Here is a 57,502-nt window from a genome sequence, read left to right as displayed (position 1 = left end):
CAGCGCTACGTCCTGTTCGGCTTCCCCCAGGTGGGCGGCCGCGACTTCCAGCTCTCCGTGCCGAGCATCCAGGTCGGGCTCTGGATCGTCATCCCCTGCCTGCTGCTGTCGCTGCTCGCGCTGGTGCTGCGCCCGCTGCGCTGGGCCCGGCCGTGGCTGGTCGCCGGGGTGGTCTTCACCCTGCTCGGTTTTTGGACCTCGGCGTCCGACTCGCCGGCCGCGAACACGTTGTCCAGCCTCTGGTACGGCGTCCGGGAACGGGTCCGCTCGATGATCTTCCCGGTCTACGGGCTGCTGACGGTGGCCGGCGCGGTGGTGCTCGGGCTGGCCATCGCCTGGCTGGTGAGCCTGCTGGCGGCCCGCGCCCGGAGGCTGCGCGCCTCCCCCGCGCCGGCAGCGGTCGCCGCCACCCTGGTGGTGCTGACCCTGCTCGGCCTCGGCGCCGTGCCGGACAGCTGGCGCCCGATCCGGAAGGAGATGAAGAGCCGCACCGCGCTGGGCCGGTCGTATCCGGAGGCGTTCCGCTGGCTGCAGCAGAACTCCCCGCCCGGCAGCGTGGTCGCGTACGACCGGCACCGCGAGTTCATGAGCTGGTCCTACGCCGACTACGACGTGCCGCTGCTGTTCGGCATCCCGCCGCTGCCGGGCCTGCCCACCGAGAACTACGAGCGGCGGTGGGACGCCTGGAACTGGCTGGTGAACAGCCGGGACGCCCGGCCGGCCGGGTGCGAGGTGCGCCAGCTCAACATCAGCTACGTGGTGACCGGCAAGCGGCGGATGCCGGGCGGCTGGGACAAGCACTACGAGTCGGACCGGATCGCCGCCAGCAACAAGATCGCGCTGGTGCACCAGATCGGCAGCATCCGCATCTACCGGGTCACCGACGCCGGGCGGGCCTGCCCCGGGACCCGCTGACGGCGGATAGCCCGCCGACGGCGAACGGCCCCTGACCGATCCGGTCAGGGGCCGTTTCCGATCAGGCCAGCCTCAGCGGCCGGCGAAGAGCGCGCCGACCACCCGGTGCGCCGGCAGGATCCGGCGCCGTTCCTCGTCCGCGTCGGCGGTGCCGGCCAGGATGTCCAGGAAGTGGTCGAGCTGGGCGGCGAGCGGCTCCTGGTTGGTGATCAGCTCGGGCACCTCGATGATGCTCTGCTGCCGGTAGCCCCGCCCGTCGGGCGTCGCGGCGTCGGAGGAGACGTGCCGGTAGATGGTGACGTCCTTGCGGATCAGGTCGGCCTCGATCAGCCGGTCGACCTCGTTGATCACCAGGGTCCGCACCTTGCGCTGGCCGATCCGGCTGGCCGAGACGTTGGCCAGGGCGCCGTCGCCGAAGTTCAGCACCGTCTCCGCCACGTCCTCGGCCCCGGTGACCGAGTCCGGATGGAAGTAGCCGAGGGTGCCCTGCACGCTGGTCGGCTCGGCGCCACGGAACGCCTGGATGGCCAGGTCCACGTCGTGGATGAGCAGGTCCCAGGCGACGCCGGTGCGGATCCGCGGCGCGTACGGCGAGTGCCGGGTCGCGGTCAGGTGCACCGGCTGGTGCGTCAGCGCGAGCGCCGTGCGCACCGCCGGGTTGAAGCGCTCCAGCAAGCCGCAGAGCAGCGGTACGCCGCGCTTCTCGGAGAGCGCGACGATCTCCTCGGACTCGGCGAGGCTGCCGCAGACCGGCTTCTCGATCAGCAGCGGCTTGTCGGCGTCGAGCACCTGGCCGGCGAGGCCGTGGTGGATCTCGGTCGGCGCGGCGATGACCACGGCGTCGACGTCCGACAGGTCGGCCAGGTCCGGCGCCCAGGCGGCGCCGTACCGCTCGGCGACCTGCTGGCCGACGGCGCGGCGCGGCTCGATCACCTTGGCCAGCTCGGCGCGCTCGGAGCCGGCGATGACCCGCGCGTGCAGCGAGCCCATCGAGCCGGTGCCGACGAGAGCGAGGCGCGGCTTGGCGGTCACGCGGCCACCGCCTTCCGGACGGCCTCGATCACCTGGTCCACCTGGCTGTCGGTGAGGTGGTGGTGCACCGGGATGGAGACGCACTGCCGGACGACCCGCTCGGTGACCGGGGCCGGGTCGGCGATCACCCGCGGGTGGTCGCGGTAGCACTCGTAGTCGTACACGGTCTTCGGGTAGTAGATGCCGCAGCCGACGCCGGCCGCGGAGAGCCGGCTGATGACCTCGTCCCGGTCGACCGGCGCCTCGTCGGTGACCAGCAGCGTGTACTGGTGCCAGACGTGCGAGCGGCCCGGCAGCTCGGTGGGGAGTCGCAGGCCCGGCACGTCGGCGAGGCCGGCGGAGAGGCGGGCGGCGTTGTCCTTGCGCCGCTTGACGTTGTCCCCGTACGCGGCGAGCTGCGGGATGCCCAGGGCCGCCTGCAGGTCGGTGAGGCGGTAGTTGTGGCCGGCCATCTCGTACTGGTAGCGCGCCCGCATGCCCTGGTTGCGCAGCACCCGCAGCTTGTCGGCCAGTGCGTCGTCGTTGGTGGTGATCATGCCGCCCTCACCGGTGGTGAGGTTCTTGGTGGCGTAGAGCGAGAAGGTGCCCAGGCCGAAGCTGCCCGCGCCGCGACCGGAGATGGTCGCGCCGAGCGACTGTGCGGTGTCCTCGACGATCGCGAGGTCGTGCTGCTGGGCGAGCGGGACGATGGCGTCCATGTCGGCCGGCTGCCCGTACAGGTGGACCGGCATCAGCACCTTGGTCCGCGGGCCGACCGCGGCCGCGAGGGCCTGCGGGTCGACGCAGAAGTCCTCCTCGCGGATGTCCGCGAAGCGTGCGGTGGCGCCCGCCTCCAGGATCGCGTTGAGCGTCGCGACGAAGGTGAAGGGGCTGGTGACGACCTCGTCGCCGGGCTCGAGGTCGAGCGCCTGCAGGGCGGCGACGAGGGCGGTGGTGCCGTTGTTGACCGCGACCGCGTGCTCGACACCGACGAGATCGGCGAACTCGCGCTCCAGCCGGGCCACCATCGGGCCCTGCGCCAGCACGCCCGAGCGGATCACCTCGACCGCCAACCGTTCGGCCGCCTCGTCGAGCTTGACGACGGAAATCGGGATCACCGGAGTTCTCCTCCTTGAGATGGTGGGGGCCTGCGAACGGTAGCAGCGTGCGAGACGAGGGGCACACCTGGACCGGCGCGGGGAGCGCTACGCCACGCTCGCCGGCCGACTCGCCGGGCCGCGCGGATTCGTGGCGGCCGGGAAGCTGCGCTACCCTCGGCGTTTGCTCGTCCCAGTCCATCCGAACGGATAAAAGCGACGCGGAGGCAAAAAGGCCGTGGCAGAGACCGCGACGCAGGTCGACGACCTGAACCCCCCGGCCGGGCAGGCCGGCGCCACCCCGAAGTCGACCGGCCGGCTCTCCCTCGCCGTACGCGTCGTGGTGATCGCCCTGATCGCCGCGGGCATGGTCTGGAGCGTCGTGCAGCAGTGGCCCGACGTCCGGGAGACCTGGCTCCACCTGGCCTGGCCCTCGGTGGTGCTGGCGGTGCTGGCCGTGCTGGCCGGCATGTTCGCCAACTCGATGGCCTGGCGGGCCGCCGCGGACGACCTGGAGCACCGGGTGTCCGTACCGGCCGCCCTGCGCATCTGCATGGTGGGCCAGCTCGGCAAGTACATCCCCGGCAGCGTCTGGGCGTACGTGCTCCAGATGGAGCTGGGCCGGCGTGCCGGCCTGCCGCGCGCCCGCGCCTTCCTGTCCACCCTGGTGGCGCTCGGCCTCGGCGTGGTCGCCGCGCTCGGCCTGGGCCTGCTCAGCCTGCCCGCGCTGCTCGACGCGACCACCGCGAACGGCTCCGAGTACGCCGAGCCGGTCCGGGTGGCCCTGTGGATCGTGGCGATCCTCTTCCCGATCGCGCTGATCTGCGCGATCCCGGCGGTGCTCACCCGGCTGATCCAGCTCACCCTGAAGGTGCTGCGCCGCGAGCCGCTGCACCACCGGCTCACCCTGCCCGGCGTGCTGCGGGTGATCGGTTGGAGCGCGCTCGGCTACACCCTGTTCGGCGTGCACCTGTGGCTGCTGGCCAACGCCCAGGCGGCGCCGGGCGTCGGCGGGCTGCTGCGCAGCATCGGCTCGTTCGCCATCGCGATCACGGTCGGCATGTTCGCCTTCCTGTCCCCCTCCGGCCTGGGTGTCCGGGAGGCGGTGCTGGTCGCCGCCCTCGCGCCGTTCCTCGCCGACGCCGGCGGCGTCGGCGCGGCCACCGGTATCGCGCTGGCCTCCCGGCTGATCTTCACGGTGGCGGACCTGTTGGGCGCCGGCATCGCCGCGCTCTCCGGGGTCCGGCAGGTCCGGCAGGTCACCGGCGAGACCGCCACGCCGGCGGCGGAGCCGGCCGAACCGGCCGTCGCGGTGGCCCGGCCCCCGGCGCCGCGCGCCGGGAACGAGCAGCCGGAGAGCGCACCCGTCGCGCACTGAGGCAACGAGCGAGGCCCCCCGACCCGGCCGGGTCGGGGGGCCTCGTCGGGTACTGGGGTCAGCGCCGGCTGGCGGCCAGTTCGCCGAGCACCTCGAGGTGCCGGTCGAGGACCCGCTGAAGGCTGAACCGCTCGCGGATCAGGGCCTGCCCGTTGACGCCGATCTGCTTGGCCACCACCGGGTCGGTGAGGGCGGCGATCAGCCGCTCGGCCAGCCCGTCGACGTCGCCCGGCGCGCAGAGCAGGACGTTCTCCCCGTCCCGCAGGGCGATGCCGGGGAAGTTGTCCGCGCGGGCCGGCGCGACCACCGGGACACCCGCCGCCATCGCCTCCAGCGTCGCCGTGCCGAGCCCCAGGCCCTGCTCGTGCGACTCGACGGTGGCGGCGGCGAGCAGGTCCGGGATCTCGCTCTTGGGCACCTTGCCCGCGCAGACCAGCGCGTGCTCGACGCCGAGCGCCTTGGCGCGCTCCTGGAAGACCGGGTAGTAGATCTGGCCGGCGACCAGCAGCTTCGCGTCCGGCACCGCGGCGAGGACCGCGGGCAGCGCCTCGACGAGGGCGATCCGGTCCCGCAGCGGGATGACGTGGCCGACCGACAGGATCACCGGGGAGTCGCCCAGGCCGTACCGCTCGCGGACCCGCTGGCCGTTGCCGCCGGTCACCCACTCCGGGTCGACGCCGACCGGGATCGGCACCAGCCCGGAGTGCGCGCCCTCGTAGCGCTGCTGGATGTACTCCTGCATGAGCACGTCCATGACCACCAGCCGGGGCTTGGACCGCCGCATGAACGGCTTGACCATGGTGGCGTCCAGACCGCGGAAGACCTTGGCGTACCGGGCCTGCGGGTTCTCCAGCCGGGTGTGGATGGAGAGCAGGGTGGGCACGCGCCGCTTGCGCGCGTACAGCGACGTCGCCCAGGTCAGGTCGAAGAACTGGCCGTGCTGGTGGATGACGTCCGGCCGGAATTCGTCGAGCAGCTTGCGGACCCGGCGCAGCAGGCTGGGCCGGGTGGTGAAGGAGATGTCGAAGCTCACCGCCAGCCGGGTCTGCGGCAGCATCCAGGCGGGCAGCCGGACGATCCGCAGACCGTCGCGCTCCTCCTCGGCCGGCGCGTCCTGGTAGGCGGCCGTGAGCACGAGCACCTCGTGCCCGGCCGCCGCGTAGCCCTTGGCGAGGGACTCGGACAGGTGCGAGCTGCCACCCGCGCGGGGCGGGAAGAAGTTGTTGACCACTGCGATACGCACGGGGGAACTCCTAGCTCTCCACGACCGGCACGAACCGGACGTCGGTCCCGTCCAGCTCGACTGTGGACACCATCCGGGCCGGCACCCCGGCCACGACCGCCCCCGCCGGCACGTCCCGGCTGACCACGGCGCCGGCGCCGATCACCGCGCCGTCGCCGATGGTGACGCCCATCATCACCGTCGCGTTCGCGCCGATGAAGACCCGGTCACCGATGCGGACCGGCGCCCGGTCCACCGAAGCATAGGCCCGGCCGGAGACGCAACGGCGAGCCGTGGAATGCGTGTAGATCTGCGCTCCGCAGCTGATGTCGCAACCCGCGCCGATGGTCAGGCCGCCGGAACCGTCGATGACGGTGAACGCCCCGATCCAGGTCCCCGCCCCGATCTCCGGCTCACCGATCACCCAGGCGTGCGGGTTGTACGGATTCGCCGGGAGCCCGTGCGACGACGGGCCCCCGGCGGACGGCGGCTGGGTCACGCCACCTCAGTCTTGATCAGGTCGGTCATCCCGTCCTCGACGGCGATGGTCGGCTCCCAGCCGAGCACCTCCTTGGCCCGGGTGATGTCCGCCGCCCGGCGGCTGACCAGCACCTCACGCGGGTTGAACTGCGGCTGCACGTCGACACCGACCGCGTTGATCAGGATCTCGGCCAGGGTGGCGATCGAGGTGTCGATGCCGGTGCCGATGTTGATCGGCACGTTGCCCTGCTCGGCCTCCATGGCGGCGACCACCGAGCGGGCGATGTCGTGGACGTGGATGAAGTCCATCGACTGCTCGCCCTTGCCGTCGATGACCGGCGGCTCGCCGTTCTTGAGCCGCTTCACGAAGTGGTTGATCACCGACGTGTAGTAGGCGGTGGGCTTCTGACCCGGGCCGTACACGTTGAAGAAGCGCAGGGCGATCCAGTTCAGGCCCTTGCTGCGCTGGTAGAAGCCGAGCAGGTCCTCACCGGCGCGCTTCGAGATGCAGTACGGGGTCAGCGGGTCGAGCCGGTCGTCCTCGTGCATCGGCAGCTTCTTCGGGTCGCCGTACACCGACGCGGAGGACGCGAACACCAGCCGCTTGACGCCGTGGTCGGCGGCGGCGGCGAAGACGTTGTGGTTGCCGACCATGTTGATGTCGATCGACTCGTACGGGTCGGCCTGGCTCTTGTTGATCGAGACCGCGGCGAGGTGGATGACGTAGTCGCAGCCCTTCATGGCCGCGTGCACGGCGCCGCCGTAGCGGACGTCCTGGTCGATCAGCTCGACGTCGCCGGTGGCCACCAGCTCGGCGATCCGGTCCCGGTCACCGCGGAACATGTTGTCGAAGATGCGGACCCGGTAGCCCTTCTCCAACAGCATCGGGACCACGTGGAGGCCGATGAAGCCCGCGCCTCCGGTGATGAAGACGGTCTGCTTCGACATGGTGGACGGTGTCCTTCCTGGGGGGGGTTTGTCAGCGGGCGGCGAGGGAGTCGACGACCTCGGTGAGCGTCGCGGCGACGGTCTCGACCTGCGCGTCGGTGAGGTTGGCGTGCATCGGGATCGCCAGGTGGCGGGCGAAGAGGTCCGCCGAGACCGGGCAGGGGTCGGTCTGGCCGTAGAGCGGCTGGACGTGCGAGGCGTAGGTGCCGAAGGTGCACTGCACACCGCGCTGGCGCAGCTCCATCGCGACGGCGCCGCGGTCCACCCGCCGGTCGAGGGTGACCACGTACGACTGCCACGGGTGCTCGCGGTCCGGCGCCTCGTACGGCGTGGTGATCAGCTCGTGGTCCTTGAGCAGCTCGCCGTAGCGCGCGGCGATCGCCCGCTTGGTGGCCAGCAGGTCCGGCAGCCGGTCCAGCTGGGCGATCATGATGGCCGCGGCGACGTCGGAGAGCCGGTAGTTGTAGCCCAGCTCGGTGAAGGTCGGAATGGGCAGGTTCGACAGCTCGGCCCGGGTGAGCGCGCCCTCGACGCCGTAGGTGTGCAGCTTGCGGGCGTGCGCGGCCAGGTCGTCCCGGTCGGTGACGTACGCCCCGCCCTCGCCCGCGGTGATGCCCTTGCGGCCGTGGAAGCTGAAGGTGGCGACGTCGGCCAGGCTGCCGGCCGGGCGGCCCTTGTAGGTGGCGCCGGCGGAGCAGGCGGCGTCCTCGACCAGGAACAGCCCGTGCTTGTCCGCGATGGCGCGCAGCTCGTCGTAGTCGGCCGGCTGGCCGAACGCGTCGACGGCGATGATGCCGACGGTGCGCGGGGTGATCGCGGCCTCGACCGCGGCCGGGTCCACCGTCCAGATGTCCGGGCGGACGTCGGCGAAGATCGGCTTCGCGCCGGTCCACATCACCGAGTGGCCGGTGGCCGGGAATGTGTAGTCGCCGACGATCACCTCGTCGCCCGGCTTGACACCGAGAGTGAGCAGAGCCAGGTGCAGCGCCGAGCCGCAGTTGCTCGTGGCGAGCGCGTGCCGGGTGCCGACGGTGGCGGCGAACCGCTCCTCGAAACGACGGCTCGTGGGGCCGGAACCAGCGAGCCAGCCCGAGGCGAAGACCTCGGCGATGGCGGCGAGTTCGGCCTCGCCGACCGTGGGCTGACCGAGCGCGATGACCTCAGACATGAGACTCCCCGAGTGATGGACCCGGTGAAGTGTAGGCCACCCCCGGCGGTCGGGCGCGAATCGGGCGCGCGGGCCTCTTCGTTACCATCGGTCGCGGCGTCGGCCTGGGGAGATGATGATGACAAGGTTCGTGGTCGTGGGTGGCGGCATCGTCGGGCTCGCCGTGGCGCACCGGCTGATGACCGACCGTCCCGGGGACATGGTCACCGTGCTGGAGAAGGAGTCCGGCTGGGCCGCGCACCAGACCGGGCACAACTCCGGGGTGATCCACGCCGGCGTCTACTACAAGCCGGGCAGCCTGAAGGCCACGCTCTGCAAGGCCGGCAGCGCCTCGATGAAGGAGTTCTGCGCCGAGCACGACCTGAGCTACGACGTCTGCGGCAAGCTCATCGTGGCCACCGACGAGGCCGAGCTGCCCCGCCTGCGCGACCTGCACCAGCGCTCGCTCGCCAACGGGCTGCCGGTGAAGCTGATCGGTGCCGACGAGGCCCGCGAGCACGAGCCGCACGTGGCGGCCGTGGCGGCGCTGCACGTCGCCTCGACCGGCATCGTCGACTTCGGCGCGGTCTGCCGCAAGCTCGCCGAGCTGCTCGCCGCGGGCGGCGCGGACCTGCGTACCGGCACCGAGGTGACCGCGGTCACCAACCGGGGCGGCGAGGTGGTGGTGGGCACCACCCGGGGCGAGGTGACCGGCGACGTGCTGATCAACTGCGCCGGCCTGCACGCCGACCGGATCGCCCGATTGTCGGGAGTGTCCACTCCGGTCCGGATCATCCCGTTCCGGGGCGAATACTACGAACTTGTCCCGCAGCGCCGCGACCTGGTCCGTGGGCTGATCTATCCGGTGCCGGACCCGCAGTTCCCGTTCCTCGGGGTGCACCTCACCCGCATGATCGACGGCAGCGTGCACGCCGGCCCGAACGCCGTGCTGGCCACCGCCCGCGAGGGATACTCCTGGGCCCGGATCAAGCCGCGGGACGTCTGGGACGAGCTGACCTACCGCGGCCTCTGGGCGCTGGGCCGCAAGCACTACCGGTACGGCCTCACCGAGGTGGCCCGCTCGCTGTCCAAGAAGCGCTTCGCCGCCAGCCTCGCCCGGCTCGTGCCGGAACTCACCCCGGCGGACATCGTGCCGGCCGGCGCCGGCGTACGGGCGCAGGCGATCCTGCCCGACGGTGGCCTGGTCGACGACTTCCTGATCGTCGAGGGCGACCGGCAGGTGCACGTGCTGAACGCGCCCTCCCCGGCGGCGACCAGCTCACTGGAGATCGCCCGGCACATCGTCTCCCGCCTCCCGGTCGACCAGCTCGGCTGACCGGCCGCCCCGCACCTCGGGCGCAGGGCGCGGGTTGCGGCAGATCGCGCCTCCCCTGGTCCGGGACTCGCCGGATTCCGGCAGATCGCGGCCTCCCCGGCACGGGAGCCGCCGGATTGCGGCGGGCCGCGGCCTCCCCGGCACGGGAGCCGCCGGATTGCGGCAGGTCGGGCCTACGCGGGCATGGGCCCGGCGGCCGGATGCGCCGGGTGGCGGCAAGGCGCGGCGGTCCCCCGGCAGGGGACGCGCCGGGTTGCGGCTGGGCGGGCCGGTCCGGCCGGCGGGTCCGGGCCGACCGGGTCCGCGCCGGCGGCGGTCAGACGGCCGGGCCGGGCACCGCGACGTCGCGCTGGCGGGGCACCGCCGGGGCCGCGGCCAGCCCGGTGGCCACCGCCTCCGCGAGGGCCTCCAGGTACGCGTCGGTCGGCACCGCCCGGACGATAGCGAGCCGCCAGTAGAGCGGCCCGACGATCAGGTCGATCGCCGCGTCCAGGTCGACCCCGGCGGGCAGCTCGCCGCGGCGTACCGCCCGCTCGACCAGCCGGCCGCCGATCTCCTGCTGCTTGCTGCGCAGCACCTGCTGCAGCGCCTGGTCGAGGGTCGGGTTCCGGGCCGCCTCGGCGAGCAGGTCGGGAATGATCTGCGAGGCCAGCGGGTGGCGCAGGGCGTGTGTGACGACCTGGAACAGCAGGCTGAGGTCGCCGCGCAGGCTGCCGGTGTCCAGCGCGGGCAGCTTGTTGCCGGCGGCCGCGACGACGGTCTCCAGCACCAGCTCCAGCTTCGAACTCCAGCGCCGGTAGACCGCGGTCTTGCTCACCCCGGCCCGGCGGGCGACCGCCTCGATGGAGAGCCGGCCGTAGCCCACGGCGGCGAGCTCCTGCATCAGGGCCTTGCGGATGGCCGTGGTGATCTCGCCCCGCAGCACCGCCGCACCGGCGGGCGTACGCCTCTTCCCGGTCGTCACGTGAGACTCTTCTCGGCTGTCACGTGGGACAATGTACCGCAACGACGGTACGGTTGCGTCCCGACGTATTTTGGACTACCGTCCACCCCGCGACGAGCCCGCTCCGGCACGCGCGGGCGCACCGGACCAGCTCATCGTCACCCCCCGTCCCGTTGGTACGAAAGATCGGAGCGCCCAGCTCATGGCCAACACCGCCCTGGCCGGCCCCGACGCGGGCCTGACCCAGGCGCAGCTGGCCGCTCGACACGGCCTGCGGGTCGCCGGCGAGCGGCCGTCGCTGGTCGAGTACAGCCGCCGACTCTGGGCCTACCGGCACTTCGTCGCCGCGTACGCCAACGCCAAGCTCGTCGCCTCCTACAGCAACGCCAAGCTGGGTCAGGTCTGGCAGGTGCTGACCCCGCTGACCAACGCCGCGGTCTACTACCTGATCTTCGGCGTGGTGCTCGACCAGCAGCGGGTACCGAACTTCATCGCGTACCTGACCACCGGCCTGTTCATCTTCAACTTCACGCAGAGCGCGGTGCTGGCCGGCACGCAGTCGATCAGCGGCAACCTGGGGCTGATCCGGGCCCTGCACTTCCCCCGGGCCAGCCTGCCGATGGCCGCCACGCTCACCCAGTTCCAGCAGCTGCTGGCCTCGATGATCGTGCTGGTCGGCATCGTGCTGGTCACCGGCGAGCCGCTCACCTGGGAGTGGCTGGCCCTGGTGCCGGCGCTGCTGCTCCAGGCGGTGTTCAACGCCGGCGTGGTGCTGATGGTGGCCCGGATGGGCGCCAAGGCCAGCGACCTGAAGCAGGTCATGCCGTTCATCATGCGCACCTGGATGTACGGCTCCGGCGTCCTCTACAGCGTCAGCCTGTTCGAGCGGCTGCCCGGCTGGGCCACCACCCTGGTCCAGTTCAACCCGCTGCTGGTCTACATCGAGCTGGCCCGCTACGCCCTGCTGGAGCAGGCGCCGCTGCTCAACGAGTCGCTGGTCCAGCTCTGGCTGGTGGCGGTGGCGTGGGCCGTGGTGGCCGGCGTCGGCGGGTTCATCTACTTCTGGCGCGGCGAACAGGAGTACGGCCGTGGTTGAGCACTTCACCGGGTCCGACGAGGCCACCCAGGCGCTGCCCACGCTCCAGGCGCGGATCCCCACCGTGGTGGTGGACGAGGCGCACATCGTCTACCGGGTGCACAAGGGCGCCACCGGCGGCAGCAGCCCGGTCGCCGCGCTGCGCCGGCTGGTCAAGCGGACCCAGGCCCCGAACGTGCGCGAGGTGCACGCGGTCAAGGGGGTCACCTTCACCGCATACCGGGGCGAGGCGATCGGCCTGATCGGCAGCAACGGGTCGGGCAAGTCCACCCTGCTGCGGGCGATCGCCGGCCTGCTCCCGGTCGACCGGGGCGCGATCTACACCCAGGGGCAGCCGTCCCTGCTCGGCGTCAACGCGGCGCTGCTCAACGACCTCTCCGGCGAGCGCAACGTCACGCTGGGCTGCCTGGCCATGGGCATGCCCCCGGCGGAGGTCGAGCGGCTCACCCCGGAGATCATCGACTTCTCCGGGATCAACCAGCGCGGCGACTTCGCCTCGCTGCCGATGCGCACCTACTCCTCCGGCATGGCCGCCCGGCTGCGCTTCTCCATCGCCGCGGCGAAGAAGCACGATGTGCTGCTCATCGACGAGGCGCTGGCCACCGGCGACAAGGGCTTCCGCAGGCGCAGCGAGCAGCGGGTCCGGGAACTGCGGGAGAGCGCCGGCACCGTCTTCCTGGTCAGCCACCAGCTCTCCTCGATCCGGGACACCTGCGAACGGACGATCTGGCTGGAGTCCGGCGAACTGCGCATGGACGGTCCCACCGACGAGGTCATCCGGGCCTACGAGGACTTCTCGAACGGCAGGTAACGTCGGAGCATCCACCCGGTGGTCGGCGGACGTCGACATGCCCCGTCACCGGCGCGGGTCATCCGAACAGACACGTTAGGGTTCATCCGGTCGCCCGGCGGCCACCCCCCAGCGTTTGGGCATCGTTGAGAGTGAGGATCGGCAATGACGCAGGACCGCACCACCAGCCCGGACTCCGCCGCAGCGGCGGCGACACCGTGGCGGCCCTCGCGGACGGTGGCGGTGGTGCTGGCCGGCGGCACCGGGACCCGGCTCGGGCTGGGCATCCCGAAGCAGCTGTTGAAGATCGCCGGTAAGCCGATCATCGAACACACCCTGGCCGTCTTCGAGGCCGCCCCCGAGATCGACGAGATCATCGTGCTGATGGCCGCCGGCCACGTGGCCGAGGCCCAGCAGATCGTCGACAAGGCCGGCTTCCGTAAGGTCAGCAAGGTCGTCGAGGGGGGCGACACCCGCAACGCCACCACCCGGATCGCGCTGGACGCGATCGGCGAGGGCGACGTCAACATCCTCTTCCACGACGCGGTCCGCCCGCTGGTCAGCGCCCGGATCGTCCGCGAGTGCGTCAACGCGCTCTGGACGTACTCGGCCGTCGACGTGGCGATCCCCTCGGCCGACACGATCATCCAGGTCGACGAGGAGGAGTGCATCGTCGACATCCCGGTGCGGTCGACCCTGCGGCGCGGCCAGACCCCGCAGGCGTTCCGCTCCGGCACCATCCGGGAGGCGTACCGCCGGGCCGAGGGCGACCCGAACTTCGCCGCCACCGACGACTGCGGCGTGGTGCTGCGCTACCTGCCCGGCACCCCGATCAAGGTGATCGACGGCTCGGACGAGAACATCAAGGTCACCCACCCGGTCGACGTGCACCTGGCCGACAAGCTCTTCCAGCTGGCCGCCGCGCAGGCGCCCCGGCTGAGCGACCACCGCAGCTACACCGAGGAGCTGGCCGGCCGCACCGTGGTCATCTTCGGCGGCAGCTACGGCATCGGTCACGACCTGGCCGAGCTGGCCCGCGGCTACGGCGCGCAGGTCTTCCCGTTCAGCCGGTCCAGCACCGGCACCCACGTCGAGCGCGCCCAGGACGTCGAGGCCGCGCTGAAGACCGCCTTCGAGGCGACCGGCCGGATCGACTACGTGGTGGTCACCGCCGGCATCCTGGAGAAGGGCGCGCTGGCCGAGATGGACGAGGAGACCATGGACCGGGTCCTCCAGGTCAACTTCGTCGGCCCGGTCATCGCCGCCCGGCAGTCCCTGCCGTACCTCCAGCAGACCAAGGGCCAGCTGCTGCTCTACACCTCCAGCTCGTACACCCGGGGCCGGGCCCAGTACGCGCTCTACTCCGCCACCAAGGCGGCGCTGGTCAACCTGACCCAGGCGCTCGCCGACGAGTGGGCCGAGTTCGGCGTCCGGGTCAACTGCGTCAACCCGGAGCGCACCGCCACCCCGATGCGCACCAAGGCGTTCGGCCAGGAGCCGGAGCACACCCTGCTGTCGGCCGAGGCCGTCGCGCGGTCCTCGCTGGACGTGCTGATCTCCGAACTCACCGGCCAGGTGATCGACGTACGCCGGGCGCCGGGCGAGCCGGTGGTGGCGGTGCCGGCACAATCGACCGGCGGCGCGGAGGACGAACTCTCCAGCGGCGTCGACGCCGGCTGACGGCACGACGGAGGCGACCGGCGACATGCGTGGTGACCTGGTCCGGAAACTGCTCGCCCGAGGGCTGACCACCGGGCTGGCGGTGCTGGCGTTCCTCGTCGTGGCCCTCACCGGGGCGACCGGCTGGGGCCTGACGGTCGCCGTCGCCGCGCTGACCGCCGCCGCGGTCGAGCGCCGGATCCGGCCGAACGCCGAAGTGGTGGCCGAGTCGGTCCTGATCGCCGCCGGCATCCTGGTCGGGTACGCCCGCCGGGGCGACGACAGCTTCGAGCCGGCGCTCGCGCTCGCCGCGGCCGGCCTGCTCGGCCTGGTGCTGCTGTCGGGGCCGCTGCGCGCCGCCGGCGCGCTGGAGATCCGGGCGGCCAACCTCCCGGTCCGCTCCTGGGTCCCCCGGCTCACCGCCCGGCTCGACGACGCGCTGTTCGGGCTGCTGGCGGTGGTGGCGGTGGCCGCCGGGCTGGACCTGCCGCCCTGGGTCGCGCTGGCCGCCGTCCTGCTGGTCGCGGCCGGCTGCGGCGCCGCCGGGCTGGACCTGGCCCGGCGCCGGTTCCGGCCGTCGGCCGGGGGCGGTCCGGTGGGCCGGGCGCTGCGCCGGCACCAGCCCGAGTTCGTGCTCTACTTCTCCGCCCCGCCGGGGTCGGAGTACCAGGTCACCATGTGGCTGCCCTACCTGGAGCGGATCGGCCGGCCGTTCCTGGTCCTGGTCCGGGAGCCGGAGCACCTGTCCCCCATCGCCGCGGCGACCCGCGCGCCGGTGGTCTTCTGCCCGACGCTCAAGGCCATGGACGAGGCGCTGGTGCCGAGCCTGCGGGTGGCGTTCTACGTCAACCACGGCGCGAAGAACAGCCACTGCATCCGCTTCTCCCAGCTCGGTCACGTGCAGCTGCACCACGGGGACAGCGACAAGGCACCCAGCGCCAACCCGGTCTCCGGCATCTTCGACAAGATCTTCGTCGCCGGTCCGGCCGCGATCGAACGGTACGCCCGGGCCGGCGTGGAGATCCCCGCCGAGAAGTTCGTCGTGGTCGGCCGGCCCCAGGTCGAGGCGATCGAGGTACGCCGGGAGCCGGCCCGTGGCCTGGCCGCCCCCACGGTGCTCTACACCCCGACCTGGACCGGGCACCACGCCGACGCCAACTACTGCTCGCTGCCGGTGGCCGAGACGATCCTGCGCCGGCTGCTCGACCGGGGCGCCACCGTGATCCTGCGGGCACACCCGTACACCGCGCAGAACCCCGCCTCGGCGCGGCAGCTCGCCCGGCTCACCGAACTGCTCGCCGTGGATCGGGCGAGGTCCGGCCGGGCGCACCTGTGGGGCGCCGCGGCGGGCCGCGAGCTGACCCTGGCCGAGTGCGTGAACCGGTCCGACGCACTGATCTCGGATGTCTCCGGGGTGATCTCCGACTACCTCTACTCCGGCAAGCCGTACGCGGTGACGGACATGGGCGCCGGCGGCGCGGACTTCGTGACGCGGTTCCCGCTGGCCGAGGCCGGCTACGTGCTGCGCCGGGACATGTCCAACCTGGACGAGGTGCTGACCGAACTGCTCGACACCGACCCGAAGGCGGCGGAGCGCTGGGGCACCCGGGCCCGTTACCTCGGCGACTTCCCCGCCGACTCGTACGCCGAGGCGTTCCTCGACGCCGCCCGGCGGGAGCTCGAACCGGGCTGGAACCCGCCCGCGCCACGCACCGCCGACGCGGTGGCCCCGGACGGCTCGCCCCTCTCCCCGACCGCCCAGTAGCCCACCGGGCCGCCGATGATCATGATGGTCCGGCCCGGCACGGATGGGCTGTTCTAGTACTAGAATAGAAGCATGTCCCGTTCCCTGACCGACGCCGAGCTGACCGTGCTCGGCCTGGTCGCCGAGCGGCCGCGGCACGGCTACGAGCTGGAGACCGTCATCGACGCCCGGGGCATCCGGGAGTGGACGGCGCTGGGTTTCTCATCGATCTACTACGTCCTCGGCCGGCTGGAGTTACGCGACCTGGTCTCGAGCACCCGACCGGACGGGACGGCCAGCGGCCGCCGCGTCTATGCCGCCACCCCGGCCGGCCTGCGGGTGCTGGCCGAAGCCACCCGACGAGCGCTCGCGGAGCTGCGCCCGGCCCACCCGTCCGTGCTCGTCGGCCTGGCCAACAGCCCGGTCCTCCCCGGGCCCGAGGTGGTCGACGCGTTGCGCGAGCGCAGGGCCCGGGTGGCGGAACGGCTCGCCGCGATCGAGGCGACCCGGGCGGCGCAGGAGCCGGTCGCGGACTTCGTGGCCGCCATCTTCGACTACGGCACGACCCAGCTCCGGGCCGAGCAGGACTGGATCGACACCACGACCGCGATCCTGGAGAGGACCATGACCAAGTCGGACATCAAGCGGGACCGCAAGGACCTCTACGCCCCCCGCACGGGCAGCTTCCAGCTCGTGGACGTGCCCCGGCTGCCGTTCCTGATGATCGACGGCGAGGGCGATCCCAACACCGCACAGTCCTACCAGGACGCGCTGGCGGCGTTGTACGCCGTGTCGTACGCGCTGAAGTTCGCCAGCAAGCAGCGGCTCGGCCGGGACTACGTGGTCGCGCCGCTGGAGGGCCTGTGGTCGGCCGATGACCCGGCCGCGTTCCGGACCCGGGCCAAGGACGAGTGGCGCTGGACCATGATGATCACTCAGCCTGAGTGGATCACCGCGGCCATGGTGGACGAGGCGGTCCAGCTGGCCGCCACCAGGAAGCAGCTGCCGACGGCGCACCGGCTCCGGTTCGAGCCGTACGCCGAGGGGTTGTCCGTGCAGGTCCTGCACGTCGGCTCGTACGACGACGAGGGCCCGGTGCTCGAGCGCCTGCACCACGAGTTCATGCCGGCCAACGGCCTCACGTTCAATGGGCCGCACCACGAGATCTACCTCAGCGACGCGCGGCGGACCGAGCCGGTGAAGCTGCGGACCATCCTCCGCCAGCCCGTCGCCCGCGGGTGAGCGGCAGACCTCACAGGTACGGGTCGAGCAGGGCGAGCACCGCCTCCGGGTCCTCGACGTGCGCGTTGTGGCCGAGCCCCGGCAGCGTGGCGACCGGCACGCCCAGCTCCTTGAGCTGCGCGTCGGACACCATCGGGTCCTGCTCGCCCCGGGCCAGCAGCACCGGCACGTCCGTCGCGGCGAGCAGGGCGGGCAGCCGCGGCTCGCCCACCGCGAAGGCGGCCGGGTCCATGGCCAGCCGCCAGCGACCGTCCTCCCGCCGCAGCCCGGCGTCCACCACCGGGTGGTCCGGCGCGAACAGTCCGGCCAGCCCGGAGACCCGCAGGTAGCGGCGGGCCGCCTCGTCCCGGCTGGCGAACCAGGTCACCGGCCGCCCGGCCAGCTCGCGGGCCTTCGCCAGCTCGGCCGGGGACCAGACGGCCTTGATGCCCAACCCCACCACGGCTTCCACCGGCACTCCCCGGACCCGCGCGGCCAGAGCCAGCGCCACCACCCCGCCGAGCGAGTGGCCGAGCACCATGAGCCGGTCCCGGGGGCCGAGCCGCTCGGCGACCGGGCCGAGCCCCTCCACCACCCGGCGGGCGAGGGCCTCGAAGGAATAGTCGGGCAGCGGCGGGGACCAGCCGTGGCCGGCCAGGTCGGGGGCCAGCCAGCGGCCCGCCCAGCGGCGCTCGAGCAGCGGCGCCCAGGGCAGCCAGACCTCGCCGGTGGAACCCATGCCGTGCAACAGCAGCAGATGGCGGGTACCCGTCTCGTCACCCATACGGCGCAGTGTGCCACCGGACGGACAGCACGCGCGAGACCGGGCAGCGGGTGGGAGTCCGACAGACGACGACGGGCCCCGGCTCGGCAGCCGGGGCCCGTCGGGGATGGGTGTGATCAGGCGGAGTAGCCGCGGGTGGCCGCCCAGTTCGCCAGGTCGATGGTGCTGATCCAGTACGCCGGCATCGACGCGTCGGCCGAGTCGGCGATCCGGACGGTGCGGCCGTCGTTCTTGTAGCCGACCACGGCGATGTAGTGGCCGCCGGGGAAGGAGTGCCAGCCGCCGTTGCTGTCGGTCGCGGAGCCGGCGATGTTGACGACCACGCCGCGACCGTCGGTGATCGCCTTGACCACGTCGGCCTGGAGCTGGTCCATCTGGGCCGGGGTGGGGGTGCCCGGGATCATGTGGGTTCGCCACGGGCTGCCCTTGACCATCTGGTTGAGCCCGCGGGTGGTGTCCTCCGCCGAGTTGGTGCCGTTCTCGCCGGCGTTCAGCGGGGCGACCATCGCGTCCTGGGTGGTCTCGACGCCGCTCGCGCTGAGCGCGTTGCGCACCGCGGCGGGGCCGCAGTTCCAGTAGGCGGTCTGGGCCTGGTAGGTGTAGTCGAGGACCTTGGTCGACGGGGGCTTCGGCTTCGACTTCGCCTTCTTGGTGACGTCCGGGTCGGCCTTGGCGGTGCTGGCCTTCGGCGTCGGCGTCGGCGACGCGCTCGGCGAGGCGGACGGGGACGGCGGGGCGGCGATCTTCGCCTCGGCGGCGACCTCGCCGAGCCGGGGGGCCAGTTCGGCGACGGAGGCGGTGTTGTGCTGGCGCACCGGCGAGTCGTCGGTGGCGGCCAGGGCGGCGCCGGTGCCGCCGGCCAGGACGAGCGCCGCGGCCGAGCCGGCGACGATCTGGTACGGGCGTTCGGTCGCGAGGCGGCGCAGCTGACGCTTCAGGTGGTGCTTCACGTGTTCCTCCACGGGGGCCGGAGCGGCACACGCCGGCCCGCCGCGCGGAGAAACTCACGCGCGTTCGTGGGCGGGGTGGCCGCGGAACGGGACGCGCCCGGAAAAGGCCGGGCTGCGGGGGTGCGGGACGCGGTCAGGCGAGCGCGGGCACCAAGGGGGCGTGGAGGTGGGGGGAGGATCGGGGGGTGGTCGGCACGAGGATGCGACTCCTTCCTTCACCGCCTACCGGGTTAGCTGACGGATTCGGGCGGGAAGTACGCCCTACCGCGGGCCGAAGCTCGCGGATTCACCCCGGTGTTGCACTGGGTCCCCGGTTCGTGAGATCACGATTGAGCGGGTCGGCACGGCGTCGCCATTTGCGATCGAAAACCGCACCGGACGCGCCGACACTACCGGTGGGTACGCCTCCTGCCAAGCGCTCCCACCTGCGTAAACCTCGAACATCATTACTCTGACCGGAACAGCCGGTAACTGACGTCACTCAATGGTACAAGCAGTTATGTCGGAACTGACGGGCGCGAAACGGACATCGGATGGCGAGCGTCCCGGAATTGCGGGTATGGATGACCCCCACTGGCCCGGATGACCGTTTCCGGTTCGCCCGTGACGGGGCTCACCAGATTCGGGTAACAATTCAGCCGACCCGGGCCGGGCGCCAGCGCGCCCCGGTGGCCACGGCCGTGCCGGCCGGCACCGGGGCGGGCCGGGAGGTCGCCGGCACGGCCGGCCGTGCCGGGACTACGCCCGGACGCAGCGCCTGGGCGGCCGCGTACGCCTCAGCGTCCAGGGCACGAGCCGCCTCGGCGGCCAGCTCGGCGTCCCGCCACGCCCGCCGCTCCCGTTCGGCGGCGGCCCGCCAGCCGGCGCGCCGGTGGTCGCGTACCGCCCGGGCCAGGACGATCTCCTGCTCGGCCGGATGCCGGCGGGGGTCCCAGCCGTTGCGCCCGGCGAGCACGTCGGCCAACTGGCGCGCGGTCAGGTCACCCCGCCAGTGCGCCACCATCGCGGCGTGCTGCAGCCAGCGCTCCCGGGCCGCGTACTCGGCCGGGGTGCGGGGCGTGCGCGGCGCGGGCAGCGCGGCGGCGCCGGTGAGGCGGCGGGCGGCCGACTCGGCCTCGTCGTACGCCCGCCAGGCCTGGTCGGCCTCCCCCTGCGCGGCGAGCCACTGCTCGCGGCGGCGGCGGGCGGTCTGCGCCGCCCCGGCGGCGGCCACCGCCACCTCGTCGGCGTATCGGCGCAGGTCGGCGTGGCGGGCGGCCGCCTCGGCGGCCGGATCGGGGGTCACCTCGGGCGGGGTGTCCCGCTCCGGCCGGGCGACCAGCGCGGCGAGGACGCCGAGGGCGAGCAGGAGCAGGGCGGACCAGATGGCGGCGGCCTCCGGAACGGCGGTGAGGAAGTGGGAGAGAACGGTCTTTTCCATGATCGGCACCTCACGGGGGAATGTCGTGGCGGGGAGTCCGCACGGCCCGTGGCGCGGGGCGCGACCGTCAGGGTGCGCCGCCGGGCCGCCGTCGGGCGGATGCGGGGGTGAGGTTCGGTGGTACGGCGTGGGCGGGCCGGGCCCGCCGAGGGTCAACGGGCGGGCGGGGCCCGGGAACCGACGGTCGCCGGGGCCGTCCCGAACAGGAGGCGCCGCCGCTCGACCCGGACCACCTGGGCCGGGCGTTGCACCGACGCCGGGCGGCCGGCGACGATCGCGGCCAGCTCCGACCCGGCCGCTCCCCCGAGCGTGGCCGCCGTGGCGCCGGAGCCGGCCGCCTCGCGGACCGCGGCTCCGAGGCCGAGGGGCACCCGGGCCGGGCTGGCGACGCGGACACCCACGGCCGGGCCGGCGGCGAGGCCCTGGTCCGACCAGGCCTCGGCCCGGTCGGACCAGTGGATCAGCGGCCGGTGGGCGGCGCCGGGGAGGCCGGAACCGGACCGGACCGGATGACCGACCGGGATGCCGGACGGTCGGGGCGCTCCGTGCACGGCCTCGGCGTTCGCGGCCCCGGCGTTCGCGGTCGCGCCGACCGGCAGCGACGCGGCCCCGAGCGAGAAGGCGACCACCACGGCCAGGCTGGCCAGCATGCGGGCCGTCCAGCGCGCCACCCACCACACGGGACAGGTGAGCGCGATCGGAAGCACAGCCCCAACCTACCGCCGGCGCCGCCGCGCCGCACCGCCGCCGGGCGTGTCGCACGCCGTCCCCCACCCACCATCGTGGACACCCGCCCGATGACCGCGAATCCTGCACAGTTGGCGTTCCCCTCGAACGGCAACTGTCCAGGATCGCGGGTGAACGGGGCAGTGTGACCGGGGTCGGTCGCGCAGCCACGCGGGCGCGAGCAGGGGGTAACTCCTGGCGGGGGCGAGGGTTGGGGCGGGGCGGGGCTCAGCGGGGGTCGGGGCGGCCGGCGTATGCGACGGGAGGCGCCGGCGGGGCGGGCAGCTCGCCCGGCGCGGCGGAGGCCCGGCGCGGCGAAGCGGAGGGCTCGACCGGCGCGGCGGAGGCCCGGCCGGGCGAAGCGGGGTGCTCGACCGGGCCGGCGGGCGCCGGGACCGGCGGCGCGGCGGTCGTCGTGCGGGTCGGGCGGGACGGCCCCAGCCGGCGCATCGTCGGCATCTCCACCCAGCGGTGCAGTGCGGCCGCGAGCAGCAAATTGAGCAGCAGGAAGCCGCCCGCGAAGAGCGGCCCCCACCAGCCGGGCAGCCCCTCCCCCCAGTCGCCGGTGAGCCGCAGCACGGTCCGCATCACCAGGACGTGCACCAGGTAGAAGGCGAAGGAGACCTCACCGAGCCACACCATCGGGCGGGACCGCCACGGCGTCCACCGGCCGCGCACATCCGCGTCCGCGGCGGCGGCGATGACCAGCAGGTACGCGACCCCGAGCAGCGCCGCCCAGAACTCGGCGCGGATCCACAGCACGGCTACCGCCCAGGTGACGACGAAGAACAGGCTGGCCACGGACAGTGTCGGCCCCCGCCAGCGGCCCCGGCGCATCAGCTCGGCCGCGGCCGCGCCCATCCAGAACTCCAGGGACCGGACGACCGGGAAGATCTGGGCGAACCACCAGCGGTTCTCCTCCGGCACCAGCAGCTGGCCGGGCCAGAGCGCCAGGATGAGCAGCGGCGCGGCGACCACCGCCGCCCACAGCAGGCCGGCCCGCGCCCGGCGCAGGCTCGGCAGCACGAACGGCAGGCAGAGGTAGAAGGCCAGCTCGCAGGAGAGCGACCAGCTCACGTTGTTGACGCTGTAGAAATAGCCGTCGAGCGGGATCCAGGCCTGCACCAGGAAGAGATTGCCGAGCGCGGCCCACGGCGGGACCGGGTCGGCGAACCAGAACGCGACGGCCAGCGCCACCACGAACGTCACCAGGTGGTTCGGATAGATCTTGGCCAGCCGCCGACGCAGGAAGGTCCGCCGGGGCTCGCCGTCGCGGTACGACCAGACCAGCACGAAGCCACTCAGGACGAAGAAGAACTCCACCCCGGAGAGGCCGAGCGCGAAGGTCCTGTCCACCACCGCCTTGACGTCGGGCTCGGCGATGATCCGCATGGTGCCGACGTGGAAGCCGAAGACCAGCAGGGCGGCGATCCAGCGCAGCCCGGTCAGCGAGGGCAGCCGGGCCGGCGGCGGGGCAGCGGTCATTCCGGCGACCCTACCGGGGCGACGTCCAGGCCGGGAAAGCCCATCCACGCCCGGGTGCTCGGCCGTTAACCCAGCGCTCGGAGGGTGTTCAGGGAGCCCACCTCCGGGGGAAACGTCAGGTTTCGGGCCTGTCCACCCGCAGCCTCGATCGTGTCCGGGTGGTCACTGAGACTCGACACCCGCTGCTGAGTGTCGTCGTGCCCGTGCACGGCGTGGAAGCGCACCTGCACCAGTGCCTCGACTCGATCCTCGACGGGCTGGACGCCGCCGACGCGGCCGACGTGGAACTGGTGGCGGTCGACGACGCCTCGCCCGACCGGTGCGGGGAGCTGCTGCGGGCGTACGCCGCCAGCCGGCCGGCGGTACGCGTCGTGACGCTGCCGCACAACGTGGGTCTCGGCCTCGCCCGGAACGCCGGCCTGGACGAGGCGACCGGCCGGTACGTCTGGTTCGTGGACAGCGACGACTGGCTCCCGCCGGGTTCGGTGCCGGCGGTGCTGGCGCGGCTGCGCGCCGACCGGCCGGACGTGCTGCTGCTGGACCACCTCCGGGTGCACCACGACGGCCGGATCGAGGAGGACGCCAGCAGCCCGCTGCTGCGCGGGGTCGACGGCTGCGTACGGCTGGCCGAGCGGCCCGAGCTGCTCCGGGTCCAGCACACCGCCTGGAACAAGGTGGTCCGCCGGGCCTTCCTGACCGAGCTGGGCCTGCGCTTCTTCCCCGGCTGGTACGAGGACATCCCGTTCAGCCACCCGCTGCTGATCGCGGCGGAGCGGATCGCTGTGCTGGACCGGATCTGCTACCGCTACCGCCAGGGCCGCCCCGGCGCGATCACCTCCACCCGCAGCGACCGGCACTTCGACGCGTTCGACCAGTACGACCGGCTCTTCGGCTGGCTGTCCGCCGCCCGGCCGGACGAGGCCGGCCTGCGGGCCGAGCTGTTCGCGCTGATGGTCAGCCACCTGCTGGTCGTGGTCGGCAACGACCACCGGATGCCGGCCGACCTGCGTCGCCCCTTCTTCCGGCGGGTGGCCCGGCACTACCGCCGCTACCGCCCGGCGGGCGGCTACCACCGCCCCGGCGGGGTGGGCGGTCTCAAGCACCGCCTGGTCGCGGCGAACAGCTACCCGGCGTACTGGATGCTGCGGGCGGCGCACCGGATCGCCGGCCGGCTGCGTCCCGCCCGCCCGGCACCCGCCGCGGCGGTGTCGGTCGAGCCGGCGGCAATGCCCGCCGGGCAGTCCGGCGCGCTGGCGGTACGGCGGTGACCGCGACACTGCGCCCGGCCGGGACCGGTGATCTCGACCGGATGCGCCGCTGGCGCAACCACCCGCAGGTGCGCGGGGTGAGCCTCACCCAGCACGAGATCGGCCCGGAGGAGCACCTCGCCTGGTGGGAGGCGGTCCGCGTCGACCCGGACCGGCGGGTGCTCGTCCACCTGCACGGGGGGCGTCCGGCCGGCGTGGTGACCTTCACCGGCGTGACGTCGCCCGACCGGGCCCTGACCTGGGGCTTCTACCTCGACGTCGACGGCCTTGAGGAGCGCGGCGAGCTGCTGCCGGCGTGGCTGGGACTGCAGCGGGTGGCGATCGCGCACGCCTTCGACGTGCTCGGGGCCCGGACCCTCGGCGGGGAGACGCTCGCCGACAACACGCCGGTGCTGGCACTGCACCGGCGCTTCGGTTTCCGGATCGTCCGCCGTTACCAGCGGGAGATCGACGGTACGCCGCGCCAGGTGGTGTGGACGGAGATGAGCAGGGGAACATGACCAGCACAGTGAAGATCGGCCCGCATCTGGTGGGTCCCGGCGAGCCGCCGCTCGTGGTCGCCGAGCTGTCCGGCAACCACAACGGCAGCCTGGACCGGGCGCTGCGGATCGTGGACGCGGTGGCGGCGAGCGGCGCGCAGGCGCTCAAGCTGCAGACGTACACCCCGGACACGATCACCATCGACCACGACGGCCCGGCCTTCCGGATCTCCGACGGGCACGACCTGTGGGGCGGGGAGAACCTCTACCAGCTCTTCCGGCGCGCGCACACGCCGTACGAGTGGCACGGGCCGATCTTCGAGCGGGCCCGCCGGCACGGGTTGACCGTCTTCTCCTCGCCGTTCGACCAGACCGCGGTGGAGCTGCTGGAGGAGCTGGACGCGCCGGCGTACAAGATCGCCTCGTCGGAGCTGGTGGACCTGCCGCTGATCCGGCTGGTGGCGAGCACCGGCAAGCCGCTGGTCATCTCCACCGGCATGGCCACCCTGGCGGAGATCGACGCCGCCGTCCGGGCGGCCCGCGAGGGCGGCGCCGACGGCGTGGTGCTGCTCGCCTGCACCGCGTCCTACCCGGCGCCGCCGCAGGACAGCAACCTGCGCCGGGTGCCGGTGCTGGCCGACGCCTTCGGCCTGCCGGTCGGGCTCTCCGACCACACGCCGGGCATCGGCGTGCCGGTGGCCTCGGTCGCGCTGGGCGCGTGCCTGATCGAGAAGCACGTCACCCTGGCCCGGGCCGACGGGGGCGTGGACTCGGACTTCTCGCTGGAGCCGGCGGAGCTGGCCGCGCTGCGGGTGGAGACCGAGCGTGCCTGGGCCGCGCTGGGCAGCGCGGTGGTCGGCCCCACCCCCACCGAGCGGGAGGGCCTGCGGTTCCGCCGCTCGCTGCACGTGGTCGCCGACGTCCGGGCCGGTGAGCCGGTGACGCAGGCGAACGTCCGGTCCATCCGGCCGGCCGGGGGCCTGCGCCCGGACGAGCTGGACCGGGTGCTGGGCCGGACCTTCACCCGCGACGTGCCGCGCGGCACGCCGCTGGCCTGGGACCAGATCTGACGGTCGGTCCTGCTCGCGGATCGCGGCGAGTCGGGGCATGCCCGAACGGGGATGCCCCGACTCGCCGCAGCCGGAGTGGATCACGGCCGCCCGCGCGGGCCGGCGTTCCGGCCCGGCCCGGCGGTCAGTCGGTGACCGTGACCAGGCGGACGAACTCCCGCAGCAGGTCGTGGCCGTCCCAGACCGGCGCGAAGGTCAGCGCGGCGCCGAACGGCACGATCCGGTCCACGCCCCGGCCGCCGAGCCGGCGGGCCAGCTCCACCAGGTCGTCCCGGGCGAAGCCGAAGTGGGTGAGGGTCTGGTCGCGCCGGCGTACGAACGGCACCAGCTCCGCCAGGTCGGGCACGGTGACAAAGGGGAAGGTGCCGGCGCCCAGCCAGTGCCGGGGGGTGGCCGCGACGTCGGTCAGCTCCAGGGTGGCCAGGGCGTTGCGGTGGAACTCCATCCGCCGCACTCCCCCGTCGGCGGCCAGCCCGTACGCGCCGACCCGCTTCTCCACCGCCATCGCCGCGTCCACGTCCCAGCCGCGCTCGCGCACCGCCGCGTCGAGCAGCGCGACGAACTCGGCACGCACCCGTTCGGCGGGTTCGGCCGGGCCGACCAGGAACACCGTGCGCGGCGAGGCGCAGGCCGCCTGATCGAACCAGTACGCGTCGTTGGCGAACGCAATGGCCACCTCCCGCCGCCGGTGCGGCGAGGCCGCCGCCCAGCCGGACACCGACAGCACGGCGAACGAGGACCGGTCCGGGAAGGTGAGGTCCCGGGCGGCCGGCGCGAGCGGGTGCCGCCGGAGGTCCTGCACCGCCCGGTCCCCGCCCCAGATGACCCGCAGGTCGCAGGCGGCGCTCAGCCGGGCGGTCACCGCGTCGTCGTGGCCGTAGGTGACCATGAGCTGGGTCCGGGCCACCACCGGGTCCGCCTCGGCGAGGCCCGCGTTGAGCACCTCCAGCACGGCGTCGGCGGCGGCCGCCGAGCGCGGCGACACCCGGACCACGTTGGCGTTGCCGGCCAGCGCGGACAGCGCCCACGAGTAGACGAAGATGGTGTCCACGTTGGCCGGCGGGACGTGGAACACCCGGCCCCGGGGGAAGGCGAGGGTGTCCGGCGCGAGCGTGCCGCGCAGCCGTTCAACCGCGCGCAGCAGTTCCCGGCGGCGCAGGAAGAAGCCGAGCGACCCCAGCTCCGGGTGCCGCCGGGCGAGCGCCGGGGCGAGCAGCCGACCGGAGACCCCGGCCAGGAAGTCCACCACCCGCGGGTCACCCACGGTCAGCGGCTCCGCCTCGTCGGGGGCCAGCAGGTCCGCCACCGGCACCGTCCCGCCGGCCGGGAAACGCATCCGCACGGTCACGCCGTACCTCCCTGATAGGTGTCGCTGCATCCGCGCGCCTCGGCCCGGGGCAGCCGGCCGAGCACGCTGAACCGCTTGCCGGGCCAGTGCCCGTCGTCCACGCCGTGCACCACGCCCAGGTCCTCGGTGAGCAGCACGTGCCCCGGGTAGGAGGTGGGCAGGGTGCTCAGCACCTCGATCAACCCGGGCGTGCCCACCGGCGCCTCGCGCCAGGTCACCGGATCCCGGATGATCACGTCGGCGAAGTCCGGGCAGTAGAGGGAACCGCCCTCCGGACCCTCCAGGAAGACCGTGCCGATCTGCTCGACCATGCCGTAGAAGTTGTGGATCCGGGTCAGGCCGGTGTCGGCGCCGAGCCGGCGGCGGAACTCGGCGTTGTCGACCGCCCGGTCGGCGAGCTTCTTCCAGCCGCCGGAGTGCACCAGGATGCCCTGGGACAGGTCGAGCCCGTGCGCGCGGGCCACCTCGTACAGGTAGGTCCAGACCATGAAGGTGAACCCGAAGATCAGGAAGGGTTCCCCGCCGTGCCGGTCCAGGAACGTCCGCAGCGCGTCGATGTCGGGCCGGTCGTCGGCGTCGAGCAGCCAGAGGTGGTCCCGGCCGAAGTTCACCATGCCCAGCGCGCCCGCGCCCCGGGCCGAGTAGGAGCGGCGGTCGCCGACCACACCGGCGCGGTCCACCACCAGCATCGGCAGCCGGCGGGGGCCGAGCACGGTGGCGAGGGTCCGGGCGAGCATCCGCGACTGGGTGGCCGCCGCCTCCCGGTCCAGGTGGATGCGGCTCACCTCACCGGTGGTGCCGCTGGAGGTGAGCACCCGGATCACCTGGTCCTCGGGGACGCTCACCAGCGCGCGGGTCTTGAACAGCCGGACCGGCAGCCAGGGCAGGTCGGCCAGGGCCGCCGCGTCGTCGCGCGCGCCGAGGGCGTCCAGGATCCGGGCGTACGGCGGGCAGGCCCGCCGATGGTGGGCCACCAGGGCGGTCAGCTCGTCGCGCAGCCGCTTCTCCTTCTCCGGCTGGGTCAGGGTGAACACGTCGGTCAGCACCGGTCCTCCAGGGCTCGGTAGTCGGGCTTGCCGGTGGCGGTCAGCGGCAGCGCGTCGACGCTGCGCACCAGGACTCCGGAGCTGTGCGTGCCCAGGGCCTCGGCGACCTCGGCGCGGATCCGGGCCAGCCGGTCGTCGTCGGCGCCCTCCGCGACCACGACCAGGCGGTCCGCGCCGGCCACGGCCGCGACCGGGCCGTGGTGCCCGAGGGACCGCTCGACGTCGTCGAGGTTGACCCGCACGCCGAACACCTTGGCGATCCGCTTGGTCCGGCCGGTGACGTGCAGGAATCCGTCGGCGTCCAGGCGGCCCAGGTCGCCGGTGCGCAGCACCCCGCCCAGGTCGTCGCCCCGGGCCAGGTCGGCGGCGGTCTCCGCGTACCCCATCATCACGTTGGGTCCCCGGTAGACGATCTCGCCGGTGCGCCCGGGTTCGGTGGTCTCGCGCCCGTCGCCCGGGTCGACGGCGACCGCGCCGCCGGGCACCGGCCGGCCGACCGAGCCGAGCTTGTCGGGCAGCCGGTCGGCGGGCAGCACGGTCATCCGGGCGGTGGCCTCGGTCTGCCCGTACATGACGAAGAGCCGGCCGCCCACCGCGGCCATCCGCCGGTGGAAGTCCGCGACCAGGTCGGGGTGCAGCCGCCCGCCCGCCTGGGTGAGCGTACGCAGCCGGGGGTGGCGGGCCGGATCGAAGCGGAGCCGGCGCAGCATCTCGTACTGGTACGGCACCGCGGCCAGCGAGGTGACCCCGTGCCGGTCCACCGCGGACCAGAAGTCCCGCGCGGTGAGCGGGTTCGGCTCGACCAGCACGGTGGCCCCGGCGTGCAGGTGGCTGGTGAGCACCGACAGCCCAAAGGTGTAGTGCAGCGGCAGGCTGGTCGGCGCCACCTCGTCGCCGTCCAGGCCGAGCGCGGTGGCGATGGCCGCCGCGTTGGCCAGCACCGCCGTGCGGGAGAGCCGGACCAGCTTGGGGCTGCCGGTCGAGCCGGAGGTGGTCAGCAGCAGCGCGAGGTCCGGGTGCGGGGCGGGGCCGGGCTCCCCGGTGCGGCGCTGGTGCTCGCCCAGCCGCGGGTCGGCGCCCGGGCGGTAGCCGGGCACCGGTTCGCCGCCGGTGAGCAGCACCGCCGGGCGGAACCGCTCGGCCAGGTCCGCCAGCCGGTCCGCGCCGGTACGCGGGTCGACCAGCGCGACCGGCCGGCCGGCGTGCAACGCGCCGAGGAAGCGCACGATGGCGTCCACCGTGGTCGGCATGGCGGCCAGCACCACGCCGGGCGGCTGGCGGTCCAGGGCGGCGGCGAGGTCGGCGACCCGGTCGCGCAGCGCGGCGCCGCCGAGCGTGGCGCCGGCCGCGTCGACCAGGCGGGCGTCGGGGTGCAGCAGGCCGGTCACGGGGTGAGCCCGCCGTCCACCCCGACCACCTGACCGGTCACGAAGCTCGCCGCCGGGGAGAGCAGGAACGCGACCACCTCGGCCACCTCCTCCGGTTCCCCGAGCCGGCCCAGCGGGGTCGCCGCGGCCCGGGCCGCCCGTCCGTCGGCGTCCAGGTCGGCCAGCAGGTCGGTACGGATGAAGCCGGGCGCCACGGCGTTGACCCGGATCCCGGCCGGGCCGAGTTCCTTGGCGGCGGCCCGGGTCAGCCCCTCGACGGCGGCCTTGCTGGCCGCGTAGACCGCCTGGCCGGCGGCGCCGGCCGTGCCGACCAGCGAGGCGGTGAGCACCGCCGCCGGCCGGTGCCCGCGGCGCAGCAGCCGCGCGCCCTGCTGGAGGGTGTGCGCGGCGCCGGCCGCGTTGACCGCGAAGAGCCGGTCGATCGTCGCGTCGGCCACCGCGCCGAGCAGTCCGGCCTCGTGCACGCCGGCGTTGACGACCAGGGCGTCCAGCCGGCGCCAGCGGGCGAAGACGGTCCGGGTCAGCGCGCGGACCTGTTCGGGGTCGGCGACGTCGCCGGGCACCGCCAGGTGCGGCCCGCCGGGCAGCGCGCCGGCCACCTCCTCGGCGGCGTCGCGGGTACGGCCGTGCACCGCGACCGCGTACCCGTCGGCGGCGAGGCGGGCCGCGACGGCCCGGCCGATCCCCCGGGTCGACCCGGTCACCAGCGCGTACCGCGCCGGCGCCGGTTCAGTCGGTGAGGACGACACCGTGCTTCTCCAGGATCTGCCGGGCGCGGTCGAAGGAACTGAGGTCGATCACCTCGTCGGTGTCGAGCATGACCCCGAACCCGTCCTCGATCGCGGCGACCAGCGACATGTGCGCGAGCGAATCCCACTTCTCGTTGCCGCGATATTCCAATTCGTCCACCGGAAATTCACCTGGCAATTCCAGAGCGTTCCGGAAAACGGTCCTGAGCTGTTCGAGTTCCACTGCGGCTCTCCTCGCCACCGGCTCCCACGGCCGGGTCGACGGCCGAGTGTAGCCGAGGAAAAGTCGCACCCATCAGGACGGTGAGCTGGGAAAAAGTGTTTGCCGGCAAGGCGATCGGCATTCATCCGACCAGCCACCGGTGTTCATCATCGAGCGTCGCGATGTTTACCGGCCACACCTAGCGTGCCATCCCGTCAGCAGACCCACCGATCGGAGCACCAATTGAGTGCGTTGAATGGTTCGTCCATTCTCATCACCGGGGGGACGGGTTCCTTCGGGAAGGCCTTCCTCCGACACGTCCTCGCCGGGGCCGCGCCGGCCCGGGTGGTGGTGTTCTCCCGGGACGAGCTCAAGCAGTACGAGTTGCGCCAGGAGTTGGGGGACGACCCCCGGCTGCGCTGGTTCATCGGCGACATCCGCGACCGGCACCGCCTCACCCGGGCGATGCACGGGGTCGACCACGTGGTGCACGCCGCCGCCCTCAAGCAGGTCGACACCGCCGAGTACAACCCCTCGGAGTTCATCGCCACCAACATCACCGGCTCGCAGCACGTCGTCGACGCGGCGATCGAGGCCGGGGTGCAGAAGGTCATCGCCCTCTCCACCGACAAGGCGTCCAGCCCGATCAACCTGTACGGCGCCACCAAGCTGGTCGGCGACAAGCTCTTCGTCTCGGCCAACCACTACGCCGCGCAGCACCCGACCCGCTTCGCCGTGGTCCGCTACGGCAACGTGATGGGCAGCCGCGGCTCGGTGGTGCCACTGTTCCGCCGGCTCGCCGCCGAGGGGAAGAGCCTGCCGATCACCGACAAGCGGATGACCCGGTTCTGGATCACCCTGGACCAGGCGGTGCGGTTCGTCCTGGATTCGTTCGACCAGATGCAGGGCGGCGAGCTGTTCGTCCCGCGCATCCCCAGCATGCGGATCCTCGACCTGGTCGAGGCGGTGGCCCCGGACGCCACCACCCACGAGGTGGGCATCCGCCCCGGCGAGAAGCTGCACGAGGAGATGATCGCGCCGGACGACAGCCGCCGGACGCTCCGCGCGGCCGACCGGTTCATCGTGCAACCGACCATCGCCACCTGGGGCTACCGGCCGCCGGCCGGCTGCGAGCCGGTGCCGGACGGGTTCGCGTACCAGTCCGACCGCAACGACCAGTGGCTCAGCCCGGACCAGCTGCGGCAGATGCTGGGGATCGACGCGTGACGGCGATGCTCCCGTACGGCCGGCAGTCCATCGTCGAGGAGGACGTCGCCGCCGTCGCCGAGGTGCTGCGCGGCGACTGGCTCACCACCGGCCCGCAGGTGGCGGCGTTCGAGGACGACCTGGCCGGCTGGACCGGCGGGGTCGGCTGCGCGGTGGTGTCCAACGGCACCGCGGCGCTGCACACCGCGTACGCGGCGGCCGGGGTCGGTCCCGGCGACGAGGTGGTGGTGTCGCCGATGACCTTCGCCGCCACCGCCAGCACCGCCGTGGCCCTCGGCGCCACCGTGGTCTTCGCCGACGTCGAGGAGGAGACCTTCACCCTCGACCCGGCGGCGGCCGCCGCGGCCGTCACCTCGCGTACGAAGGTGGTGTCGGCGGTGGACTACGCCGGCCACCCGGCCGACTACGACGCGCTGCGGCCGGCCCTCGCGGGCAGCGACGCGCTGCTGCTCGCCGACGCCGCCCACTCGATCGGCGCCCGCTACCACGACCGGCCCGTCGGCTCGCTGGCCGACCTGACCACCTTCTCGTTCTTTCCGACCAAGAACCTCACCACCGCCGAGGGCGGGGCCGTCGCGGCCACCGACCCCGCGGTGCTGGAGCGGGCCCGCCGGTTCCGCAACCACGGCCTGGTCCGGGACCGCGCCGAGCAGCGCCGGCCGGACGAGGGCGGCTGGCACCAGGAGGTGCACGCGTTCGGCCTCAACTACCGGCTGCCCGACGTGCTCTGCGCGCTCGGCCGCAGCCAGCTGCGCCGGCTCGGCGACTTCCTCGCCGCCCGGGAACGCCTGGTCCGCCGGTACGACGAGGCCCTCGCCGACCTGGACGGGGTGCTGCTCCCGGCCCGCCGGGCGTGGGCCCGGCCGGCCTGGCACCTGTACCCGATCCGGGTGCTCGACGGGCGGCGGCGCGAGGTCTACGACCGGATGCGGGCCGCGGGCATCGGCGTGCAGGTCAACTACCTCCCGGTGCACTGGCACCCCGCCTTCGCCGACCTCGGCTACCGGCGCGGGTCCTGCCCGGTCGCCGAGACCTTCTACGCGCAGCAGCTCTCGCTGCCGCTGTACCCGGGGCTCGCCGACGCCGACCAGGACCGGGTGGTCGACGCCCTCACCGCCGCGCTGCGCGGCGCGCCGGCACCGAGCGCGGCCTGAGACGGAAACCGATGCATCACGCCAACCACTTCTACGGCCACGCCCACGTGCTGGCCCGCTACTGCGGGCTCGGCGACCGGCACCCGCCCCGGATCAACGGCTACGTCCAGCACGGCTGGAACATCGGCGACGGGCTGGCGCCCGGCCACCCGTACGTCGAGCGGACGCCGAGCCTGCTCTGGTCCGAACAGACCCGCCGCCGGGCCTGGGCGGTGGGGCGGCGCAACGTGGTGGTGACCGGGGCGCCGTTCGCGTACCTGCTCGCGCTGCGCCCACCGGAGCCGGAGCCGGTGGAGCGGGAGGGCACCATCTGGTACCCGTTCCACGGCTGGGAGGGGCAGCACGTCAAGGGCGACCACCGGGAACTGATCGCCCGGATCCGGGACACCGAGCCCGGCCCGGTGACGGTCTGCCTCTACTGGCACGAGTACGGCATGCGCCGGGTGCGCCGGCTCTACGAGCGCGCCGGGTTCCGGGTCATCTGCCACGGCTACCGCGGCCACTGGTGGCGGGACACCGACCCGCTCTTCCTCGACAAGCAGCTCACCGAGTTGCGCCGGCACCAGCGGGTCGCCTCCAACCGGCTGACCAGCGCCATCTTCTACGGCATCGCCGCCGGTTGCGAGCCGGCCGTCTACGGCGACCCGATGGTGCTCGCCGACGAGGACCCCACCTTCGGCGGCACCGCCCGCATCCGCCGACAGTGGCCGGAGCTGCACGGCGAGTCGGTGGATCTGCCCACCGCCGTCGAGATCGCCCGCGCCGAACTGGGCACCGACCACCGCTGCGCCCCGGCTGAGCTGCGTGAGCTGCTCGGCTGGGCGCACCTCCAGGAGAACGACGTTGACGACTGACACTGCCGCGGGCGACCGGATCAGCCTGCCGGGCGGCGAGATGCTGGCCTGGTCCGACCTGCGTACCGGCGGGCCGGCCGGCGGCGGCCCGCTCGCCGTGCTCGCCGCCCGCGTGGTGCCGGCCGGCGCCCGGGTGCTGCTGGCCGGGCCGCACGAGCCGGCCTTCCTCGACCGGCTGGCGCACGCCGAGGTGACCTGCCTGCTCCGCAGCCACCTGGACGGGGTGGCGCTGGCCGACCGCGCCGCCGACCGCGCGGTCCGGGTGATCGTCGGCGGCCCCGCCGGGCTGCCGGCCGGCGAGGCGTACGACGTGGTGATCGCCGGCTCCGGGCTGGACCCGGTGGAGTCGGTCGAGGGCGCCCGGCTGGGCTGGGACGGGGTGCTGGCCACCCTGGCCGGCGCGCTGCGCCCCGGCGGCACCCTGCTGCTGCGCCTGGACAACCCGGTGGGCCTGCACCGGATCGTCGACGCCTCCCCGTGGTACGCCGACCGGGACGACGCCGCGTGGACCATCGACGGGGTGCTGCACGCCGGCCACCCGGCGAACCTCGACCAGCTGCGCGGCCGGCTCACCGACGCCGGCCTCACCCCGGACGCCAGCTTCGCCGGCTACCCGCACCCGGCGGCGGTGACCGCGCTGGTGGCCACCGGGGAGCTCGACCGGGCGACCTCCGCCGGGCTGTTCGACGCCGTGCTGCACGGCGCCTGCACCGGCGGGTACGCGGACCGGCCGGTGCTCCAGGACCCGGCCCGGCTCGCGGTCGACACCCTGCACGCCGGGCTCGGCAACGCCCTCGCGCCGGCCTGGGTGGTGCTCGCCCGGCGGGACACCGCCACCGGGGCCGACCGGGCCGACCTGCCGGTGGTGCTGGCCCGGACCGGGCCGCCCGAGGTCGGCGTCATGGAGGTCGTGGCCACCACGCACGGCTGGCACTGGCGGGTCACCGACCCGCCGGCGCGGTCCGGGCCGGCCGCCGGGCCGTGCGCCAGCCGCCTCGCCGCGTACCGGGACGCGGGCGCGCTGACCGGGCCGGTGCCGACCGGCCGGCTGCTGCGCACCCTGCTGCTCGACGCCTGCCTGCGCCGGGATCTGGACACGCTGCGCACCCTGCTGGCCGGGTACGCGGGCTGGCTCGAGTCGTCCGCCGTGGACGGTCGGGTCGCCGGCGCCCCGGCGCTGGCCGGAGTGGACAACGTGGTGGTGGCCGGTGACCGGTTCGCCGTGCTCGACCCGAGCTGGCGGGCGGCCGAGCCGCTCCCGGTGGACGTGGCGCTGGCCCGTGGCCTGTGGCGGTTCGCGGCCGTGCTGCTGACCGGCGGGTACGCCCACCCCTGGTCCTCGACCCTCGACCTGGCCGGGCTCACCGTCGTCCTCGGCGGGATGGCCGGCCGGGAGCTGGACCGGACCACGGTGGCCGCGGCGGTGGAGATCGAGGCGGCGGTCGTCGCCGCGCTGCGCGGCCTGGACGCGAAGGGCCGGCTGAAGCTCGCCGACGAGCTGAGCGCGCTGGAACCGACGTCGCCGCCGCCCGGCCCAGAGAGCTGGCAGCAGCTGCGCGAGGCGTGGCTGCGCCAGCGCGAGGAGCTGGGCCGGGTACGCGCGGTGCTGGGCTGGACGGAGGACCTGCTCACCAGCCGGGAGCGGGCACTACGCCGGGCCGACGCCATGATCAACCTGCTGAACGGGTCGGTCAGCTACCGGGTGGGCCGGCTCGTCATCACCCCGGCCCGCTGGGCCCGGCGGGCCGCCCGGGCGGCGAAGCGCCGGCTGCGCGCGGCCCTGCGCCGCCGGGTCGTCCGGGAGGAGCAGCAGTGAGCCGCATCGTCGGCATCGTCCAGGCCCGGATGGGCTCCTCCCGGTTGCCCGGCAAGGTGCTGCGCCCCCTGGCCGGCCGGAGCGTCCTCGGCCGGGTGGTCCGCGCCGCCCGGGAGAGCGGTGTCCTCGCCGACCTCGTGGTGGCGACCAGCACCGAGCCGGCCGACGACGCCGTCGTCGTCGAGTGCGCCCGCCTCGACGTGCCCTGCCACCGTGGGCCCGTCGACGACGTGCTCGACCGCTTCGTCGGCGCGCTCGACGCCCACCCCGGGGACGCGGTGGCCCGGTTCACCGCCGACTGCCCGCTGCTCGACCCGGAGATCATCCGGCTGGTCGCGGACGTCTACCGGGCGGTCCCCGGGCTCGACTACGTCAGCACCTCGATCGCCCGTACGCTGCCGAGAGGCGTGGACGTGGAGATCATCGACGCGGGGGCGCTGCGCGCCCTGCACCGGCTCGCCACCGGGCACCACCGGGTGCACGTCACCTCGTACGCGTACACCCATCCGGAGCTGTTCCGGGTGCTCGGGGTGACCCTCACCCCGGACCGCTCCGACCTGCGGCTCACCCTGGACACCGAGCAGGACTGGGCGCTGGTGCGGGCGGTGACCGACCACTTCGGCGACGTCAGCGTGCCGCTGGCCAAGCTCGCCGACTGGCTGGCCGGCCAGCCGGCGCTGCGCGCGCTGAACGCCGGGGTCCGGCAGAAGCGGCTGGAGGAATCGTGACCGGGCTCCGGGTCGGGCTGCGCTGCGACGCGGGACCGCGCCGCGGGGTCGGCCACCTGGTCCGCTGCGTCGCCCTCGGGGAGGAGTTCCTCGCCCGGGGGGCGCACGTGGCACTGCTCGGCAGCGTGGCCGGGGTGGAGTGGGCGGCCGGGCAGCTCGCCGCCCGGGGCATCCCGCACCACCCCGGCCCGGACACCCCGGACGGGCTGGTCGCGGCCGCCCGCGAGCACGCGCTGGACGTGCTGGTCCTCGACTCGTACGAGCTGGACCCGGCCTGTGCCGGAGCGCTGCGCGCCGCCGGGATCCGCACCCTGGCCATCGTGGACGGCGACGCCCGGGGTCAGGACGCGGACCTGTACCTGGACCAGAACCTCGACGCCCGGACCGTCGCGCCGGCCGACCGGTTGCTCGCCGGCACCCGGTACGCGCTGCTCCGCCGGGAGGTGCTCAGCCGGCGGCCGGCGGCGCCCCGACCGCCCACGCCGGCCGCCCGGCCCCGGGTGCTCGCCTTCTTCGGCGGCACCGACGCGTTCGGCGCCGCCCCGCCGCTGACCCGCCTGCTGCTCGGCACCGGGCAGCCGATGGAGCTGACGGTGGTGGTCGCCCGGGAGCCGACCGCGGCGGAGCTGGCGGCGGTGCGCCCCGCCCGGGGGCAGACCCTGCGCCTGGTGCCGCCGACCGACACGCTGCCCGGGATGATCGCCGAGGCGGACCTGGTGGTCTCCGCCGCCGGCACGTCCACCTGGGAGCTCTGCTGCCTCGGCGCCCCGTCGGCGCTGGTCTGCGTGGTGGACAACCAGCGGGACTCGTACCACCGGGTGATCCGGGAGGGAGTGGCGGCCGGCCTCGGCGAGCTGCCGACGCTGATCGCCGCCGGCCCGGACGGCCGGGCCGCCCGGGCCGACGCGGTCCAGGCGCTGCGCGGGCTGCTCACCTCCGCCGACCGGCGGGCCGCGCTCTCCGCCCGGGCCTGGTCCACCGTGGACGGCCGGGGCCGTGTTCGGGTGGTCGACGCCGTCCTCGCCCTGCTCGCCACCCCCACCCCCCACTGACCGCGCCGGCCCCGCCGGCCCGCACGCGGCCTCGCGCGTCCGAGATCGACTCGTCGTGCGGCATGTCGCGCCCTCGGCCGGGCCGGACGTCCCGAGCTGCCGCGATCCGCACCACCTGGGCCAGGCCGTGCGAGACGCCGAGGATCCACGCCGACGGCGTCGGGCGTGGTCAGTGCAGGCGGTCGAGGCGGACGCGGGTGCGCAGGTCGGGGCGGCCGGCGAGCAGGGCGCGCACCACCGCCTCGGCGTCGTCGTCGACGGCGAGGACGTGGATCCGGCCGGGCACCGCCGCCACCAGCGCCGCCGAGCGGGCCGGCTCGGCCAACGGCAGTTTGTAGTACGCCGGCCCGGACGCCCCGGCGGTGCCCTGGAGGGTGGCGAGGAAGAGGCTGCACAGGTAGCCCTCGCGCCGCGTTCCGCTGGCCACCACGGTGACCGTGCCGGGCTCGGCCGGGGCCTGGGCGAGCGCCCGTACGGTCAGGTCGGCCGGGTGCGGACGGGCCAGCCTCCCCGACCACCAGGCCGAGGCCCATGTGGTGCTGCGGTCGCCGAACGGCTGGGCGAAGATGCCGGTGCCCCGGGGCAGGCCGGCCGTCCCGGCTGCGGCGACCACCACGGTCGCCGCCACCAGCGGCCGGGCGAGCGGCCGTGGGCGCCGGCCGGCCGCGCCGCCGAGGCCGTTCGCCGCCGGGCGCGTGGTCCACGGCGGGGGCAGCAGCAGGGCCAGCGCGCCGAGGCCGACCAGCAGCAGCATCAGCAACAGGTGCAGGGTCTTGCCGTAGTAGTAGCGCGGTGCGGTGCCGAGCAGGTGGAACCAGATCCGGACCCCGAGCACGAAGAGCAGGCCGGTGCCGAGCGCGCCGGCGTACCGCCGCCACACGGGCAGCCGCAGGCCGCCGGCGAGCAGGCCGGCGGTGACCAGCGCGGTGAGCGCCAGCAGGGCGTCGTAGCGGGGCTCCACCGCGCCGCCGGTGGCGACGTTGTCGAGCTGGTCGGTGTTGAGCAGGCCGCCGATGCTGGTCAGCGGGGTCAGCGGCACGGCCACCAGGGCCACCCCGGCGAGCAGCGCCGGGCGGCGCAGCACCGCCCGGCGCTGCCGGACCAGCCAGGCCAGCACCAGCAGCCCCACCACCGGCAGGAACATCAGGTACGCGAAGCCGACGCCGACGCAGAGCGCGCCGACCAGGCAGAGCTGCGTGCCGGTGCCCGCGACCGGCCGGCAGAGCAGCGCCACCAGCAACGCGGACAGCGCCAGGCCGAGGGTCTCGCCCGGGTAGCCGTAGACCACGAACCGGGCCAGCTCGGAGCCGAGGCAGAGCACGGTCACCACGCCGGCGACGGCCCAGGTCCGCGCGGGGTCGAGCTGCCGCCCGGCGATCCGGGTCGCGGCCCAGACCAGGGCGAGCACCAGCAGGGCGTACGCGGACAGCGCCCAGCCGAGGTAGTGGTCGAGCGCGTGGACCGGATCGGCCGGGGCGGTCGACGAGCGCAGGAAGGTGTCCAGCAGCGCGGCGGTGAGGTGGAAGCCCTGCGGGTACCAGGTCATCGCCGCCGGCGCGATCCGGGCGGCGGCCTCCGGGTCGGTGAAGAGGTAGCCGCCGACCGCGCGGATCCCCTCCACGGCGGCCAGGTGCCGGCTGTTGTCCTCGCCGATCATCGCGTACGCCAGCCGCCCGGCCAGCTCACCCGCGCGCAGGTACGGCCAGCCGAGCGCGACCGCCGCGACCACGCCCGCCAGCACTGGCGGCAGGTCGGTCGTGGCCGGCCGGGGCCAGCGGGGGCGTCGCCCGGTGGCCACGGCCACGCCGAGCAGGACGGTGAGGGCGGCGCCGGCCACCGGCACCGGGTGCAGGCCCCACGGCCAGGCGGAGAAGAGCAGCCCGGCGGCGGCGACCGCGCCGAGCAGCAGGGCCGCGCCGAGCACCAGCCGGTCGAGCAGGGTACGGCCGGCCCGCAGCAGCCCGGCGGTCAGCGCCAGCACCAGCGGCGGCAGCACGGCGGCGGCGCCCAGCGCGTACGCCAGCAGGGGCAGCAGCCAGGCGGCGGCGAGTCCGAACGCGACGACGGTGACCCGGCGGGCCGGTCGGCGCGGCGACGGCACGGGCCGCTCCGCGGTCGCCGCCGGACGGGGTGCCGGCGGCACGCGGGTCGGGCTTTGCACGGGTCGTCTCTCCTCAGTGCCAGCCGCCGGGGGCCCGGACGGCGCGGCCTCACGGTAGGCCGGCCGGGGCGACGGCCGGCGACGACGACGTGTGCGGCAGGTGGCCGCCGGACGACGAGCTGCCGCCACTCGTACACCTGTGCCAAATCACCGGGTAGGGTGAGCGGATGACCGGCACCGCCTACCAGCCGTCGATGCTCGACCTCACCGCGTCCCCGTCGCTGGGTCCGCTGGCGGGCCGGCTGCGTCGGCACCCGCTGACCCGGGGAGCCTGGGTCGACCACCTTCCCGGCTGGGTCGCCGGCTCCGACGAGGTCTTCGAGACCCTGCTGCGGGAGGTCCCCTGGCGGGCCGAGCGCCGCACCATGTACGACGCCGAGGTGGACGTGCCCCGGCTGCTCTGCTGGTACGGCGCCGGGCGGCCGCTGCCGCACCCGGTCCTCGACGCCGCCCGGGCCGCATTGACCCGGCACTACGCGCCGGAGTTGGGCGAGCCGTTCGTCACCGCGGGCATGTGCTTCTACCGCTCGGGGCGGGACAGCGTCGCCTGGCACGGCGACACGCTCGGCCGCTCGGCGCACTCGGACACCATGGTGGCCATCGTCTCCTTCGGCTCCCCCCGGGCCCTGCTGCTGCGCCCTCGGGGCGGCGGCGAGAGCCTGCGGTTCCCGCTCGGGCACGGCGACCTGATCGTGATGGGCGGCTCCTGCCAGCGCACCTGGGAGCACGCCGTGCCCAAGACCGCCCGGCCGGTGGGCCCCCGGGTGAGCGTCCAGTTCCGTCCGGCCGGGGTCGCCTGAGCGCGGGCCGGCGCTGCCGGGCCCGCCTCAGCCGGTGACACAGAGTCAACATGACCGGCGATTCGCGACGCCGACCTGCACACTCACCGTGTTAGTTTGACCACGGTCAGTCAGCCTGCGCGTAATCGGGGGATCACCGTGCCTGATGGAGGGTCGGCCGCGGCCCGGCCCGTCCTCGCCGCCCGCGCCCGCCGCCACGCCGGCCTGGTCGTGCTCCTCGGCGTGGGCGCCGGGCTACGGGTGACGATGATGGTGGCCTACCCGCCCGCGCTCTGGTTCGCCGGCGACTCGGGCACCTACGTGCGCAACTCCCAGCGGTGGCCGGAGCTGACGGCGCGCTGGACGTACCCGTGGCTGATCAAGGCGTTCGAGTGGACCGGCACCTTCGCCTCGCTGGTGGCCGTGCAGCACCTCGCCGGGCTCGCCCTCGGCGTGGCCACCTACCTGCTGGTGCGCCGCCGTCTCGGCGCGTCCGGGTGGGTGGCGACGCTGGCCGCGGCGCCGATCCTGCTGGACGCCCGGCAGCTCACCCTGGAGCAGTACCTGCTCACCGAGACGCTCTTCACCACCGCGCTGGCCGGCGCGGCGCTGGTGCTCGCCGGCAGGGAACGGCCCGGCCCGGTGGCCGGGTTCGGCGCGGGCGTGGCGATCGCGGTGGGCCTGTCGACCCGGCCGACCGGCGTCGTCGGGCTCGCCGGGCTGCTACTCCTCGTGCTGGTCCCGTGGCGCGGCTGGCGGACGCCGGCGGCGTACCTGCTCGGCGTCCTCGCCTTCTTCGGCCTGGTGTTCCTCCAGGTCGGCACGGTCAAGGACACGCTCGGCGCCGAGGGCGGCAGGTTCCTGTACGGACGGACCGCGCACTTCGCCGACTGCGACCGGCTGGAGCTGAGCCCCGACCTGCGCCGGCTCTGCCCCAGACAGCCGCTGGACCAGCGGCCGGAACGGCCGGACTGGTTCATCTGGAACAGGGACAGCCCGATCCGCAACGCGCAGCGCCCGGCGGACCTCGACGCGTTCGCCGCCGCGGTGATCCGGCAGCAGCCGGGCGACTACCTGGCCGAGGTGGCCGCCGACACGGCCCGCTACTTCTGGCCGCACCGGCTCGGGCCGATGGAGTCGTGCCTGGCCAACTGGTGGGTGCCGCAGCTCGCCCCGACCAACTGGGCGGCGGACCCGAACTGCGTGCCCCGGCTGGCGGACCCGGGTTACGGCTGGCGGCCCGCCCCGGCCGAGGCGACGCCGCCGAACGGCGCCAGCCGCTTCCTGCACGGCTACGGCCGGTACGCCACCACCCCGCCCCCGCTCGTCGCGGCGATGACCCTGCTCGCCCTGGTCGGCGCGCTCTGGCCGCGACGCGGGCAGCTCCGGCTGAGCGTGCTCGCCCTGGGCTACGCCGCGGTCGGCGTCGGGATCATGGTCTTTTCCGTCGCCACCTCGATGTTCGACTACCGATACGGCCTGCCGGCGCTGGCCTTCCTGCCGATCGCCGCGGCGGCCGGCTGGCAACGGCTCCAATCCACCCCTGCTCCTCCTCCCGCACCGGACCTCGACGACGAGCCGGAGCGGCCCGCAGCCACTCTGACCGGGAGCAACGGGTGACGATGACGAACGAACCGGAGATCGAGGTGACGGTGCTGCTGCCGTGCCTCGACGAGGCGGAGACGCTCGAGGTCTGCGTCCGCAAGGCGCTGCGCTCGCTGGCGGAGTGCGGGGTGGTCGGGGAGGTGCTGGTCTCCGACAACGGATCCACCGACGGGTCGCAGGAGATCGCCGAGCGGGCCGGCGCCCGGGTGGTGCCCGCCCCGGTCCGCGGCTACGGCGGCGCGCTGCTGGGCGGCATCGAACGGGCCCGCGGGCGGTACGTCATCATGGCCGACGCCGACGACTCGTACGCGCTGTCGGAGCTGCGCCCGTTCATCGAGGCGCTGCGGGCCGGGCACGACGTGGTGATGGGCAACCGCTTCCGCGGCGGGATCGCCCGCGGCGCGATGCCCCCGCTGCACCGGTACCTGGGCAACCCGGTGCTGAGCTGGCTGGGCCGCCGACTGTTCGGCCTGGCCCGGGTCGGCGACTTCCACTGCGGCATGCGGGGCTTCAACGCCGACCGGATCCGCGCGCTGGGCCTCTGCATGCCCGGCATGGAGTTCGCCTCGGAACTGGTGGTGCGGGCCGCGCTGGCCGGCTACGACATCGTCGAGGTGCCGACCACCCTCTCCCCGGACGGCCGGTCCCGGCCGCCGCACCTGCGGACCTGGCGCGACGGCTGGCGGCACCTACGGTTCCTGCTGGTGTTCGCGCCGCGCACGACGCTGGTCCGGCCGGGCTTCGTGATCGCGCTGCTCGGGCTGCTCGGGGTGGGCGCGCTCACCCCCGGGCCGGTCGACCTCGGCCGGGTCGAACTGGACGTCAACAGCCTGGTGTACGCCTGCCTGATGGTGCTGGTCGGCGCGCAGCTGGCGATCTTCGGCGGGCTGGCCGAGATCTACGGCCGGCAGGAGCGGCTGGTCCCCCGGCGCAGCGCCGACCGGTGGATCCGGTTCCTGCGGCTGGAGACGAGCGTGACGGTCGGCCTGCTGCTGCTCGCCGCCGGCACGGCCGGCACGGTGGGTGCGGTCTGGCACTGGGGGCTGGACGGCTTCGCCGACCTCGACCCGCACACCACGCTGCGGGTGGTGCTCCCGTCGGCGACGGCGGTGGCGCTCGGCGTGGTGGTGCTCTGCTCCGGCCTGGTGGGCAGCCTGCTGACGCTCCGGCCGGCCCAATCCGGGCCCGTCCTGGTCCGGCAGCCCGGACCGGAGCGGCAGCCGGAGCCGGCCGGCCGCCCGTGACCGCGGCACCCGCGTGACCCACGGGCCTGTCCCCCAGGTCACGGGGGTGCCGTGCTACAAACGACTCTCAGGGTGATCATGCCCCCGTCACCTCACGACGCGAAGGGCGCAGCATGACCCAGTCCCCCACCGAACCACGATCCCGCTGGTCCCCCTGGCGGCTGCACGGCGACGGCCGGGCGGTACGCCCCGGCGACGTGGTGCACCCGGACGAGCGGCTCTCCTGGCCGCGCACGATCGGCGTCGGCGTGCAGCACGTCGTGGCGATGTTCGGCGCCACCTTCACCGTGCCGCTGATCACCGGCTTCCCGCCCGCCACCACGCTCTTCTTCTCCGGCCTGGGCACGCTGCTCTTCCTGCTGATCACCGGCAACCGGCTGCCCTCGTACCTGGGCTCGTCGTTCGCGTTCATCGCCCCGGTGCTGGCCGCGAAGACCGGCGGCGGCATCGGCGCGGCACTGGGCGGCATCGTGGTGGCCGGCGCGGCGCTGGCCGTGGTCGGCGTGGTGGTGCATCTGGCCGGGTCACGCTGGATCGACGCGTTGATGCCACCGGTGGTGACCGGTGCGATCGTCGCGCTGATCGGGCTGAACCTCGCACCGGTCGCCTGGGACGGCGGCGGCAGCGGCACCGGGGTGAAGGCCCAGCCGCTGATCGCGGTGGTCACCCTGGTCGCGATCCTGCTCGCCACGGTGGCCTTCCGGGGCTTCCTGGCCCGGCTGTCCATCCTGCTCGGCGTGGTGGTCGGCTGGGTGCTCGCCGCGGTGCTCGGCCAGCTCGACCCGAAGGCCGTCACCGGGCTGAAGGAGGCCGCCTGGGTGGGCCTGCCGCAGTTCCACGCCCCCGGCTTCAGCCTGCGCGCGGTGGTGCTGGTCATCCCGGTGATCCTGGTGCTGATCGCGGAGAACGCCGGGCACGTGAAGGCGGTGGCCGCGATGACCGGCCGGAACCTCGACAAGGACATGGGCCGGGCGTTCCTCGGCGACGGCCTGGCCACCGTGCTCGCCGGTTCCGGCGGCGGCTCCGGCACCACCACGTACGCGGAGAACATCGGCGTGATGGCGGCGACCCGGGTCTACTCGACCGCCGCGTACTGGGTGGCCGGCCTGGCGGCCGTGCTGCTCGGGCTCTGCCCGAAGTTCGGCGCGCTGATCCTGACCGTGCCGCCGGGTGTGCTGGGCGGCGCGACCACCGCGCTGTACGGCCTGATCGCCATCCTGGGCGCCCGGATCTGGATCGAGGGCCGGGTCGACTTCCACGACCCGGTCAATCTGATGACCGCCGCCGTCGCGGTGATCATCGGCGCCGCCAACTACACCCTCACCGCCGGCGACCTGTCATTCAACGGCATCGCCCTGGGCACCGCCGCCGCCCTGCTCATCTACCACGGCATGCGCCTGATCGCGAAACTCCGCGGCACCACCCCCGACACCCGCCCAGCCCCCCAACCCGAACTCTAACCCCACCCCACCCCCCACCCCGCCCCGTCGATCCCGCCCCGTCGATCCCGCCCCGTCGATCCCGCCCCGTCGATCATGAAGTTAGCTGCGCGAATTGTCCGATTCCACACAGTCAACCTCATGATCGACGCGGGCGCGGGGGCGGGCGGGGGGCGGGGGCGGGGCGGAGGCGCGGGAGGGTCTGGGGGCGGTAGCCGCCGGGGGCTCGGCAGTGGGTCAGTCGCGTTCGATCTGGTGGCCGATCACCGTGGGGCCGAGCATGACGGCGAAGCCGGAGCCGTCGCGGCGGGGGTCGGCCGGGGGCAGCTCGACCGGGTCGCCGTTGGCCGTGGCGCCGACCGGGCGCGGACCCACCCAGGCCACCGCCAGGTCCACCTCGCCCTTGAGGAACCGCTGCGCGCGCACCCCGCCGGTCGCCCGCCCCTTCGCCGGGTACGCCTTGAAGGGCGTCACCTTGACCGTGGCGCCGGTCGACGTGACCACCATCGGCTCCCCGTGCCCCGGGTCGTCGGTGCGGACCGCGCCGAAGAACACCACCGTCGCGTCGCCGGGCAGGTTGATGCCGGCCATGCCGCCGCCCCTGATCCCCTGCGGCCGGACCAGGGACGCCGGGAAGCGCAGCAACGACGCCTCGGAGGAGACGAACGCCAGCGACTCCGTACCGTCGGTGAGCCAGGTCGCGCCGACCACCTCGTCGCCGTCGCGCAGCGAGATCACCTCGAACTCGTCCGAGCGGACCGGCCACTCGGGCGCGCAGACCTTCACCACCCCCTGCCGGGTGCCGAGCGCCAGGCCGGGTGAGCCCTCGGCGGGCGCGCCGAGCGGCGCCAGGCCGACCACCGTCTCCCCGGGCTCCAGCGGCACCAGCTCGGCGGCGGACATGCCGCCGCGCAGCGACACCGTGCCGGACTGCTCGGGCAGCACCGGCAGCGGCAGTACGTCGATCTTGAAGGCGCGTCCGGAGCTGGTGACCAGGAGCACCCGACCCCGGGCGGTGGAGTGCGCGACCGCGCGTACCGCGTCGTGCTTGACCCGGCCGCTGCGCCGCCGCGCCTCGGCGGCCTCCTCCGACTCGGCCGCGGTCCGGGCGACCAGCCCGGTGGCGGAGAGGATGACCTGGCACGGGTCGTCGGCGACCTCCAGCGGGCCGGCCGGCACGGAGGCCGCCAGGACCTCCTTGAGGTCGCCGTCCACCAGGGTGGTGCGGCGGTCGGCGCCGAACTGCTTCACCACGGCGGCCAGCTCGTCGGAGACGAGCTTCCGCAGCACCCGCTCGTCGTCGAGGATCTTCGACAGCTCGGCGATCTCGCCGCGCAGCTTCTCCTGCTCGGCCTCCAGCTCCAGCCGGTCGTACTTCGTCAGCCGGCGCAGCGGGGTGTCCAGGATGTAGGTCGCCTGGATCTCGGAGAGCTTGAACTTCTGCATCAGGCCGTCCTTGGCGGCCTGGGCGTCCTCGCTGGCCCGGATCAGCTTGACCACCTTGTCGATGTCGAGCAGGGCGATCAGCAGACCGTCGACCAGGTGCAGCCGCTCCTCGCGCTTGCGCTTGCGGTACGCGCTGCGCCGGGTCACCACCTCGTACCGGTGGGCGAGGAAGACCTCCAGCAGCTCCTTGAGCCCCAGGGTCCGCGGCTGCCCGTCCACCAGGACCAGGTTGTTCACGCCGAAGGACTGCTCCAGCGGGGTGAGCCGGTAGAGGTCGGCCAGCAGCGCCTGCGGGTTGACCCCGACCTTGCACTCGATGACCAGCCGGGTGCCGTTCTCCCGGTCGGTGAGGTCCTTGACGTCGGCGATGCCGACCAGGCGCTTGGTCTTGTTGACCTCGTTGGTGATGGCCGCGATGACCTTCTCCGCGCCCACGCCGTACGGCAGCTCGGTGACCGTGATCGCCTGCCGGCCCCGGCTGCCCTCCAGCGGGCCCGTCTCCACCCGGGCGCGCATCCGCACCACGCCCCGTCCGGTCTCGTACGCCCGGCGCACCTCGTCCAGGCCGAGCAGCAGCCCGCCGGTGGGCAGGTCGGGGCCGGGGACGAACTCCATGAGCTTGTCCAGCGTGGCGTCCGGGTGGTTGATCAGCCAGCGGGCCGCCTGGACGACCTCGCCCAGGTTGTGCGGGATCATGTTGGTCGCCATCCCGACCGCGATCCCGGACGCGCCGTTGACCAGCAGGTTGGGGAAGGCCGCCGGCAGCACGGTGGGCTGGGTCAGCGAGCCGTCGTAGTTGGGCTCGACGTCGACGGTGTCCTCGCCCAGCTCGCCGACGAGCAGCATGGCCTCGCGGGACATCCGGGCCTCGGTGTAGCGGGCGGCGGCCGGGCCGTCGTCGGGCGAGCCGAAGTTGCCGTGCCCGTCGATGAGCGGCACGTTGAGCGAGAAGTCCTGCGCGAGGCGGACCATCGCGTCGTAGATCGCCGCGTCGCCGTGCGGGTGGTAGCGGCCCATCACGTCGCCGACGACCCGGGCCGACTTCACGTGTGCCCGGTCGGGACGGTGCCCCGACTCGTGCATCGACCAGAGGATCCGCCGGTGCACCGGCTTGAGGCCGTCCCGGGCGTCGGGCAGGGCCCGGGAGTGGATGACCGAGAAGGCGTACTCCAGGTAGGAGTCCGAGACCTCGTTGACCAGCGGGTTGTCGAACACCCGGGCGCCGGCCTGGTCGAAGGCGGAGAGGTCCGCCTTGGCGCGGTCGTCCTTGCGGCGTGCCATGGTTCAGCTTTCCCTTCGAAGAACCCGGTGGTCAGGCGTCGATGGCGGCGCGGTCGACCAGGTCGGCCGACTCGATGAGCCAGTTGCGGCGGGGCTCGACCTTCTCCCCCATGAGCAGCTCGAGGATCCGCTCGGCGGCCTCGACATCGTCGAGGGTGATCCGGCGGACCGCCCGGGTGGCCGGGTTCATGGTGGTCTCCCAGAGCTCGTCGGCGTCCATCTCGCCGAGACCCTTGAACCGCGGGATCGGGGTGACGATCTGCTTGCCGGCCTTCTCCAGCTTGCGGACCGTCGCCTCCATCTCGGCCTGGGTGTAGGTGTAGACGGTCTGCGGGTTGCGCCCCTTGGTGGTGACCTTGTGCAGGGGCGGCATGGCCGCGTAGAGCCGGCCCGCCTCGATCAGCGGGCGCATGTAGCGGGCGAAGAGCGTGATCAGCAGCGTACGGATGTGGGCGCCGTCGACGTCCGCGTCGGCCATGATGAGCACCCGGCCGTAACGCAGCGCGGAGAGGTCGAAGGTACGCCCCGAACCGGCGCCGAGCACCTGCACGATCGCCGCGCACTCGGCGTTGTCCAGCACCTGCTGGAGGTTCGCCTTCTGCACGTTGAGGATCTTGCCGCGGATCGGCAGCAGGGCCTGGTATTCCGAGGAGCGGGCCATCCGGCTGGTGCCGAGGGCACTGTCCCCCTCGACGATGAACAGCTCGCTGCGGTCGACGCCGGTGGCCCGGCAGTCGACCAGCTTGGCCGGCATGGACGCGCCCTCCAGGGCGGTCTTGCGCCGGGCGGCGTCCTTCTGCTGCTTCTGGGTGAGCCGGACCCGGGCCGCGTCGACGATCTTCTGCAGCACCGTACGGGCCTCGGCCTTGGTCCTGCGGTCCTCCAGCCAGGCCTTGAGGTGCGCCTCGACCAGCCCCTGGAGCACCTTGGTGATGCCGGCGGTGGAGAGCTCGTCCTTGGTCTGCGAGGTGAACTGCGGCTCCGGGATCCGCACGTGCACCACCGCGGTCATGCCCTCCAGGACGTCGTCCAGGGTGGGCGCGTCCTCCTTGGGCTTGAGCAGGCCACGGGTGTTGCGGGCGGCCTCGGCCAGGGTACGGACCAGGGCCCGCTCGAAGCCCTTGCGGTGGGTGCCGCCGTGCGCGTTGCGGATGGTGTTGGTGAAGCACTCGACGGTGCGCTCGTAGCCGGTGCCCCAGCGGAGGGCGACCTCGACCTCGGCGCGGCGCTGCACGTTGGACTGCATCACGCCGTTGGCGTCGGCGGCGTTCTCCCGGTACGTCCCCTCGCCGGTGACCAGCAGCGTGCCGGAGACCGGCCGGTCGCCGGCCGGGGCCAGGTATTCCACCATGTCGGTGAGGCCGTTGGGGAAGTGGAACTTCTCCTCGACGACCTGCTCGCCGGTCTCGTCGCGCAGCGTGTACGCCACGCCGGGCACCAGGAACGCGGTGTTGCGCAGCTTGAGCCGGACCGCCTCGGTGTCGAGCCGCGCTCCGGTCTCGAAGTAGCGCGGGTCGTGCCACCAGCGGATCGAGGTGCCGGTGCGCTGGCCGCGCTTCATCGCGCCGACGATCTGCAGGCCGGGACCGGGGGTGAACGGCGCGTCCGGTCCGGGACCGTCGAAGACGCCCGGCACGCCGTGCCGGAAGGACATCGCGTGCACCTTGCCGCCGCGGCGGACGGTGACGTCGAACCGCCGGGAGAGCGCGTTGACCGCGGAGGCGCCGACGCCGTGCAGGCCGCCGGAGGTCTTGTATCCCGAGCCGCCGAACTTGCCGCCGGCGTGCAGCCGGGTGAGCACCAGCTCGACGCCGGAGATGCCGGACTTGGCGTGCACGTCGGTGGGGATGCCCCGGCCGTCGTCGTCGACCTGCACCGAGCCGTCGGCGTGCAGGATCACCTCGACCTTGGTGGCGTGACCCCCGACACCCTCGTCGGTGGAGTTGTCGAGGATCTCGTTGACGAGGTGACCCACGCCACGGCTGTCGGTCGAGCCGATGTACATGCCGGGGCGCTTGCGGACGGCGTCGAGGCCCTCCAGGTGCGTCAGGTCGTCGGCCCCGTACAGGGTCTCAGGCTGTGCGGTCAACTGGTCGTACTCCCAGGTCTCGGCGGTGTGGTGCCGCTCACCGTGTCGACGCTCCACGTCGATCGCCACGCGGCGCGCCGCAGCGAGCCTAGCCCGGCGCTCCGACAGAGCTGTGGCACCCGGTGCGGTGCGTTGTCCGGTTACGCTCCGGCGGAGTCCGGGCCGCCGCCCGTCACGAGCGGGCCGGAGCGAGGAGGCGTCTGTGCACGACAACGGTCCGACCCACCGGTTGTCTTCCCGATCGGCCGCCGAGGGCGACCCGACCGGCCGGTTCGAGCGGCTCTACGCCGAGGCCGCGCGGGGTGCCGCCGAGGTGCCCTGGGACCGGGACGCCCCGCACTCGCTGCTCGCCGAGTGGACCGCGCGGACCCGGCCGGACGGGTCGGGCCGGCGGGCGGTGGTGGTCGGCTGCGGCTTCGGCCGTGATGCCGAACACCTGGCCGCCCTCGGCTTCGCCACGGTCGCCTTCGACATCGCCCCCACCGCGGTGCGGGAGGCGCGCCGCCGCCACGCCGGCTCCCCGGTCCGGTACGAGACCGCCGATCTGCTCGACCCGCCCGCGGACTGGCTCGGCGCCTTCGACCTGGTGCTGGAGAGCATGAACGTGCAGGCGCTGCCGGTGGAGCTGCGCGAGCGGGCGATCCCGGCGGTCGGCCGGCTGGTCGCGCCGGGCGGGACGCTGCTGGTGATCGCGGCCGGCCGGCGCGACGGTACGCAGGTGGACGGCCCGCCGTGGCCGCTGACCCGGGCCGAGATCGACGCCTTCGCCGCCGGACCGCTCGCCCCCGCCGACGTGGCGGAGATCGTCGCGCCGGACGGCGGGCTGCGCTGGCGCGCCGAGTTCCACCGCGCACGCTGACTCCGCGCTGGGTGTACGGCCATTGACGCACGTCACACCGCCGTGATCTGATCGCCTTCTCAGAGGATCTTTCGCATTTCGATGCGTGGATAAGGGGAGGTCGCGGATGTCCGTGTTCCGTCGTACCGCGCTCGCGGCGGCACTGGCCGTCGCCGCGGTGGCCCTGCCGGCCGCCGTGGCGCCCGCCGGGCCCGCCACGGCCGCCCTGCCCACCGCCGCCGTCGCGCTCGGCGACAGCTTCATCAGCGGCGAGGGCGCCGGCGCGTACTCCCCGGTGGTCGACGTCACCGGGGTCGCCCAGGGCTTTCCCGGCTGGTCGGCGCCGAACAGCAACGCCTACTTCTGCCACCGCTCGCCGAACGCCTCGCTCTTCCAGGCCGACCTGCCCGGCATCGCCGCGCGATTCAACCTGGCCTGTTCCGGCGGGCAGCCGTACGACATCGCCAACGCCTCCGCCACCCGGACCACGGGCCGGCAGGTCGCCGCCCAGCTCGACCAGCTCCGCGCCGTGGCGCAGACCCACGACATCGACCTGGTCCTGGTCGGCCTCGGCTCCAACAACAGCTCGTTCACCTTCGGCAGCGTCGCGGAGAAGTGCGCCAACCGGTTCATCGCCGACGCCTGGACCGGCTGGTGGGAGTTCTGGGCGTACCTCGGCGGGCCGGTGGAGCAGGAGCCCTGCACGGACGCCGACCTGGCCACCGCGGCGCAGTTCAGCGCCGCGACCGCGGAGACCACCGCGGCGCTCCGGCAGCTCCTCACCACCCTCGACCAGGTCGACGCCGACGGCCAGCACCGGGTGGTGTTCCAGGACTACACCAACCCGCTGCCGTACGAGCTGGACCAGACCTACTGGACCGAGGACAGCCGGGACGACACCCGGGACAAGTTCCGCGCCCTCGGCGCCGAGCGGTACGCGGCCGGCTGTCCGATCCACCGCGCCAGCCTGGCGCCCGGCCAGCGCTTCTCGCAGGGCCTCGGCACGATGGTGAGCTCGGTCCGGAGCACCCTCGCCGCCGAGTTCCCGAACGCCGACCTGGTCTACCTGAACGTGCAGCGCGCCTTCGACGGCGCCCGGCTCTGCGAGTCGGCGGGCAGCCCGGGCAACGCCCTGGCCACGCCGATCCGGCTGATGGACGGCCCGACCGGCGTCTTCGTCACCAGCCTCTCCGGCTACGACAAGCTCGACATCCAGCGGATCGCCAACACCTGCGGGACGTACTTCCAGACCTGCCAGGAGTCGTGGCACCCGAGCGCCGCCGGCCACCGGGTGCTGGGCCGCTGCCTGACCGGCGCGGCGGCGACGAGCGCGCGGGCGGTCTCCTGCCTGCGGGCCTCGGACGGCACGATCACGGTGAGCTGAGCCGACGCCTCGGGTGCCGCCGGCCCGGCGGCACCCGAGGCGTCCGCCACCGTCGCGGTCAGGACCGGACGGCGGTGCCGAGGACGTGCGGCGAGGCCGGCGTCGGGAGCCCTGCCGGCGGGAAGCGGAACCGGTCCAGCTCGACGACGGTGAAGCCGGCCGCGCGGATCGCCGCCACGGTGTCCCGCCCGGTGTGGCAACCGGCGCAGACCAGCGGCCAGAGGGTGGCGTCCGCCCAGCGCTGGGCCCGGCGCAGGCCGGGCGTCTCCGCCGCGACGTGCTCGTAGAAGCGGAGCTGGCCGCCGGGGCGCAGGACCCGGCGCGCCTCGCGCAGGGCCACCGCCTGGTCCGGAACCGAGCAGAGCACCAGGGAGAGCACCACCGCGTCGACCGAGGCGTCGGCGACCGGCAGCGCCTCGCCGAGGCCCGCGACCACGGTCACCGGGACCGGCGCGTCGGCGGCGGCGGCCACGCCGGCCGCGCGCAGCCGGGGCTCCGGCTCGACCGCCAGCACGCCGGTCACACCCGGCGGGTAGTGCGGGAAGTTCCGGCCGTTCCCGGCACCCACCTCGACCACCCGTCCCCGCAGCCCGGCGACCAGGCGGCGCCGGTGCTCGGCCGCGCCCGCCCGGTCCATCGCCACGCTGGCCCGGGTGAAGAGCCGGGCGAACAGCGGGTGCGAGACGGCCATCAGGCCGGCATCCGGGCGGGAACGCCGAGGCTGAGCAGCAGCGGACGCGCCGGACCGTCGACCAGGTCGCCGAGGCGTACGCCGTCGAGCACGGCCAGGAAGGCGTCCTGCGCGCGGCGCAGCTCGCCCCGGAGCCGGCAGGCGCCGAGCAGCGGGCAGGCCGGCTGCTCGCAGTTGACCACCTCGCCGCTCCCCTCGAAGGCCCGGACCACCTCGCCGACGGTCAGCTCACCGGCGCGCTCGGCGAAGGCCACCCCGCCGGCCCGGCCCCGGATGGTCAGCAGCACGCCGAGCCGCTGCAACCGCTGCACCACCTTGGCCACGTGGCTGCGGGGCAGCGAGAGCTGGGTGGCGAGCTCGTCCACCGTCGTCCGGGTCTCGGACGCGGCGGTGAGCATGGCGATCCGAAGTGCCATGTCCGTCGAGCGGTTGAGCTTCACACCATCGACCCTAGCCAGCGGCCGCACGCTGCGGAACAGACGCGGTGTGCGGTGGCGCGCTGTGACCCGGACAACCCCCGTTCCGGGACCTTCGACCCTAAAGAGGAATTTCAGAGTCCTGTTCCGTGGTGATCGACATGTCCGACACCGAAGGAGTAGTCGTGCTCTCGGAAACCTCAGCAGCCGTGGTGACGGCGACCCTGCCCGCCGTCCAGGCCCATGGTGAGGCGATCACCGGCCGGTTCTACCAGCGGATGTTCGACGCCCACCCGGAGCTGCTGGACATCTTCAACCGGGGCAACCAGGCCACCGGCCAGCAGAAGGCCGCGCTCGCCGCCGCCGTGGTCGCGTACGCGGAGCACCTCACCGGCGGCAGCACCGTGCCGTGGGGGCCGATCCTGGACCGGATCGCGCACAAGCACGCCTCGCTCGGCATCACCGCCGCCCAGTACCCGATCGTCGGCCGGCACCTGCTCGCCGCGGTCGGCGAGGTGCTCGGCGACGCCGTCACGCCGGAGGTCGCCGCCGCCTGGGACGAGGTGTACTGGCTGCTGGCCTGCGAGCTGATCGCCCGGGAGGCCCGCCTCTACGCCGGCGCCGGGGTGCCGGAGGGCGGAGCGGTGTGGCGCGAGTGGCGGGTGGTGGAGAAGATCCGGGAGACCGCCGACGTGGCGACGTTCACCCTGGTCCCGGCCGACGGCGGTCCGGTGCCCGGCTTCACCCCGGGCCAGTACGTCTCCGTCGCGGTCGACCTGGACGGCGACCGGGGGCAGCAGATCCGGCAGTACAGCCTCTCCGGCCGTCCCGGCGCCGACCACTGGCAGATCACCGTCAAGCGGGTACGCGGCGTCGACGGCGGCCCCGACGGCATGGTCTCCAGCTTCCTGCACGAGCGGGTGGCCGCCGGTGACACGCTCCGGCTCAGCCCGCCGTTCGGCGAGGTCAGCGCGATCGGTGACGGCGAACCGCTGCTGCTGGTCAGCGCCGGTATCGGCCTCACCCCGGCGATGGCGGCGCTGGCGCACCTGGCCGACACCGAGCCCGAGCGCCCGGTGGCGCTGGTGCACGCCGACCGGGCCGGCGCGGCGCACGCCCGGCGTCGGGAGCTGGTCTGGCTGCAGCAGCGGCTGCCGAACCTGTCGGTCCGCCTCTGGTACGAGGACGCGGCCGACGCCGAGCTGTCCGGGCTGAAGGCCGACGTCGCCGGCGGGCTGGTCGATCCGGCGCTGATCCCGGTCGCCCCGGAGTCGTACGTGCACCTGTGCGGGCCGGTGCCGTTCATGTCCCTGGTGCGCAGCGGGCTGCTGCGCCGGGGCGTGCCCGCCGAGCGGATCGCCTACGAGGTGTTCGGCCCGGGCATGCTGCACTGAGCGCTGACCACGACGGCGACCGGACCGGTGTCGGGCGATCCCCGGCACCGGCCCGGTCTCGCTCGCCGGCTCCCGCCGGCCGTCCAGTCCACGCTCCCCCGGGCAACCGACCTCACGCCGGCCCCAGAGCGGTAACGGGCGGCCGGGAAACCGCGACCTGCGCACCGCGGTGTCGGTCGAGCGGCGGGCGACCGGGGTCAGCCCCAGTGCGCGATCACCGCCCCGAGCACCAGCAGCGCGCCGGCCAGCTCGGCCATCCCGACCTGGACCGGGGCCAGCCGCCGGCCGGGCAGCAGCGCCGCGCGGAGCAGCAGCACCGCGAAGACCGCGGCCAACGCCGGCCCCCAGCCGGCCACCGCCGCCCCCACGAACGCCGCCAGGTGGTACGCCGCCGAGGCCCACCGGTAGCCGGCGCTCCCCCGCTCCCGGATCATCGTCTTGACGTAGAGCACGGTGCCGACCAGGTACGCGCCGACGGCCGCCGCCACGCCGGCCAGCGTGGCCGGCGCGACCCCGGCGACGGTGGCCACCACGAACACCACCAGCACGCTCTGCGCCACCGAGGCCAGGTCGTTGAGCAGGGTCCGCTCCCGGCGGCGCCGGGCGTGGACGGCGTTGACCGCCACCAGCACGGCGTAGAGGGGGGCGTAGCCGAGCACCGCGGGCCGGACGAGCAGCACCGGCAGGCCCAGCAGCGCGGTCGCGCCGCCGTAGAGCAGCAGCTGCGGGCGGACCCGGGCGGGGCGGCCGGTCTTCACCGCCAGCAGGGCGTAGTAGGAGAAGAGGTAACCGGCGAGCCACGCGCCGAGCAGCGGCAGGTGCGGCCAGCTCGGCCCGGTCACGCCGACCGCCGCGGCGTACGGGAGCAGCAGCATCGCCCAGGCGCCGTGCTGTGGCGGCAGCCACCGGTGCCGGCGCCCCCGTCCACGGCGGGCGGCGGCGCCGGAGCGACCGGCCGCCCGGGCGGCGGTCCGGTCTGACCCAGGGCCGGCGGCAGGGCCGGCGGAGCGGCGGGCGGCGGCAGGGCCGGCGGAGCGAGGGGCGGCGGAGCGGGGGGCGGCGGGCCGCGCGGGGGTACGGGCGCTCATCGGGCGACCGTGAGCAGCACCACCGCGTCCTCGTCGGCGTGCAACGCGTGCCGGGCGTCCGGGATCACCAGCAGGTCACCCGCCGCACCGGGCCAGGACTGGTCCTGGGCCACCAACCGGACCCGCCCGCGCAGCACCTGGAGCGTCGCGTCGCCCGGGCTGGCGTGCTCCTCCAGCGCGTGCCCGGCCACCAGGGCGATCAGCGTCTGCCGCAGCGTGGAGGCGGACCCGCCGTGCACGGTGCGGGCGCTGCGCCCGTTGTTGGTCGCCCGGGCCAGGGCGAGCTGCTCCTCGGCGAGCACGGAGAGCGACGACGGGGACACGGGAACACCTCCGGGTCGGAGCGGACGGGCGGCCAGAAACAGGACCCTACTCTGCCTCTTTGCCCAGCCTGGCCGCCTTAAGCAGCAACGACCAGGGACTTTGGTCCCCGATTCGAATCTCCACACGAGACGTTCCGGTTCTCCGGAGAAGTCGATGATCTACAGGTTAGGAAGCGATCGCGAGGGTAGGGGACTGCTCATGCGGGTCCTTGGAATCAACGCGATCTTCCACGATCCGGCGGCCGCCCTGGTGGTCGACGGGACGGTGGTGGCGGCCGCCGAAGAAGAGCGGTTCAGCCGCCGCAAGCACGGCAAGCGCCCGGTGCCCTTCGCCGCCTGGGAGCTGCCCGAGTTGTCGGCCGCATGGTGCCTGGCCAGTGCCGGGATCGACGTCGACAGCCTCGACGCGGTCGCGTACTCCTTCGACCCCGGCCTCTGCCGGGACGCCGCCGAGCTGGGGCTCAGCGACCCCTGGGACTGGCTGCGGGTCGACTACGCCCGGCGCGCGCCGCAGTTCCTCGCCGCCGCCCTGCCCGGCCTCGACCCGGAGAAGGTCCGGTTCGTGCCGCACCACGTGGCGCACGCCGCCTCCGCCGGGCTGGCCGCGCCGCCGGCCGGCGACGACACCGCGGTGCTGGTGCTCGACGGGCGCGGCGAGGTGGCCAGCCACCTCGCCGGCGTCTACCGGGACGGCCGCCTGTCGCCCCTGCGCTCACAGTCGCTGCCGCACTCGCTCGGGCTGCTCTACGAGGACCTGACCCGCCACCTCGGCTTCCTGCACTCCAGCGACGAGTACAAGGTGATGGCGCTGGCCTCGTACGGCACGCCGAAGCACCTCGGCATGCTCCGCGACCTGGTACGGGTCACCGACGACGGCGGCTTCCAGGTCGAGCGGATCGACTGGGCCAGCATGGCCAAGGCGCGCACCGCCGACGGCGAGATGACCGACGAGCACGCCGACCTCGCCGCCAGCGTGCAGACCCGGCTGGAGGAGGTCATCCTCGACCTCTCCCGCTGGCTCCACGACGCCTCCGGCGGCGCGTCCACCCTCGCCATGGCCGGCGGGGTGGCGCTGAACTGCGTGGCCAACGCCCGGATCGCGGCCGAGGGCCCGTACCGGAACGTCTGGGTGCAGCCGGCGGCCGGCGACGCGGGCACCGCGCTGGGCGCGGCCCTGCACGTGGCCGGTGAGCTGGGCGACCGGTCCACCCCGATGGCCGGGGCCGACCTCGGCCGGGGCTGGTCGGACGAGGAGCTGGAGGCCGAGCTGCGCCGGGCGGCGCTGCCGTACACCCGGCCGGCGTCGATCACCGCCGAGGCGGCCCGGGTGCTCGCCGACAACGGCATCGTCGCCTGGTACCAGGGGCGCAGCGAGTACGGCCCGCGGGCGCTGGGCCACCGGTCGCTGCTCGCCCACCCCGGCGACCCGGACACCACCCGCCGGATGAACGACGTGAAGGGCCGGGAGCAGTTCCGGCCGATCGCCCCGATGGTCCGCGCGGAACGCTTCGCGGAGATCTTCGAGGGCGTCTACCCCAGCCCGTACATGCTCTTCGTGCACCGGGTGAAGCCGGAGTGGCGGGACCGGATCCCGGCCGTCACGCACGTCGACGGCACCGCCCGGGTGCAGACCGTGCACTCGGAGACCGAGCCGGTGGTGGCCGAACTGCTGGCCGAGTTCGAGCGCCGTACCGGCCTGCCGGTGGTGGTGAACACCTCGCTGAACACCGCCGGGCGCCCGATGGTGGACACCCCGCGGGAGGCGATGGAGCTGTTCGGCTCCGCGCCGGTGGACCTGCTCGCCCTCGGCCCGTTCGCGGTGCACCGGCGGGCGCTGGGCGGTGCCCGGTGATCAGCGTGGTGGTGCCCACGCTCGGCCGGCCCAGCCTCGCCACGCTGCTGGACGCCCTCGCCGGTCAGCTCGACGAGCTGCCCGAACCCGAGCTGCTGCTGATCGACGACCGGCGCCCCGACACCGGCGAGGAGACCGGGGAACTGGCGGTGCCGGGGCCGCTCGCGGCGTACACGAAGGTGCTGACCGGGCGCGGCGCGGGCCCGGCGGCGGCCCGCAACCTGGGCTGGCGGGCGGCCCGCGGCGAGTGGGTGGTCTTCCTCGACGACGACGTGGTGCCGGCGCCGGACTGGGCCCGGCGGCTCCGCGACGACCTGCTCGCGGCCGACCGGGTCGGCGGGGTGCAAGGTGTGGTCGAGGTGCCGCTGCCGGCGCACCGGCGCCCCACCGACTGGGAGCGCGGCACCGCCGGCCTGGCCGAGGGCAAGTGGATCACCGCCGACATGGCGTACCGCCGGGCGGCGCTGGCCGAGGCCGGCGGCTTCGACGAGCGGTTCCCCCGGGCCTACCGGGAGGACGCCGAGCTGGCCCACCGGGTCCGGCGGGCCGGCTGGGAACTGGTCCGCGGCCGGCGGCGGGTGGCCCATCCGGTACGCCCGGAGAGCCGCTGGATCAGCCTGCGCACCCAGCGCGGCAACGCCGACGACGCGCTGCTGCGCCGGCTGTACGGCGGGTCCTGGCGCACCGACCTCGACCTGCCCCCGGGGCGGCGGCCCCGGCACGTGGCGGTCACCGCCGC

General features: G+C 74.2%; 50 protein-coding genes and 1 riboswitch (1 of these 51 cut by a window edge). Of the genes, 26 read left to right on the top strand and 24 right to left on the bottom strand.

Annotated elements, in window-relative coordinates; all coding sequences use genetic code 11:
* Positions 1-915 carry the 3' end of a DUF6541 family protein gene (locus EFE23_RS12265; RefSeq protein ID WP_123241030.1) on the top strand. The gene continues 1,122 nt to the left of window position 1, outside the view, so only the last 915 of its 2,037 coding nucleotides appear in the window; the start codon falls outside the window, past its left edge; the stop codon is at positions 913-915.
* A 72-nt stretch (positions 916-987) separates the two neighbouring features.
* Here EFE23_RS12265 and EFE23_RS12260 read toward each other — a convergent pair whose 3' ends face one another.
* Together EFE23_RS12260 and EFE23_RS12255 are read right to left on the bottom strand one after the other, a co-directional pair.
* Positions 988-1,947 (bottom strand): Gfo/Idh/MocA family protein, encoded by a 960-nt coding sequence (locus EFE23_RS12260; protein ID WP_123241029.1) that lies wholly within the window; start codon positions 1,945-1,947, stop codon positions 988-990.
* Positions 1,944-3,044 (bottom strand): DegT/DnrJ/EryC1/StrS family aminotransferase, encoded by a 1,101-nt coding sequence (locus EFE23_RS12255; protein WP_123241028.1) that lies wholly within the window; start codon positions 3,042-3,044, stop codon positions 1,944-1,946. The genes EFE23_RS12260 and EFE23_RS12255 overlap by 4 nt, the downstream gene beginning before the upstream one ends.
* 217 nt (positions 3,045-3,261) lie before the next feature.
* Here EFE23_RS12255 and EFE23_RS12250 point away from each other — a divergent pair, with 217 nt between their 5' ends.
* Positions 3,262-4,401: a lysylphosphatidylglycerol synthase domain-containing protein gene (locus tag EFE23_RS12250; protein ID WP_233600953.1), complete on the top strand. Its 1,140-nt coding sequence runs from the start codon at positions 3,262-3,264 to the stop codon at positions 4,399-4,401.
* 58 nt (positions 4,402-4,459) lie between these two features.
* Here the strand turns inward: EFE23_RS12250 and EFE23_RS12245 are convergent, their stop codons facing one another.
* The 4 genes from EFE23_RS12245 to EFE23_RS12230 are packed head-to-tail and all read right to left on the bottom strand — an operon-like array spanning position 4,460 to position 8,219.
* The gene (locus tag EFE23_RS12245; RefSeq protein WP_123241027.1) at positions 4,460-5,644 is read right to left on the bottom strand and encodes a glycosyltransferase family 4 protein; all 1,185 of its coding nucleotides are present in this window, start codon (positions 5,642-5,644) and stop codon (positions 4,460-4,462) included.
* A 10-nt stretch (positions 5,645-5,654) separates the two neighbouring features.
* Positions 5,655-6,122, bottom strand: a complete 468-nt coding sequence (locus tag EFE23_RS12240) for an acyltransferase (protein WP_123241026.1) — start codon at positions 6,120-6,122, stop codon at positions 5,655-5,657.
* Positions 6,119-7,051, bottom strand: coding sequence for an NAD-dependent epimerase/dehydratase family protein (locus EFE23_RS12235; RefSeq protein WP_123241025.1), 933 nt, complete (start codon positions 7,049-7,051; stop codon positions 6,119-6,121). Before EFE23_RS12235 ends, EFE23_RS12240 begins: the two co-directional genes overlap by 4 nt.
* A gap of 31 nt (positions 7,052-7,082) precedes the next feature.
* The gene (locus tag EFE23_RS12230; protein ID WP_123241024.1) at positions 7,083-8,219 is read right to left on the bottom strand and encodes a DegT/DnrJ/EryC1/StrS family aminotransferase; all 1,137 of its coding nucleotides are present in this window, start codon (positions 8,217-8,219) and stop codon (positions 7,083-7,085) included.
* A 118-nt stretch (positions 8,220-8,337) separates the two neighbouring features.
* On the opposite strand from EFE23_RS12230, the gene lhgD reads away from it, so the two are divergent.
* Complete coding sequence (gene lhgD, locus EFE23_RS12225; RefSeq protein WP_123241023.1) at positions 8,338-9,534, top strand: L-2-hydroxyglutarate dehydrogenase; 1,197 nt, start codon at positions 8,338-8,340, stop codon at positions 9,532-9,534.
* A 316-nt stretch (positions 9,535-9,850) separates the two neighbouring features.
* Here the strand turns inward: lhgD and EFE23_RS12220 are convergent, their stop codons facing one another.
* Positions 9,851-10,459 carry a TetR/AcrR family transcriptional regulator gene (locus tag EFE23_RS12220; protein ID WP_123241022.1) on the bottom strand — a complete coding sequence of 203 codons (609 nt, stop codon included), beginning with the start codon at positions 10,457-10,459 and terminating at the stop codon, positions 9,851-9,853.
* 220 nt (positions 10,460-10,679) lie between these two features.
* On the opposite strand from EFE23_RS12220, the gene EFE23_RS12215 reads away from it, so the two are divergent.
* From EFE23_RS12215 to EFE23_RS12195, 5 genes are all read left to right on the top strand, one after another.
* On the top strand, positions 10,680-11,573 hold the full coding sequence (locus EFE23_RS12215; protein ID WP_123241021.1) for an ABC transporter permease: 894 nt from the start codon (positions 10,680-10,682) through the stop codon (positions 11,571-11,573).
* Positions 11,566-12,384: an ABC transporter ATP-binding protein gene (locus tag EFE23_RS12210; protein ID WP_123241020.1), complete on the top strand. Its 819-nt coding sequence runs from the start codon at positions 11,566-11,568 to the stop codon at positions 12,382-12,384. Before EFE23_RS12215 ends, EFE23_RS12210 begins: the two co-directional genes overlap by 8 nt.
* Positions 12,385-12,528: 144 nt before the next feature.
* Positions 12,529-14,043, top strand: a complete 1,515-nt coding sequence (locus EFE23_RS12205; protein WP_123241019.1) for a bifunctional cytidylyltransferase/SDR family oxidoreductase — start codon at positions 12,529-12,531, stop codon at positions 14,041-14,043.
* 25 nt (positions 14,044-14,068) lie between these two features.
* Positions 14,069-15,787: a CDP-glycerol glycerophosphotransferase family protein gene (locus tag EFE23_RS12200; RefSeq protein ID WP_123241018.1), complete on the top strand. Its 1,719-nt coding sequence runs from the start codon at positions 14,069-14,071 to the stop codon at positions 15,785-15,787.
* A 72-nt stretch (positions 15,788-15,859) separates the two neighbouring features.
* On the top strand, positions 15,860-17,008 hold the full coding sequence (locus EFE23_RS12195; RefSeq protein WP_123241017.1) for a GyrI-like domain-containing protein: 1,149 nt from the start codon (positions 15,860-15,862) through the stop codon (positions 17,006-17,008).
* A gap of 10 nt (positions 17,009-17,018) precedes the next feature.
* Here the strand turns inward: EFE23_RS12195 and EFE23_RS12190 are convergent, their stop codons facing one another.
* From EFE23_RS12190 to EFE23_RS12170, 5 genes are all read right to left on the bottom strand, one after another.
* Positions 17,019-17,771, bottom strand: a complete 753-nt coding sequence (locus EFE23_RS12190) for an alpha/beta fold hydrolase (RefSeq protein ID WP_123241016.1) — start codon at positions 17,769-17,771, stop codon at positions 17,019-17,021.
* A 116-nt stretch (positions 17,772-17,887) separates the two neighbouring features.
* Positions 17,888-18,733 carry a C39 family peptidase gene (locus EFE23_RS12185; RefSeq protein WP_199737030.1) on the bottom strand — a complete coding sequence of 282 codons (846 nt, stop codon included), beginning with the start codon at positions 18,731-18,733 and terminating at the stop codon, positions 17,888-17,890.
* 192 nt (positions 18,734-18,925) lie between these two features.
* Positions 18,926-19,067, bottom strand: a riboswitch (cyclic di-AMP (ydaO/yuaA leader).
* Positions 19,068-19,355: 288 nt separating this feature from the next.
* Complete coding sequence (locus EFE23_RS12180) at positions 19,356-20,141, bottom strand: hypothetical protein (RefSeq protein ID WP_123241038.1); 786 nt, start codon at positions 20,139-20,141, stop codon at positions 19,356-19,358.
* Between the two features lie 152 nt (positions 20,142-20,293).
* On the bottom strand, positions 20,294-20,848 hold the full coding sequence (locus EFE23_RS12175) for a hypothetical protein (RefSeq protein ID WP_123241014.1): 555 nt from the start codon (positions 20,846-20,848) through the stop codon (positions 20,294-20,296).
* Between the two features lie 247 nt (positions 20,849-21,095).
* Positions 21,096-22,352 carry an acyltransferase family protein gene (locus EFE23_RS12170; protein WP_123241013.1) on the bottom strand — a complete coding sequence of 419 codons (1,257 nt, stop codon included), beginning with the start codon at positions 22,350-22,352 and terminating at the stop codon, positions 21,096-21,098.
* 158 nt (positions 22,353-22,510) lie between these two features.
* On the opposite strand from EFE23_RS12170, the gene EFE23_RS12165 reads away from it, so the two are divergent.
* Genes EFE23_RS12165 through pseI form a run of 3 tightly spaced genes read left to right on the top strand, consistent with a single transcriptional unit; the run spans position 22,511 to position 25,169 of the window.
* Positions 22,511-23,620, top strand: a complete 1,110-nt coding sequence (locus tag EFE23_RS12165) for a glycosyltransferase family 2 protein (RefSeq protein ID WP_123241012.1) — start codon at positions 22,511-22,513, stop codon at positions 23,618-23,620.
* Complete coding sequence (locus EFE23_RS12160) at positions 23,617-24,120, top strand: GNAT family N-acetyltransferase (protein ID WP_123241011.1); 504 nt, start codon at positions 23,617-23,619, stop codon at positions 24,118-24,120. The genes EFE23_RS12165 and EFE23_RS12160 overlap by 4 nt, the downstream gene beginning before the upstream one ends.
* Complete coding sequence (gene pseI, locus EFE23_RS12155) at positions 24,117-25,169, top strand: pseudaminic acid synthase (protein WP_123241010.1); 1,053 nt, start codon at positions 24,117-24,119, stop codon at positions 25,167-25,169. The genes EFE23_RS12160 and pseI overlap by 4 nt, the downstream gene beginning before the upstream one ends.
* Positions 25,170-25,293: 124 nt before the next feature.
* Here pseI and EFE23_RS12150 read toward each other — a convergent pair whose 3' ends face one another.
* The 5 genes from EFE23_RS12150 to EFE23_RS12130 are packed head-to-tail and all read right to left on the bottom strand — an operon-like array spanning position 25,294 to position 29,923.
* Positions 25,294-26,517, bottom strand: a complete 1,224-nt coding sequence (locus tag EFE23_RS12150) for an acyl-CoA reductase (protein WP_123241009.1) — start codon at positions 26,515-26,517, stop codon at positions 25,294-25,296.
* On the bottom strand, positions 26,514-27,563 hold the full coding sequence (locus tag EFE23_RS12145) for a LuxE/PaaK family acyltransferase (RefSeq protein ID WP_123241008.1): 1,050 nt from the start codon (positions 27,561-27,563) through the stop codon (positions 26,514-26,516). Before EFE23_RS12145 ends, EFE23_RS12150 begins: the two co-directional genes overlap by 4 nt.
* The gene (locus EFE23_RS12140) at positions 27,557-28,951 is read right to left on the bottom strand and encodes an AMP-binding protein (protein WP_123241007.1); all 1,395 of its coding nucleotides are present in this window, start codon (positions 28,949-28,951) and stop codon (positions 27,557-27,559) included. Before EFE23_RS12140 ends, EFE23_RS12145 begins: the two co-directional genes overlap by 7 nt.
* Positions 28,948-29,700 carry an SDR family NAD(P)-dependent oxidoreductase gene (locus EFE23_RS12135; protein WP_123241006.1) on the bottom strand — a complete coding sequence of 251 codons (753 nt, stop codon included), beginning with the start codon at positions 29,698-29,700 and terminating at the stop codon, positions 28,948-28,950. The genes EFE23_RS12140 and EFE23_RS12135 overlap by 4 nt, the downstream gene beginning before the upstream one ends.
* A complete protein-coding gene (locus tag EFE23_RS12130) occupies positions 29,681-29,923 on the bottom strand; it encodes an acyl carrier protein (protein ID WP_123241005.1) in 243 nt (80 codons plus the stop codon). Before EFE23_RS12130 ends, EFE23_RS12135 begins: the two co-directional genes overlap by 20 nt.
* Before the next feature lie 222 nt (positions 29,924-30,145).
* On the opposite strand from EFE23_RS12130, the gene pseB reads away from it, so the two are divergent.
* Genes pseB through EFE23_RS12100 form a run of 6 tightly spaced genes read left to right on the top strand, consistent with a single transcriptional unit; the run spans position 30,146 to position 36,733 of the window.
* On the top strand, positions 30,146-31,129 hold the full coding sequence (pseB, locus tag EFE23_RS12125) for a UDP-N-acetylglucosamine 4,6-dehydratase (inverting) (RefSeq protein WP_123241004.1): 984 nt from the start codon (positions 30,146-30,148) through the stop codon (positions 31,127-31,129).
* Between the two features lie 5 nt (positions 31,130-31,134).
* A complete protein-coding gene (locus EFE23_RS12120; RefSeq protein ID WP_199737034.1) occupies positions 31,135-32,283 on the top strand; it encodes a DegT/DnrJ/EryC1/StrS family aminotransferase in 1,149 nt (382 codons plus the stop codon).
* A gap of 11 nt (positions 32,284-32,294) precedes the next feature.
* Positions 32,295-33,137, top strand: coding sequence for a hypothetical protein (locus EFE23_RS12115; protein WP_123241002.1), 843 nt, complete (start codon positions 32,295-32,297; stop codon positions 33,135-33,137).
* The gene (locus tag EFE23_RS12110; RefSeq protein ID WP_123241001.1) at positions 33,127-34,953 is read left to right on the top strand and encodes a class I SAM-dependent methyltransferase; all 1,827 of its coding nucleotides are present in this window, start codon (positions 33,127-33,129) and stop codon (positions 34,951-34,953) included. Before EFE23_RS12115 ends, EFE23_RS12110 begins: the two co-directional genes overlap by 11 nt.
* A complete protein-coding gene (locus EFE23_RS12105) occupies positions 34,950-35,681 on the top strand; it encodes a cytidylyltransferase domain-containing protein (protein ID WP_123241000.1) in 732 nt (243 codons plus the stop codon). The genes EFE23_RS12110 and EFE23_RS12105 overlap by 4 nt, the downstream gene beginning before the upstream one ends.
* Positions 35,678-36,733, top strand: a complete 1,056-nt coding sequence (locus EFE23_RS12100) for a PseG/SpsG family protein (protein ID WP_123240999.1) — start codon at positions 35,678-35,680, stop codon at positions 36,731-36,733. The genes EFE23_RS12105 and EFE23_RS12100 overlap by 4 nt, the downstream gene beginning before the upstream one ends.
* Positions 36,734-36,902: 169 nt before the next feature.
* Here EFE23_RS12100 and EFE23_RS12095 read toward each other — a convergent pair whose 3' ends face one another.
* Entirely contained in the window at positions 36,903-38,834 is a 1,932-nt protein-coding gene (locus EFE23_RS12095; protein WP_148058438.1) for a hypothetical protein, read from the bottom strand.
* 227 nt (positions 38,835-39,061) lie between these two features.
* Between EFE23_RS12095 and EFE23_RS12090 the strand changes: the two genes are divergently transcribed.
* The 4 genes from EFE23_RS12090 to EFE23_RS12075 all read left to right on the top strand — a co-directional run bounded on the left by EFE23_RS12090 (position 39,062) and on the right by EFE23_RS12075 (position 43,982).
* Positions 39,062-39,694: an alpha-ketoglutarate-dependent dioxygenase AlkB gene (locus EFE23_RS12090; RefSeq protein ID WP_123240997.1), complete on the top strand. Its 633-nt coding sequence runs from the start codon at positions 39,062-39,064 to the stop codon at positions 39,692-39,694.
* 138 nt (positions 39,695-39,832) lie between these two features.
* The gene (locus tag EFE23_RS12085) at positions 39,833-41,293 is read left to right on the top strand and encodes a hypothetical protein (protein WP_123240996.1); all 1,461 of its coding nucleotides are present in this window, start codon (positions 39,833-39,835) and stop codon (positions 41,291-41,293) included.
* A 2-nt stretch (positions 41,294-41,295) separates the two neighbouring features.
* Positions 41,296-42,522, top strand: a complete 1,227-nt coding sequence (locus EFE23_RS12080) for a glycosyltransferase family 2 protein (RefSeq protein WP_123240995.1) — start codon at positions 41,296-41,298, stop codon at positions 42,520-42,522.
* Positions 42,523-42,635: 113 nt separating this feature from the next.
* Positions 42,636-43,982 (top strand): uracil-xanthine permease family protein, encoded by a 1,347-nt coding sequence (locus EFE23_RS12075; RefSeq protein WP_123240994.1) that lies wholly within the window; start codon positions 42,636-42,638, stop codon positions 43,980-43,982.
* A gap of 216 nt (positions 43,983-44,198) precedes the next feature.
* Here the strand turns inward: EFE23_RS12075 and EFE23_RS12065 are convergent, their stop codons facing one another.
* A complete protein-coding gene (locus EFE23_RS12065; RefSeq protein WP_123240993.1) occupies positions 44,199-46,688 on the bottom strand; it encodes a DNA gyrase/topoisomerase IV subunit A in 2,490 nt (829 codons plus the stop codon).
* A gap of 31 nt (positions 46,689-46,719) precedes the next feature.
* On the bottom strand, positions 46,720-48,777 hold the full coding sequence (locus tag EFE23_RS12060) for a DNA gyrase/topoisomerase IV subunit B (RefSeq protein ID WP_123241037.1): 2,058 nt from the start codon (positions 48,775-48,777) through the stop codon (positions 46,720-46,722).
* Positions 48,778-48,979: 202 nt separating this feature from the next.
* On the opposite strand from EFE23_RS12060, the gene EFE23_RS12055 reads away from it, so the two are divergent.
* Positions 48,980-49,636, top strand: a complete 657-nt coding sequence (locus tag EFE23_RS12055) for a class I SAM-dependent methyltransferase (protein ID WP_199737029.1) — start codon at positions 48,980-48,982, stop codon at positions 49,634-49,636.
* A 106-nt stretch (positions 49,637-49,742) separates the two neighbouring features.
* On the top strand, positions 49,743-50,999 hold the full coding sequence (locus EFE23_RS12050) for an SGNH/GDSL hydrolase family protein (protein ID WP_123240991.1): 1,257 nt from the start codon (positions 49,743-49,745) through the stop codon (positions 50,997-50,999).
* A 58-nt stretch (positions 51,000-51,057) separates the two neighbouring features.
* Here the strand turns inward: EFE23_RS12050 and EFE23_RS12045 are convergent, their stop codons facing one another.
* The gene (locus EFE23_RS12045; protein ID WP_123240990.1) at positions 51,058-51,690 is read right to left on the bottom strand and encodes a class I SAM-dependent methyltransferase; all 633 of its coding nucleotides are present in this window, start codon (positions 51,688-51,690) and stop codon (positions 51,058-51,060) included.
* Complete coding sequence (locus EFE23_RS12040) at positions 51,690-52,130, bottom strand: RrF2 family transcriptional regulator (protein ID WP_123240989.1); 441 nt, start codon at positions 52,128-52,130, stop codon at positions 51,690-51,692. Before EFE23_RS12040 ends, EFE23_RS12045 begins: the two co-directional genes overlap by 1 nt.
* A 137-nt stretch (positions 52,131-52,267) precedes the next feature.
* Between EFE23_RS12040 and EFE23_RS12035 the strand changes: the two genes are divergently transcribed.
* The gene (locus EFE23_RS12035; protein ID WP_123241036.1) at positions 52,268-53,500 is read left to right on the top strand and encodes a globin domain-containing protein; all 1,233 of its coding nucleotides are present in this window, start codon (positions 52,268-52,270) and stop codon (positions 53,498-53,500) included.
* 197 nt (positions 53,501-53,697) lie between these two features.
* On the opposite strand, the gene EFE23_RS12030 is transcribed toward EFE23_RS12035, so the two are convergent.
* Entirely contained in the window at positions 53,698-54,402 is a 705-nt protein-coding gene (locus tag EFE23_RS12030) for a YwiC-like family protein (protein ID WP_255421131.1), read from the bottom strand.
* Positions 54,403-54,584: 182 nt separating this feature from the next.
* On the bottom strand, positions 54,585-54,911 hold the full coding sequence (locus EFE23_RS12025; RefSeq protein WP_123240987.1) for a cupin domain-containing protein: 327 nt from the start codon (positions 54,909-54,911) through the stop codon (positions 54,585-54,587).
* Between the two features lie 199 nt (positions 54,912-55,110).
* Here EFE23_RS12025 and EFE23_RS12020 point away from each other — a divergent pair, with 199 nt between their 5' ends.
* Together EFE23_RS12020 and EFE23_RS12015 are read left to right on the top strand one after the other, a co-directional pair.
* A complete protein-coding gene (locus EFE23_RS12020) occupies positions 55,111-56,763 on the top strand; it encodes a carbamoyltransferase family protein (RefSeq protein ID WP_123240986.1) in 1,653 nt (550 codons plus the stop codon).
* A partial coding sequence (locus tag EFE23_RS12015) for a glycosyltransferase family 2 protein (protein WP_123240985.1) occupies positions 56,760-57,502 on the top strand: 743 nt, incomplete at its 3' end. The genes EFE23_RS12020 and EFE23_RS12015, both read left to right, overlap by 4 nt.

This window comes from Micromonospora solifontis (assembly GCF_003725545.1).
GTDB lineage: Bacteria > Actinomycetota > Actinomycetes > Mycobacteriales > Micromonosporaceae > Micromonospora > Micromonospora solifontis.
This window is presented reverse-complemented; position numbering and strand designations above follow the sequence as displayed.

Bases quoted from the DNA above. Each gene is read 5' to 3' on its own strand.
- EFE23_RS12190 (WP_123241016.1), bottom strand. From the start codon at position 17,771: ATGGGTGACGAGACGGGTACCCGCCATCTGCTGCTGTTGCACGGCATG.
- EFE23_RS12195 (WP_123241017.1), top strand. From the start codon at position 15,860: ATGTCCCGTTCCCTGACCGACGCCGAGCTGACCGTGCTCGGCCTGGTC.
- EFE23_RS12075 (WP_123240994.1), top strand. From the start codon at position 42,636: ATGACCCAGTCCCCCACCGAACCACGATCCCGCTGGTCCCCCTGGCGG.
- EFE23_RS12180 (WP_123241038.1), bottom strand. From the start codon at position 20,141: ATGGAAAAGACCGTTCTCTCCCACTTCCTCACCGCCGTTCCGGAGGCC.
- EFE23_RS12045 (WP_123240990.1), bottom strand. From the start codon at position 51,690: ATGGCCGTCTCGCACCCGCTGTTCGCCCGGCTCTTCACCCGGGCCAGC.
- EFE23_RS12080 (WP_123240995.1), top strand. From the start codon at position 41,296: ATGACGAACGAACCGGAGATCGAGGTGACGGTGCTGCTGCCGTGCCTC.
- EFE23_RS12120 (WP_199737034.1), top strand. From the start codon at position 31,135: ATGCTCCCGTACGGCCGGCAGTCCATCGTCGAGGAGGACGTCGCCGCC.
- EFE23_RS12205 (WP_123241019.1), top strand. From the start codon at position 12,529: ATGACGCAGGACCGCACCACCAGCCCGGACTCCGCCGCAGCGGCGGCG.
- EFE23_RS12200 (WP_123241018.1), top strand. From the start codon at position 14,069: ATGCGTGGTGACCTGGTCCGGAAACTGCTCGCCCGAGGGCTGACCACC.
- EFE23_RS12050 (WP_123240991.1), top strand. From the start codon at position 49,743: ATGTCCGTGTTCCGTCGTACCGCGCTCGCGGCGGCACTGGCCGTCGCC.
- EFE23_RS12235 (WP_123241025.1), bottom strand. From the start codon at position 7,051: ATGTCGAAGCAGACCGTCTTCATCACCGGAGGCGCGGGCTTCATCGGC.
- EFE23_RS12215 (WP_123241021.1), top strand. From the start codon at position 10,680: ATGGCCAACACCGCCCTGGCCGGCCCCGACGCGGGCCTGACCCAGGCG.
- lhgD (WP_123241023.1), top strand. From the start codon at position 8,338: ATGACAAGGTTCGTGGTCGTGGGTGGCGGCATCGTCGGGCTCGCCGTG.
- EFE23_RS12065 (WP_123240993.1), bottom strand. From the start codon at position 46,688: ATGGCACGCCGCAAGGACGACCGCGCCAAGGCGGACCTCTCCGCCTTC.
- EFE23_RS12115 (WP_123241002.1), top strand. From the start codon at position 32,295: ATGCATCACGCCAACCACTTCTACGGCCACGCCCACGTGCTGGCCCGC.
- EFE23_RS12090 (WP_123240997.1), top strand. From the start codon at position 39,062: ATGACCGGCACCGCCTACCAGCCGTCGATGCTCGACCTCACCGCGTCC.
- pseI (WP_123241010.1), top strand. From the start codon at position 24,117: ATGACCAGCACAGTGAAGATCGGCCCGCATCTGGTGGGTCCCGGCGAG.
- EFE23_RS12035 (WP_123241036.1), top strand. From the start codon at position 52,268: ATGTCCGACACCGAAGGAGTAGTCGTGCTCTCGGAAACCTCAGCAGCC.
- EFE23_RS12020 (WP_123240986.1), top strand. From the start codon at position 55,111: ATGCGGGTCCTTGGAATCAACGCGATCTTCCACGATCCGGCGGCCGCC.
- EFE23_RS12170 (WP_123241013.1), bottom strand. From the start codon at position 22,352: ATGACCGCTGCCCCGCCGCCGGCCCGGCTGCCCTCGCTGACCGGGCTG.
- EFE23_RS12230 (WP_123241024.1), bottom strand. From the start codon at position 8,219: ATGTCTGAGGTCATCGCGCTCGGTCAGCCCACGGTCGGCGAGGCCGAA.